The following is a 57671-nucleotide window of genomic DNA, read 5'->3' on the forward strand; positions in this document are numbered from 1 at the left end:
AAAGATTTAGCACTAGTAACAGGTTCAGTTACAATTGATGAAAACCACCATCCAATTAAAGCAACCACTGTTGTTGAATATGTAGATGGAAAGCAAACGTTTAAAACTAAAGTTAATCCTTAAGATTAACTGAGAGAAGGATGAAATGAGTGAAATGGGAGGAAATTCTTCCATTTCCCTTTTTTTGTCCGAACATGTTTGGATTTTATTTGAAGGAGTGAGAAATTATGGAATGGGTCCAACAACTCGTAAATGGTATATCGCTTGGGAGTATTTATGCTTTAATAGCTTTAGGTTACACGATGGTTTATGGAATTATAAAATTAATTAACTTTGCCCATGGCGATGTCTTCATGGTTGGTTCTTTTATTGGATTTTATGCCATTGTTGGTTGGGGCTTAGGATTCCTTCCCGCCTTGCTAATAGCGATGGCAGCATGCGCAATATTTGGAGTTTTAATAGAAAGAATTGCTTATAAACCACTTCGTAACGCAACAAGGATTGCAGCATTGATTACGGCAATTGGGGTTTCTTTCCTAATCGAATATGGCACAATTTATATTCGCGGTGCCCAGCTAGAAACTTACCCAAGTGTATTGCCTAACAAAACTTTTGATGTCTTCGGCGCTCAAATCAGCAGTCAATCCCTCTTAATTCTAGCTATCTCAATTATTCTTATGATCATTTTACAAATTGTTGTTCAACGTACGAAAATCGGGAAGGCGATGCGTGCCGTTTCCTATGATACAGAAGCAGCACAATTGATGGGGATCAACGTAAATACAACTATTTCTGCAACATTTGCGATCGGTTCAGCCCTAGCAGGAGCAGCAGGCGTCATTTTTGGTGCTTATTATACGAAAATTGAACCATTAATGGGGGTAATCCCTGGTATTAAAGCATTCGTAGCCGCTGTGTTAGGTGGAATTGGGATCATTCCAGGGGCGATGGTTGGCGGATTATTGTTAGGGGTAGTAGAGTCGATTGTAACAGCAATGGGTTATTCTCTATGGAGAGATGCAGCAGCATTCGTTATTCTCATATTAATTCTGATTTTTAGACCATCCGGTCTTTTCGGTAAAAATACGAGAGAGAAAGTGTAGGTGAGATCCACAATGAAAAAAGGAAAAGGGTTTTGGCTATTTGTCATTCTATCAGTCTTACTTTATGGAGCTGTTCAATTTTTGATTAATTCCGGCATGCTAAATCCGTTTTATACGAACACGCTCATTTTTATCAGTATTAATGTGATTTTGGCTGTCAGTCTTCATTTAGTAATTGGAATCACCGGTCAATTCTCGATCGGACATGCCGGCTTTTTAGCGGTTGGTGCTTATATATCAGCGATTGTAACGATGAAATTGCACCTGCCTTTCCCGGTTGCGATAATCGTTGGTGGCGTAGTTGCGGCGCTTGCCGGACTTGTTGTCGGTATTCCAAGCTTGCGCTTACGGGGCGATTATTTAGCAATTGCAACATTAGGATTTGCTGAAATCATTCGGATTATTTTTTTAAATATTGATTATGTGGGTGGAGCGGCAGGAATGCAAGTTTCACACTTAACGACTTGGACCTATGCTTTTATTTGTTTATTTTTTACGATCCTAGTTATTATGAACTTTACAAATTCAAGGCATGGTCGAGCTTGTATTGCCGTTCGCGAAAACGAAATTGCAGCCGATGCCATGGGGATTAATACCACGTATTATAAAGTCATTGCGTTTGCGTTAGGTTCATTCTTTGCCGGGATTGCCGGGGGCTTATACTCACATAACTTCTATATTATACAGCCGGGGAATTTCGGCTTCTTCAAATCCTTTGATATTTTAATTTTTGTTGTATTAGGTGGACTTGGAAGCTTGTCGGGTGCCGTCATTTCTGCAATTTTATTGACGGTTGTTTCAACATTCCTACAGGAATATCCGGAAACACGGATGATCGTCTATAGTCTTGTGCTTGTTATCGTGATGTTATATCGTCCTCAAGGTTTAATGGGTACGCGTGAAATCACCGATTTATTTAAGTGGAAGAATGCGAAAGGAGGCAACGAGTATGGCCGATAAACCTTTGCTTCAGGTTCGAAAAGCCGGCATCCAATTCGGTGGGCTAAAGGCGGTTTCTGAGGTAAATATGGAAATCAATCAGGGTGAACTGATTGGTCTGATTGGACCAAATGGTGCGGGAAAAACAACATGCTTTAACTTACTTACGGGTGTATATGTTCCAACTGAAGGCGACATTTTATTTAACGGTGAACGCCTAAATGGACTTCCACCCTATAAAGTTACCCGAAAAGGAATTGCCCGTACGTTCCAGAACATTCGTCTATTCAGCGAACTGTCTGTTTTAGACAATGTTAAGGTTGCCTATCATTCGTTGGCGAAGCATTCCATTCTTAGCTCAGTCTTCCGCTTGCCATCTCACTTTTCCGGTGAAAAAGAGATGGAGGAAAAATCGATTGAGTTTCTAAAAATCTTTCAATTAGATAAGTTAAAAGATGAAAAGGCAAAAAACCTACCATATGGACAGCAAAGAAGATTGGAAATTGCGAGGGCACTTGCAGCCGGTCCGAAGCTATTGTTGTTGGACGAGCCTGCTGCAGGTATGAACCCGCAGGAAACACATGAATTAATGGAATTAATTGCTTTCATCCGCAACCAATTTGACTTGACGATTCTCTTAATTGAACATGATATGAAACTAGTAATGGGGATTTGTGAAAGAATTTATGTGCTGGACCATGGTCAGCTTATTGCTGAAGGTACACCGGAAGTAATCCGTAACCATCCGAAGGTTATTGAAGCTTATTTAGGAGAGGAGGTCGCGGGCGATGCTTAAGGTTGACAAAATTGATGTCTACTATGGAAATATTCAAGCTCTTAAAGAGGTTTCTTTAGAAGTAAGTGAGGGAGAAATTGTAACTTTAATCGGTGCAAACGGCGCTGGTAAAAGTACTCTTCTAAAAACATTGTCAGGTTTATTAAAGCCGAAAAATGGCGAAATCCAATACATGGGCGGCAATATCGCTGGTAAACCAGCTCAAACTATCGTAAAATCGGGTATTTCCCATGTACCCGAAGGCCGCCGCGTATTTGCGAATATGACCGTTGAAGAAAACCTAGAATTAGGTGCCTATTTAAGAAAAGATAAAAAAGAAATCCGTAACGACCTCGATAAAGTATATGAAATTTTCCCAAGACTGTTGGAACGCCGCAAACAGCTGTCAGGGACTTTATCAGGGGGAGAACAGCAGATGCTTGCAATGGGGAGAGCAATCATGGCAAGACCAAAACTGCTCTTACTTGATGAACCATCAATGGGTCTAGCGCCACTCATGGTTAAAACCATTTTTACAACAATTGAAGAAATTAACCGTACTGGTACAACGATCCTATTGGTAGAGCAAAATGCCAATATGGCTTTATCAATCGCAAACCAAGCTTATGTTATTGAAACCGGCCGTGTAGTCGTATCAGGAACAGCGAAAGAACTGCAAGCTAGTGAACAAATTAAGCAAGCCTATCTCGGTGGCTTATAATGAAGGGGAAGCAAGGGGACGGTAAAGGAAGCAAAAGAACCGTCCCCTGCTTCTTTCTTTTTTACTATTATTTTAAAAAATTATTCCTATAACTACCGTAGGATATAGTACAATATGCGTATAGTTACTATAAAATAACCGCCTTTTTAGAAGGAAGGTATCCCTATGAAATCGATTCTAAAAGATTGTTTAACATTAAAAAATGGAAACGGAACGATTATTGCCTTATCAGTCCTTTTTTTACTCTTAACCGTGTTCTTTCGGGAATCATTGTATGGAGTTTTTGGTGAACAAAATTATTTAACGATCCATTTAATTATGGAGTTTTTTATCATAACCATTGCTTTTTCAATTGCGATTCAATCGTGGATGGTTTTTCCTCACATTCTATCAAGCTATCGGTTGTGGATCGGAGCGTTATTTTTTGCGGTTGGCCTCTTGGAAGTGGCGCATGCTATCACATTTAAAGGGATGCCGTTTTTTCTATCTGAAAGCTCTGCTTATAAAGCCACATGGTTTTTTATGGTGTCAAGGCTAACAGAGGTTGTAGGATTGTTATTCATTGTGACCTCAAAGGATAGATTGGTAAGCTCCCGCAAAAGGTTTGTAGCTTATACAATAGCCTTGGTGTATGCAGTATTTTGGTTAATCGCCCTATACTACCCAACCTCTTTATTTCCGGACCTTGTAAAAGAAGGAGTTGGAACAACAACTTTAAAAAACAATCTTCAATATGCCGGAATGGCTGTGGAGTTAATAATTATTTATGTTGTTGCTGTCCGCTTTCGTTCGAAGGAAGTTTTCAATTCTATGTTAGTAATGGCATCGGTGTATTTAATGACCGCTGATTATTTTTTTACAACCTATAAAAGTGTTTACGATGTTAATAACTTTATAGGCCACTGGTTTCAGTTGGCAGGCTTCTATTTTTTGCAAAGGGCAGTCTATCAATCTTCGGTGGAAGAACCATTTCTAAAACAAAAAGAGACGGAAAACCTGTTAATCCAAAATGAAAGGTTTCTCCAAACGATTACTTCTAATATGGGTGAAGGGCTCATTGTAATGAATGGTAATGGAGAATTAACGTATATGAACCATGAGGCGGAACGGCTTCTTGGCTGGTCAGAGGAAGAGCTGTTACAAAAGAATGTTCATGATTATATTCATCGGCATAAAGACGGTGGCTATATTCCCCGTGAAAAATGTTATGGGTTAAGGGCTGGTAAACTGGGAAAAGTATATCGGATTAATGAAGATTACTTCATTCGTAAAGATGGCGTTATTTTTCCTGTTTCATATGCTGCTTCCCCTTTCCAGGAGGAAGGTCAAGAGACGGGATCGATCTTGGTTTTCCGTGATATTACTAAGATGAAAAAAGACCAGGAACTAATTCAATATATGGCTTTCTATGATGAATTAACGAAGCTGCCGAATATCCGTTATTTAAAAGAAAGATGGGATGAAACAGTTAAGACCCTTCCAACAAATAAGGCGGCTATTCTTATACTGGATATTAATCGTTTTAAAAATATTAATGAGGCGTTGGGTCATTCGTTTGGAGACTTGATTCTCCAAGCTGCGGCCAACCGGCTTCATGAGAACATTTCAAAAGAGATGCAGTTATGCAGACTGACAGGGGACGAATTTGTTCTTGTTCTGCCAACAGGAGATGAGCAGGAAGTCATAACCATTTATAATCGAATCCACCAAAGCTTCAAAGAGCCGATTCAAGCTCAGCATTTACTATTAAATGTGACAATGAGATGCGGGGTGGCTCTTTATCCTGAAGATGGGGCAAATCTAGACATTTTGCTGCAACATGCCAATAGTGCCCTTGCGGAGGCGCAAAACAAAAATAAGTCAGTACAATTTTATGAGCTGTCAATGGATGGAAAGGCATTGGATCATCTTGTTTTTGAAAATGATTTATACCATGCGTTATCTAAAAATGAACTTCATGTTGTATACCAACCACAGGTAGATATTTTTAAAGGCCAGGTTATTGGACTTGAAGCCTTATTGCGCTGGCAACATCCTGTCCACGGCTGGATTTCACCGCTTAAGTTTATTTCGATTGCTGAGGAAACAGGGTTAATCATTCCTATTGGCCAATGGATTCTACGTACAGCCTGCCTGCAAATGAAGGAGTGGCAGGACCGAGGCATTCCTCCTTTACGGGTTTCAGTCAATCTATCAATCAGACAGTTTTATCAGCAAAATTTAGTAGATTCGATCAAAGACATTTTAGAGGAAACAGGCTTGCCGGCCGAGTATTTAGAGCTGGAAATAACAGAAAGTATGATGATGAATATCGAACATACGAAGAAAACCTTGGATGACCTAAAGGAGTTGGGCATTCGGATCGCAGTCGATGATTTTGGAACAGGCTATTCTTCTTTATCTTATTTAAAGCATTTGCCTGTGGACCGTTTAAAGATCGATAAGTCTTTTGTTCAAGACATCGTGAATAAAGACAGTGATTTAACGATCATATCAACGATCATTTCGATGGCGCACTTCTTAAACCTTGAAGTCATCGCTGAAGGTGTGGAGACTATTTTTCAAAAAGAAATGCTGCAAAGCCGGCATTGCACACAAGTTCAAGGCTATTTAATTAGTAAGCCGCTCCCGCCAGATAAATTGTATGATGAATTTAATGCGATTGGGCAAAAGGCAAAAGAAGTTGTAGAAGCTTATGTAGAAAAAGGAATGGAATGAGATAAGCTGTAATATTTATAATAATGGTTAAAGTTAACAGAGCGATACTTTTAAAATTAAGGCATCGCTTTTTTTACCAAAATATGTTATAATATTCTGAAAACAGGACAAGCAAAGCGAGGCTAGGCTTGGGCTGGGAATGGGGGTTTTGTAATGGAGGAAAAGGTAGTAAAGGCGATTCAAGACGATTATCCAGACGACTTTGCATGGTGTTATGGTTGTGGAAGACTGAATGAAAGTGGTCATCACTTTAGAACAGGGTGGGAAGGGGAAAATACAGTCACTATTTTTAATCCTGAGCCTGAACATACAGCACTTCCGGGCTTTGTTTATGGAGGCTTAATCGCATCCTTTGTAGACTGCCATGGCACAGGATCAGCATCACTTGCTCTGCATCGAAAGAATGGACATGAACCAGGAGATGAAGCAGATCCGCCGCGTTTTGTAACCGCTTCCCTACACGTGGACTTTTTAAAGCCGACGCCCAATGGCGGACCATTAAAAGCGATTGGAACAGTAGAAGAAATTCATCCGAAAAAGTGGAAGGTCAATGCCGAAGTTTATGCAGAAGACACGCTTTGTGCCCGCGGTGAAGTCATTGCTGTAGTTATGCCGAGTACGTTTGCAAAGAAGGATTAATAAGTAATAAAACCAAGGGGCAGTCCGAAAAGGGACGTGCCCCTTTTGGGCTTTGACACGGGTATTGGGCACGTTCACGGACTTTTAGTGACTAGAGCGATACTTTTTTTCATGATACGGGTTCTAAATAACCTTTTAGTGACCGGAGTCCTGCTTTTCCTTCTAGATCAGCCACTATATCCGTACAGGCAAAGCTTTTGGGCAAAATTAAAGGGCCTCCAATAGTCAGCATCGACTAATTAGATTGCCCTTGTATTTTTATTATAAAAGCTCTTTACGCAATTCTGCTGCTGATTTAGGAGAAAGGTAGCCTGGTGCAACATCGAATACAGTTTTTGCTCCATATAGACCTTCTTGGTTCATACGGTAAGCCGCGCGTGCATAAGCAACGATGACGCTTGAAGTAAATTCAGGATTGCTGTCAAGCTTTATTGAATATTCTACTACATGGTTCGTATTATCGCTAGATTGGCCACTGCGGATGACGAATCCACCATGTGGCATTGTTGAATGATTTGCTTTTAATTCCTCTTCAGAAATAAAGTTTACAGTTGTGTCGTAATCTGCGAAATAGTTAGGCATTGTTTTAATAGCCGTTTCAATCTCCGCAAGATCTGCACCTTCTTCAGCCACTACCCAGCATTCTCTTAAATGCTTTTCTCTAGTAGAAAGCTCAGGGTTTTCAGCATTGCGTACACGCTGTACAGCTTCTTCGATTGGAATAGTATATTGGACGCCGGCTTTAACGCCTTGAACACGGCGGATCGCATCTGAGTGGCCTTGGCTTAAGCCCTTACCCCAGAATGTATAGGTAGCACCATCAGGTACTACGACTTCTCCCATTAAACGGTTTAACGAGAATAAACCTGGATCCCATCCTACTGAAATGATGCTTGTCTTATTATTTGGCTTAGCTGATGCATCAACAGACTCGAAATACTCAGGGATTCTAGCATGAGTATCAAAGCTGTCGATTGTATTGAATAGTTTTGCATATGCAGGGCCTTGCTCGGGAAGGTCAGTTGCAGAACCGCCACATAAAATCAATACATCAATTTCATTTGTGTAGTTTTCAATTTCATCAATAGAAAGTACTTTAATACTTGCATCATTGACATTAACACTTTCAGGCGCTCTTCTTGTAAAAACATATGAAAGAGCAACGTCGCTATTTTTCTTAACAGCAGCTTGTACACCTCGCCCAATGTTTCCGTATCCTACAATCCCAAGTCTAATTTGATTTCCCATATTATTTTCCTCCAAATATAAAATAAAAATAAGCACTCGCAAATGACAAACGTTCTCAATTAGATTCTGTCATGATGATTTAGTATACCATCCATTTTTTCAACTGTCCAAATTTGTTGAATACAATATTTTTGTAAAAGGCTCCAAGATATCCCACGTCTATTTTATATTTGATTAAAAGTTGAAACAATATATTGTTTGGATAAAATCAATATCGGAGTGAGATGAATCTTGTGTTGGATCAGTGGGTTTGTGGGCCACAGTTCCCTGCGGGCCACAGAACCCGACCCTCTGACTCAGAAAAAAGGCTGTTCCCAAATGGGGACAGCCTTTTGTATCAAAATTAACGAACACCCTTCATAAACCCCTGAATTTTTGGAGAGATCACCAATAAGATAATTCCCAATGCGATGGAAGCACCGCCGATTACTCCAAAGTAAGCCATTTCTGTTTCAGGTGTATAGAACTTAACGATCTGTGCATTAACTGCTTGTGCCGCTGCATTAGATAAAAACCACAAGCTCATGGTCTGAGCTGAGAATGCAGCTGGCGCCAGTTTGGTAGTGGCTGATAAACCAACAGGTGACAACAGCAATTCACCGATTACACAGATTAAATAGCTAAGAACTAACCACAATGGGTTTACTAATCCCCCTGTACCGCCGAAATAGGCTGGTAAAAGAATGACTAAGAATGAAAGTCCAGAGAATAGCAACGCCAATGAGAATTTTTGTGGGGTTGTTGGTTGGCGCTTACCTAACTTCACCCATAACCATGCAAATACAGGAGCTAAAATAATAATGAATAATGGGTTTAACGATTGGAACCATGCTGGAGAAATATGCATTCCAGCAAAATCTAATTGTGTACGCTTGTCTGCATAATTAGCAAGAATGGTTGAACCTTGTTCTTGGATCGACCAGAACATAACGGCTGCAATAAATAATGGAATATAAGCAAGTAGTCGAGAACGCTCAACATCCGTCGTTTTTGAACTGCGATACATTACAACGAAATACATAGTTGGTATTAAGATGCCAAGAATACCGACGAGTTTTATAAATACAGAAATTGTTAAAATACCGGCAGGAATTAAAACAACACATAAAATAACAATGAGTGCAATCCCGATCCCAATTCTAGTAAATACTTTTTTCTTTTCTTCAGGTGATAATGGGTTTGCTACTTGAGTACCAGCCAAACCTAAGTTTTTCTTCTTTGTTAACACAAACATTACTAATCCTGCAAACATACCGACTGCAGCAATCCCAAATCCTAAATGGAAGCTTGTCTTCATAACAGAGCCAACGATTAACGGTGAAATAAAGGCACCAGCATTAATCCCCATAACAAAAATACTAAAACCAGAATCACGGCGGTCGTCCGTTTCCGCATACATATCACCAACTACGCTGGAAACATTCGGTTTTAATAAACCTGTACCAAGAATGATAAGTACCATTGAAATAAAGAACATTGCTATGTTCCCAGGAATAGCCAAGGCGATATGACCAAACATGATCAAAATCCCACCGTAGAAAACGGCTTTTTGTGTACCGAATATCCGGTCAGCCAGCCAGCCTCCAATAATACCGGACATATAGACTAACGATCCATAAATCGACATGATTGAAAGCGCTGTAGTTTCATCCAGTCCTAATCCGCCTTTTGACACTTCATAATACATATAGAAAACAAGGATTGCCCGCATTCCGTAATAAGAAAAACGCTCCCAAAATTCAGTAAAGAATAGCGTGAATAACCCTTTAGGATGGCCAAAGAATCCTTTTTGTGGGACGCTATTCACTATTTCTTGTTTACTCCATTTAGCCATAGTGAAACCTCCATAAAAAATTTGATACTATTTTATAATACTTTTAATTACTCAAAATTGTCAAAATAAAATTTTGTAAGCATTGATAAATATAGTTTTATCATATATTTTTAAATTTTATAAAATTATTTTAATATAACCAATTAATTGAATTGCAGGAAAACAATGAAACTTTAACTAATTGTTAAAAAAAATTAACATCTTTTTCCTAACTTTTAATGTATGGTAAAGGTGAGATTTCTATACATTTTCGAACTTCATTTTGGAGAAGAGTGAGATTATGACCGTTCTATTAACTGCAAAAAAAGTATCGAAGGTCTACCAAATGGGTGAGGTTACTGTCCAAGCATTGAGGGATGTTAATTTTGAAATAAATAAAGGTGAATTTATTGTCGTTTTAGGTCCAAGTGGGTCCGGAAAAAGTACAATGATTAATTTAATCGGCGGCATGGATACGGCAAGTTCGGGAGAAATTTACTATCAAGAACAGCCATTACATCAGGCGACCGAGAGAATTTTAACGGAATACCGGCGCAATGCAGTAGGCTTTGTTTTTCAATTTTATAATTTAATGCCAAACTTAACGGCGTTTGAGAATATTCAGTTGTCGACCCAAATTGCGAGGAACCCCCTCGATCCGATGGAGGTTTTGGCTCAAGTGGGGTTGGCTGACCGGGCCGGTCATTTTCCGGCACAATTGTCGGGGGGTGAACAGCAAAGGGTGGCGATTGCTCGCGCCGTCGCCAAAAACCCGGAGATTTTATTATGTGATGAGCCAACAGGGGCTTTAGATTTCTCTACTGGAATTCAGGTGCTGGAGCTGCTGCGTGAGTTCAATAAAACGATGGGTAAAACGGTGATGATCATTACTCATAATGCTGGCATTGCCGATATGGCAGACCGTGTTTTTTTTATAAAAGATGGAAGGCTTGAAAAAATTCAAGTGAACGAACACCCTCTTGACCCGGAGGAGGTGTCTTGGTAATGTTGTGGCGCAAAATGTTCCGAGATATTCTTGAAAATAAAGTCGCCTATATCGCCTGTGCAATCGTCATCGCCATTGGTCTGATGACCTATACATCGATGTCGATTGCAAAAGACGGTTTGTTTAATGCAAAAGATCAATTTTACCAGGAATACAGCTTTGCCGATGGTTTTGCTAAGGTAAAAGCTATTCCGATTACAAGGGCTCAAGCACTGGAAGAAATAGATGGAATTGATGTAGTCAGTGGCCGTCTTGTAAAAGATGTTAGGGTGTTGATGCCGGATACGGAGGAAAATGTCTATCTTAGATTGATTTCTTTGCATGCCCCGGAAGGAAATGAATTGAACGGCATTAAGCTTGAAAAGGGTGCATTTCCTTCGACTAACCGGCAGCAAATTTTAGTTGCTGATAAATTTTATGAGGCACACCAGTTGCAAATTGGCAATAAAATCAATGTAATTATTGAAGGGAAGCAAGTGGAGCTTTCTGTTAGTGGTACGGGGATGAGTCCCGAGTATATTTATGCTCTGAAGGAGCTTCAGAGTGTGGCTTCAGATCCGCTGACCTTCGAAGTGGCCTACGTACCATATGAGGATATGGAGCAGCTTTTTAATCAAAAAGGCTTGGTAAATGATATTTCGTTCACGCTTAAACCGGGCGTGACTTATGAGGATGTTGAACAAGCGGTCAAGTCAGATTTAGAACGTTATGAGCTGGAGAGCCTTTATGCTGCCAAAGACCAGCTTAGTAATGCGATGCTGACAGAAGAACTAAAGCAGCTCGAAAGAATGGCAAGTAGCCTCCCAGTGATTTTTCTAATAATCGCAGCGATTATTTTATATATCATGTTAAAACGGCTTGTTGAGTCACAACGAGGTCAAATTGGTACATTGAAGGCCTTTGGCTATCGCAGATCGGAAATACTGTTTCATTATTTATGGTATGGCATATTTATAGGTATTTTTGGCGGAGTGCTCGGAGGGGTTTTGGGCATTTGGGTTTCAAAATATTATTTACAGATCTATCAGATGTTTTTTAACCTCCCCAATATTGGGGCACATACCTCCATGAAGTATTTTTATCTTGGCATCATAATGGCGGTGCTTTTCAGTGCGGTCGCCTCCTTTCAAGGTGTACGAGGTGTGATCCGTCTTCAACCTGCAGAGGCAATGCACCCTGTTGTGCCGACTTTTGTAAAAAAGACATTTTTAGAAAAAATCCCTGGGTTTTGGCGGGCATTCAATGTCCAGGGACGGATGGCCATTCGAAATTTGTTGAGAAACAAAAACCGGAGTATTTTCACACTTATCGGAATGATTTTTACTTTTAGTATGATGGCGTCCTTTTTTTCTTTATCAAGTATGTCAGAAACGATGATCATGGATCAGTTTACAAGGGTGCAAAAGCAGGATGTGAAGTTGACCTTTGTAAAACCAATGCCGCGCTCAGATGTCATCCGTGAGCTGAACGATGTTGACGGGGTAAAACGAGTCGAGCCATTTCTCGAAATACCAGTTTCATTGAAATTTTTAAATCATAAAAAAGATGTGATTGCATTAGGGATTTCTGTTGATTCGGAGCTTTACAATGTATTTGATAAAGAGGGAAACAGCCTTGAGGTTCCGAAGTCAGGAATGATGGTTTCTGAACAGGTTGCTGATAAGCTTGGTGTTCAGGTTGGCGATGTGCTCCAGGTGGAAAGTATTTTTGCGAAGGACGAAAAGCTGAATATTAAGATTGAAAAAATTATTCCACAATATTTAGGGGCCAATATTTATATGAATCAGGATGCGCTACTGGGGCTGTTAAAGCAAGGCGAGATGATGACATCTGCCCTGATTGCAATCGATGAGCGGGCGATGCCGTCATTAAAAGATGAGTATCGTTCATCGAAATATATAAGCACAATTGAGGTCCGGCAGGAAATGATCGATAAATACGAGGAACTGATGGGTTCGGCCGTCTATGCGATGTGGGTGATGGCGCTTATTTCAATCATCACTGGCTTTGCCATTGTCTATAACTCTAGCATTATTTCATTGGCGGAGCGGAAAAGAGAGCTAGCTTCCCTTCGTGTGATGGGGATGACCCCGAAGGAAGTGATGGAGGTTGTATCGGTCGAGCAATGGTTTATTGGTTTTTTCGGTATGATAGCCGGGATTCCGTTGGCGTTTTTAATGAATCAAATGATGTCGACAAGTATGAGTAATGATCTGTATACAATACCGCCGGGAACGAGCGGCAATGCGATTGTGCTCGCTTTTATCGGAACGATTTTTGCCATAGCAGTTTCGCAAGCTTCGATTTCTAGGAAAGTAAAGCAGCTTGATTTGGTGGCGGTTTTGAAGGAAAGAGAATAGTGGAACACGCGAACCGTCCCCGTGTTCCGGGAGGAGAAGGCACAATGGAATCACATTTAAAGTGGATCATCGGAGCAATTTTGGCATTAGGTATAGGCGGCTATTTTGTCTATAATTCTACAAAACCCCTTGAAGCAGAGCTGCTTGAAGTTAAAGCACAAACGATATCCCAGTCCTTTAAGGAAGAAGGGCTTGTGACAGCAGCGGTCGAGCGGCCTGTGTACAGTGTCATTAACGGAAAAATAATCAATATTCCTGTCAAAGAAGGACAACAGGTGAACAAAGGAGATTTGCTTGTTCAGATTGAATCAAAGGACCTCGAATCGCAGCTCAGTCAGTTGAAGGCTCAGCTCGAAAGCATCAACGGTCAGGAAAAACAGGCAAAAAGGACCCCGTATGTAGCTCAAGAAAAGCAGCAGCAGTTAATGATGGATGAAACGAAGCGGCAAATCGAACTTGAAAAGCAAAATTATAATCGAATCAAAACATTATACGACAGCGGGGCCGTTTCAAAAAAAGAATTAGATGATGCCCAAAATAGAGTGGAACAGCTTGAAAATAACCTGTTGCAGCAGGAACAAGCGTTAAAGCTAATAGAAGAACAATCTAAGCCGTTGGCAGGAACGGATCAGTATTTTAAAGGTTTAAAAGAATCACTAACTGAGCAAATAGATCATCTTAAATATTTAATCTCAAACAATAGAATTGTTGCGCCAATCAGCGGGATCGTGAATGAATTGCCTGTTCGGGAAGGGGCAATGGTAACAGCGCAAACCCCTTTAATGACGTTGACCTCCAATGATGAGCTGCGGGTTGAAGTATTTCTTTTAACTGAGGACGTCATAAGCGTGGAAGAAGGCATGACGGTTACATTGATTCAAAAAAGAAAAAATGGCGATTTGGAATTTCCAGGTGTTGTAACAGCCATCGCACCGGCAGCTGAGGAAAAAATTTCAGCGTTGGGATTAACTGAGCATAAGGTAAAAGTAACGGTAGCCCCTGAGGCAAATAAAGCTCCAGAGCTGCGACCGGGCTATGCGTTGGACGTCAAGTTCACTACATTAGAGCAGGAAAATAAACTAGCCGTACCAAAGGTTGTGTTGTTTCCGTATGATGATGGCGATGCATTATGGCTAGTAAAGGATGGGAAAGTGACGATACAAAAGGTTGAAAAAGGCATGGAGACTGACGAGTTGGTTGTGATTGAAAAAGGTCTAAAAGCTGGTGATCTAGTTGTCAAAAATCCTCAGCTTGAGGGGATAAAAGAGGGAAAGGAAGTTAAATAGATGTAAGCGTCAAACTGGTTCTTTCCAGCGTTAGTTGAATTAGTATTCTACCATGTTATACTAAAATTAAGAAAGAATAACTGGAGGGTCGTACGATGGATGAATTAGTGAAACTACTTGACGATAATTTAATTTGTACAAGTACTGACATCACGGCAAATTTCATTCATTTCTATGTTGAATCTACTCAAAAAGAATGTACATGCCCATCTTGTCAAACGGTATCTTCTCGAATCCACTCTCGCTATAAACGGACCTTCCAAGATTTGCTTATTTAAGATAAAAAGGTAATGATTACGTTAACTAATCGAAAAATGTTTTGTGATAACCCACTATGTGATCGTACAACTTTTGCAGAATCCTTTTCCTTTATAGATAATAAAGCTAAAAAAACTAAACGATTATTAGAAGTGATTATAGAAATTTCGCTGACACAAAGTTCTGTGTCAGCTGCAACTTATCTAACGCAACATATAGCCAATGTTAAAAAGAGTTCGATCTGTAATTATCAAAAAAAAAAAAACGAACCAATAATAAATAAGGAGATGATAGATGCTGTCTGTATCGATGATTTCGCTCTGAAAAAAAGATCAAGTTACGGTACTATCATGGTTGATCTAAATGATGGTAGAGTCATAGATATAATAGACTCAAGGGATAAAGATGACGTTGTCGCTTGGCTCTCTCACATATGCTTCTGCTATTCGAGAAGCTCATCCAGATGCTCACCACATCAGCGATCAGTTTCATTTAGTAAAAAATTTGACGGATGCGATCACGCAATGTAGTTACGTGGCCAAGAACACAGAGAAGCTATCGAAAAAATCTTGGCTAGAGCTGAAAAAGTAAGGGCTTTACATGATAAAGGATATAGTATAAGACAAATAGTTGATGAGACAGGGCATACAAAGAAAACAATAAAAAATTACCTATCCCCCAATTTCAACCCCATCCACGGCCAATATGGTGTACAGCGCTCCGGAAAACTTTCTCCCTTTAGAAATGAAGTTATTTCAATGCGTTCGAATGGAATTCCTTATAAAGATATTCATGCATCGATTTGTAAAAAAGGATATAAAGGTTCAGTAGCTGCCATCAGACAATTCATAGCGAAGGAAAAAAGGCTAGAAAGAGATCTAAAAGACTATGATTCTACCGGTTCTACTGAGATTATAGAAAGAAAGTGGCTTTTAAAGTTACTCTATAAACCGCTGGAGAAAGTTAAACAACTCACTCATGAACAAGTCAAGAATGCCTTCAACAAATATCCGTTATTAAGTAAATTACACGACTTGGTTTGGTATTTTAAGGAGATTCTTCTTTCTGGAAAGAAGGAATCTTTACAAGCATGGATAGAAGAGGCAGAAAGTCTTGAATTAAGTGAATTAAATAGTTTTCTTAACGGCTTGAAAAAAGATATAGATGCAGTTGAAAATGCATTTATTTTCCTTATATAACGGGCTAGCCGAAGGGAGTATAAATATCCGCGAAATAAACAGATATACTGATAAGGGGGGTGAAATGATGAATAAGTGGTTAAAGGGTTGGAGCATATTCATTTTTTCAGTTGGCGGAATAGTGATATTACTAGTGATATTACTAATATTCGGGACTGTCTTTTCAATTTCTTATTTTAGGGCATCGTTAATACCAGATGAAAAAGAAGTAGCAAAGGTAATTTCACAAGCCGAACAATACTTACAAGAGAAATATCCAACTATGGAATATGAAATCTCTGGTTTTGAGTATGACGCTGATGAGCAATATGGTGAATTTGACTATGCTGCAGTGATTTTAAATACAGAAACACAAAATAAGTTCTTGGTTTATGAAAATAGACATACGAAACAAATGGAAGATGATATAGCATTTCAAGAATTAACAAAATCCATAGAACAAGTAAAACCGAAAATTTACAGTTATATAACTGAAACATTCGGAGAACCACAAGGTATGGCATTTACGCCACAAATGAATTACCCCCCTATGCTTAATATTAAATTAAATAACAAAAAAGAAGAGATAAACGAAGATATGTTTGAATCTTTCATTGATTATCTCCAATATGAATTAAATGTCGAACACGCAAGTGTAAATATTATGTATGAAAATGAACGATGGTCTAAAGAATTTTAATAAATAAAGCATGAGAATACATTTTATTTTTCTCATGCTTTGTTTTTATTTAGCCTTCAAGTTAAACATATCCTAAATAAAGAATAGCTTAGAACTAATCTAAGTTATTCGTCAATATCTCATTTATTTGTTTCCAATCATTTTGATTGTTATCTAAAAGAATCTCCTTCCATTTCATAAATAGATTATTCGATAACTTTTTATCGTCAATGTTTAATAATATTTGACCATCTTTAGTATCCATCATATATTGTTTGGGGATATTTACCAAAAAGTTTCCTAATATTGTTGTTTCAGATACATTAGAACTTGAACTATCGAGATAAATTCCTAACTTACCGTTAAATACAAGCCATTTCGCATAATTTTTCGCGTCATTAAACTGGCTGTCACCAAATGCCATATCTATTTGAAGAGGTATTAAGTCATTAATACCTGCAAATTTCGTGAAATCTACAGGGTTAATTTGAAGTATGATATGGTCTTTATCGCCAAAGGAATTAACGAAACTATAACTAATATTCATGTTCATAGGTAATAAAATAACTACAGGTGGCAGTTGATTATTGCCATTGAAATGAACCACCTATGCCATGAAATTGATCCACATAGGACACCAAATTGAGCCACCTCTGTCATGAAGAGATCTAGTACTATGGACCTACTACAAGGAATTGAAAATGGTCTTTACAATGAGAGGTGGTAATGGTAGGCTTCCTTGCCGGGGGCAAGCTTTCACCTGCCGTTTATTGCCTAAAACTATTACCACAGAGGCTCATTGTCAAGACCTCAAAATGGGACCACCCCTTAAGGTTAGGTTCAAATACCTATTTTGACATAGCAAATTTGAGTGGATCAAAAAGAAGGCAATGCTGGTACTAATGCATGGCAATATTCAGCAGTGAATAATTTGTATTAAACATTTCGTTGTACATTTGTAGAATATTACCAAATTCATTTATATAGGATTCAATTTCTTTATTATTATTAGGTGCCTGTCACCGCTCGAAAAAAGTCGAGAATAGTAGAATATGGGATTTTAAAAGGCCCCGTTACAGTGACGTCCCGGATTTTGTCGAAGAATGTGAGGATGGTTGATTAGTAGGTTGTGTTAAAATAAATAGGCAACTGAATACTAAAGGGTGGATGGTTGTTACTCTTCTTTCCTATTGGAAAGGAGGTGATAATCATGGAAACGTTTCTTGAATTTTTCAGAGAAGTTCTGAAGGGGATTGTACGTGAAATTGGTGCATATTTCTTTCGGAAAAACTTTTTAGAACAAGTACACGAGAAAACCACCCTACGCCGTCGCAAGCAAAAGGGTGGTTCTCGTAAAAAGTAAACCTTTATAGACAACCACCACCCTAATGGTAGCAGTTGCGTTGAGAAGCGTTTGGCACGCTTCTCTTTTTTATTATATTCTTATTATACATGAAATAGACTATGAAATAAAGTGGGGGTTACTGGGTTATCAGATTATAGTGACCATATTGAGCCAGAGGGTCGGGAACTGTGTCCCCATTATGCCCTTTGGGAATCCATTAATTTCTCTTGATAATAGAGCGAATGAGGTGTCAAAAGAAGATGCTTTGAAGTTAGCTGGAAAAGCCATGGAAACGGCGTACAGCACATTTTTAATGAATGATAAATATGTAAATGGTAGTGATAGCTCAAATCGGGCATTGGCTGAGATTCGACAAAAAATAGATAAATTAGAATATAAAGATGAAATAGCGGGATATTGGATATTAGAGGGACCTTATGAACTACTTGTGGATAAATCCACAGGTGCTCTATTTTTCAAATATGGAATAAAGGGAATCAAAATAAGTGGTTCATATTCAGAAGGGATTTCCCCAGTAGATGTGAATGATAAAGATATTTTTGCTAGAGGGTATTTTTAGGGTGATAATGAAAGGTATTATTAAGTTAAAGAGGGGGTCGTCTGATAAGCCCCTGAAATAAAACAAATGGAGAAAAACGAGTCGTTTTTCTCCATTTGTTTTTGTATTTTTTCAATTTCTCATGTTCCAAATGGAACACGCAAACCGACCCCCGTGTTCCTTTAAAATCCTCTACTGGAGGGCTTTGGTAAGGGGGAGAAGTAATTTTATTTTGTCTTAGAATTGGAAAATCAGATGGATTGGGTACCACCTGATTTTTAATTTGGCTTTTGCATTGGGATTTTGAAGGGTTGAAGCCTTTGTGGGATTAGTCCTCCATATTTGAAAAAAAGAACCTGTGGATTCTATAGACAAAATTAAATTTTTTGTAATTTGGGTTGTAAAATAGTTAGACATTTTTCCTTTATATAATATCAGCACCAAAAAAGTAGAAAGTTTGAGGCAACTTTCTATTTTGGCCTCATTGCTGAAACTCAATTTAAATTAATTTAGGAGGTATGCACAATGACATATACATGGCCAACAGAATCAACTAGAGTAACACAAGAATTTTCAGGTTCTCACAAAGGTATTGATATCTGAGCAAAAACATCTAAAGTAGACCGAGACCCAATTTATGCAATGGCGAATGGGAATGTTCGTGGTGTATTTAAAGATGGGGAACTTAGCGGTTATGGAAACGTAATTTATATCAATCACAGCCTTAATGGGCAGTATGTCCAAACAAGGTATGCTCATTTATCTAAAATTATTGTAAATCTTAACGATTATGTAACAGCAGGACAAAAAATTGGAGAAATGGGTAATACAGGTACATCAACTGGTACACATCTTCATTTTGAAACGAGAACATGTCCAAGTTCAGGATGTACAAATTCAAACAGTAACTCAACACCTGTAAATCCTCGGAATTATATTTAGTTGTTTAAGGGAAGTCCGATATACTACGACTTCCCTTAAATTTTTAATAAAGTACAGTTACAGAAAAAGTATAATGTTTTTAAAACGGTAATGATGGAAAGTTACCTAGGGGCTCTTCTAATGCGGAGTTATGAATTACAAAATTCCCTTCACGCTTCTGTTTAATTAACGAAAAAGTTCTCTTAAAATGAATAACATCATCTATTTGTTTGTATTCACCCTCAAAAGTGACTAAAATATTATCTTCGTTATACTTAACACTAATGTTTGAAACTGTTCCTTTTTTGTTAGCAAAGTCCAGTGAACCGGTACCCCAAGCTTCAGTCGCTCGCATAAGGTAAAGGCCCTTAGCCTTTCCATAGTGTTCTGCAGGTATATATTCAGGATTTTCAGGATAGTAATAGGCTAGTAGTTTATCTATGTGTTCTACATCATGATAAGCCATTAATTTCTTTTTAATTTCCTCTCTAGCCTTATAATCGATATAACTACCATCACCTATACCACTTAAAGTTAAAGCATTATTTGTCCATTCTTCAATCTGGATAAAAGCATCAACTATTGATTGTTTATCACTATTTAATAACTGTTCATTTAATTCAATTGGATTCTTAATATTATTTAATATAATTAGTACTTCATCTTTTGGAATAATGCTAATGGATAAACTTTTCTCCTCAGAGGTTACATTTCCTTCCTGCCGCTGACCGTTAACATTTAAAATTTCTCTTTTAGAAGATTGATTACAACCAACCCCTCCAACCAGTAAAAAAATCATTAGACAATATAGCATAATCTCTTTCTTCATGGATATATCTGTACCCCCATTCAATTTTAAATAGAGCATTCAAGTCTAATTTTAACATGAAAAAATCGGAATATTACTGTAAGGTTTGTAAAATACCGGAAATTATTTGGTTCTTATTACACGAGGCTATACTTCATATGAAATATATTAAAGGGGTAAAATCCCATCTTTGACACTTGGAGAACAGAAAAGGCTTGGAATCCCTTATAACTAGGGCATTTCAAGCTTTTCTATATGTTATAAAAATGGAGTGCTTTTTTTATCTTTTTGTGTCTCTTAATAATATCATTGATAGAAAGCAGGTAGTGAAATGAGCCTCTATCCTATCGTCCCGGCTTAGGTATACGAGTCTAGCTTTAAATTCGCTTTTCATGATGAAAAAACACTCTTCTATTTTCCAACGTCTGTGATTAATCTTTATAATGTCTGGAGCATGATCTTCTAAATTCGCACATATAGCATAAAAACCATCAAATAACTCCACAAAAAGCCCTGTTTTTCAAGGCTTTTCATAATTTTTATATTTATATTTTTCCATTTTAAGGATATGATAGTGATGATGCATAGAAAGGTTGGGTAAGATGAACAAGATAAAGGAGATTATGACACAATCAAAAAAGGGTGTGCAATATGAAAAAAAGATTATTGGTTTGTATTACGCTCATGTTGATGCTATCATCGGCTTGTGAAAGTGTTGAAACGACATCAACTCCGGGACTTCAAATCCTTCGAATAATAGCGTAGAAAATGCAACTGTTTCTTCAAGTGCAGAAACTTCTCAAACAAATCCTTCTAGTGAGCCTGAACCTGAAACGGATGAGCCTATTATTCCAAAAAATACAGCTGAATATTGTTCTCATGAACGGATAAATTTGGATAGTGAAACTGAAAAGTCTTTCTATGGAACTTGGAAAGTTGAGAAACTTTTAGGATTTGCAAATTCATATAATGATGCTTCTGAATATCCAACAGGGCAAAAAATTATTGGGGATGAATTTATAATCAAAAAAGACTTCTTTTCATCAAAAGGGCTTAAAAACTATAATGATTATCAATATGAAATAAAAGATCCATTATACAGTATTGAATCGATATGCTATAATACAACTTCTTTTTACAGATTATTTAAATTAGATCCTGATGTTTTAAATATAAATTTAAATGATAAAGTGAAATGGATATCAATACGTGGCCCCTCTGCAGAACTTGGTGTACCTCTAAGCTTTTTTATTGTTAATAATGATAGGCTTATCTTGTTATTAGAGGCAACAAATTTTGAGTTGAAAAAAGTCACTGATTAAATGAATTCAGGTTATGTAATAAACTTTGTGCTAATAGAATAGAAAATCTCCAAGAAGGGAAAGATGGCCTGTGTAGTGATTCTGAAAATGCTTGTGAATCTTGTCTTTAAATTAAGAAAGATTAGCCTAAAGGCTAATCTTTCTTGTTGATATCGTAAAAATTGCTTTATATTTCTACTCGATTAAACTATAATGTATATACTGGGTATTTGTGTGTATATACTCGGCCTTTACAAAATAAAGTTGCTTCTTCATTTCTTCTTCTTTGTAAATTCCTGTCATATGAAAATGCTTTGCTGACTAATCTTGAACAAGTATCAATTTCAGTTGGTGTAATTGGTCCAACAAAATTTGGATATATTTGCGGAGTGGCAAGCATAACTTGTACATCATTAGTTTCAAGCACCTTAGAACCTCCATTGAATGTTAATGAAACAAGTGCATCAAATTGAGATTGTGAAAGTTGACAACCTGTAGGAAGTACTAACTTATTTACATCCCCTACAGCTTTTACAGTATCATTAGCAAAGAAAGTATCTGCTTTAGCCTGAGAAATTGGTGAAGTATAACCCAGATTTAAAGATTTTGATAAAGCATCAGCTTCTGCTTGGGATAGAAGAGAATCATTTGGATTACCTGTTGTATTTTTAGTATATGTTTTAGTCTTTGTTATCAAATGTCCCCATCCAACTGTCGGATACCCATATGGATCTCCATAAAATTTCAAGCTAAATCCCTCATATTTTTTGATAAGGTTTGCCCCATCTGTGCCTAAAGAAAAATTTGACATAATAAAACTCCTTTGTTAATTGATTTTTTGTTATTAAGTTTTTGAATTGCATTATTTTGTTAGGATTTCTCACTGGCCAGATTGTTTGTCCTACAATTTATAAAGGGGATTTTCTTACTAAAAAATAAACCCTAAAAATAATTTTTTAAAAATTAATAAAATACAGTAGTATTTTTCGGAAATTATAAATTGCGATAGCAAATCTAAATAGAGAAGGCTTTGTAACAATTTTCATGGGTTTTTTAAGTATGAGTGGAATTAACAAAGTGGCAACTGGTAATTTTAATAAACAAGATCGAGTATCTTTAACATTTTCTTCGCTTTCTTCTGTTGGAGCCTGATAGGGGGATCAGCCGAGATATATGTAAAACTTAGTTATAAACCTTCTTTTATTCTTAAGTTGCGTAATGTAAAAAATAGCGTTATTTTCATGCTAACAAATTTAAACGTAAAAAAGTCGTTTCCTAAATATAGAAGGAAACGACTTTTTAATTTGTCTTATTCAAACTATCACGCTCCTGTTTCTTACTCTAAATCGTGGGTAAGTTCGAGATAAGTTCAAAAACGGCATGATAGATGCCAGTGTTCGAAAAGATAGTTGTCGCATTTTACTTGTTTTAAAAGCCAAGCTGCCGGTACCAAGGATTGGCTTGTAACTGCTAAACTATTATTAACAGTTTCCGCCAGATAAGATTGAACACTTTTTTACCAAATTAATCCTCTACTAAGCTATGATAAAGCTATCATCATTTGTTTAGTTGGAGGGTATGAGAAAGGTGGAAAAATTAATCTTGTTTTTAGAAATTCATCAATTAAGGGAGAAAGGTTTTAGTAGGTCTGCAATTGCTAGAAAACTGGGTATTTCGAGAAATACAGTCAATAAATATTTAAAAATGACATTCGAGGAAGCAAAAGATTGGGCAGCCTCTCTTGGTAGCAGAACAAAGAAATTGGATTCATATCAGGATAAGATATTAAGTTGGCTGAAAAACGATCCGGACATGTCTTCAGCTCAAGTGGAGGCTTGGTTAAAAGAGCATTATCCGGATTTAGTGGTTGGGGGAAGTACGGTTAGAAACTATGTAAGTCATCTTCGAGATGTTTACCATATTCCTAAGGTTTTACATGTTAGATCATATGAAGCAATAGAGGAATTACCGATGGGACAACAAATGCAGGTGGATTGGGGTGAAATAACGGTTAAAAATTTAGAAAAGAAGGATGTCAAATTATATTTTATTACGTTTGTTTTGTCGCATTCTCGCTTTAAGTATGTGGAATTTTTAGATAGGCCTTTTACTACAAGAGATACCATTAGCTGTCATGAAAAGGCTTTTCAATTTTTTGGAGGAATGCCAAAAGAGATTGTATATGACCAAGACCATCTGATTACAGTCAGCGAAAATGCTGGTGATATTATTCTGACGAGTGAATTTCAAGCATACAAGCAAGATAGAGGTTTTCGAATTTATTTATGCCGTAAGGCAGACCCAGAAAGTAAAGGACGAGTTGAAAATGTGGTGAAATATGTGAAAAGGAATTTTGTGAAACACAGGATATTTTCAAATTTAGAGACATGGAATGAGAAGTGTATTGCATGGTTAGAAAGGACGGGGAATTACAATGTACACAATACAACAAAAAAGAGACCGGTAGAAGTGCACGCCCTCGAAAAGCAACACTTAAAGCCAGTCTCTCCCCTACTCTCTTTCGAGAGCAACCTTGGTTCTAGTATAACAAGAACTGTCCATAAGGACAATGTTATAAAATACAAATCTAATCGTTATTCACTCCCATTAGGAACTTATCGCCCAAGGGGAGAAAATAAGGTCTATATAGAAATTCAGGAGGAAAACCTCATTATTCGGAAAGAGCCACAAGGGGAGATATTAGCTAGACACAAAATATCCCATGGAAAAGGGGAATTGATTAAGAATCGCCAACATACAAGGGATCGCTCAAAAGGAATTCAAGCATACAAGGAAACTGTGATTCGTCAATTTGAAAATCAAGAAAAGGCTGAACAATTTATACATGAAGTAGGATGCCGGTATCCAAGATACATACGTGATCAACTTCAAGTCATTCAATACGCCATTACCCATTTTCGATCAGACATAAACGAAGCCCTAGATGTTTGCATTAAAGACCAGTTATGGAGTGGTAACGATCTTCGTGATATTGCCCAACATTTCGCTAGACTAAAAGAAAAAGAAACTCCTAAAGTACCTACGATGCAAAAATCAAAAACAGTCAACCCCGCAATAAAAGCTACGGCAGCAACTAGGGATATGGAACAATATATTGAAATTTTAGGAGGCGCTTCATGATGACTAAAACGGTACAACTTCTTCAAGAGCAATTCCGCCATCTTCGGATGACGGAAGTAGCAAATGAACTGCCTGTATTACTTCGTAATGCGGAAAAAATGTCTTGGACTTATCAAGAGATCCTACAGGAAATCCTTACATATGAGTTAAAAAGACGGGAAGAAAAAAATGTGGAAAAGAGGCTCAAGTGGGCAAGGTTTCCTTATTATAAGACATTAAACGAATTTAATATAGAAGAGCAAGCAGCCCTGAGTACCCGACAATTAAACCAGTTAAGAGAGCTTAACTGGTTGGATCAGCAGTATAATATAATCCTACTAGGGCCGCCTGGGGCTGGAAAGACCTTCCTTGCGATCGGTTTAGGTATTGACGCCATTCAAAAGGGATATAAGGTTGTCTTTTCAACTATGGGCGAACTTGTACAACTATTGAAAACAGAAGAATATATTCAAAAATCGAAAGTGCAGCTTAAAAGATTAAGAGAAGCTGATTTGGTTATTATTGATGATTTAATGTATATGGCAATGGATCAACGCGAAGCCAATCTTTTTTTTCATCTAATAAACCATTTATATGAACAAAGTTCCATTATCATCACCTCTAATAAAGGTCCTGAGCAATGGGTGGAGTTGATGGGAGACCAGGGAATCACTACCGCAATTTTAGATCGATTACTTCATAGAGTAGAAGTTATTCAATTAAATGAGAATGACAGCTGGAGATTAAAACATCGCTCAACAATTTTTAATTAATCATTCCCTTGCCTATGAAAAATAGGTGGGGAATTTGAATCATCATAAAAAGTGTTCAAACTTAATTAGCGAAAAGTGTTCAAAACTACTTGACGGTTACATGGCTTTGGCAATCATGCTTGGCACTCCATAAAACCTTTAAAGTTACTATCCATTCTCCTTACTGTTTAGTGAAAAGGCGTTTACCATAGCTAAATTCAACATACAACTAACGAACATATTTTCTTATTATTGTTGTTGATAAAAGGTTAATATTGTAAAATTTAATTGAAAGGTTGTATTTTAAAAAGGGAATTTTACTTTATATAGTAATTAATTATTTAACCTTTTGGTTATAAAAAAGCGAAATATTTTTTTGAACAAAAAAGGAACATACATTCTTATGAGGGTGATTTTATTTTATGCTAACTCAATTAATTCCAAAAGAAGCACTAGATAATCCAATTATAAAGACATTTGTCTCTGAAAAGGAAAATCAAAATTTACTTCTGCTCTTTTTAAAAAAACCAACCCCAGAAAATCAGAAGGCATTAGATGAAAGGTTTAAAGAACATTTTCGTGCTGTAAGGATATTAAGCTACTTTTCGCAATACATTTATTACCTTTCAATCAATTTTGATAAAAGTGAAAGAAAGAGAGAAGAACGGTGCATGGTTATATTAGATAAATCAATTGATGATGAGGAAAATATGACTTTAGTAGACAACATTGCAGTATCAGAGACTTATGAATACCCGACAAATTCCAAGTGCATCGAAGATTATATTGAAAATGTTGAACTAATAAAGAAATTACGCAGCTTATCCCAACATCAAAAAAATATACTGTCAATGTCCTATATTGATGATTTAAAAGATAAAGAGATTGCTGAAATACTGTGTATTTCCCAACAGGCTGTTTCCAAAACCCGTAATAAAGCCCTAGAAAAACTAAGAAGGAGTTGTTAGGTATTGGATTATGACATCATTACATTAATTGGTAATATAAATTTTCCAATTGCTATTAGTATCTATTTACTTCATCCTGAAATATTCATAGTTCCTTAAAATGTGTGGATTCCTCCACAAGTAAGTGCAATTTCATGTACTGTTAATAAAAAGCCGATTTTTAAGCTACTCAATCTGGAGTTTTTATACTCGACCAAACACGTTCCAAAAGAACTTCTGATAGACGAAACTCGATGATAATTTAAAGTAAAAGGATCTACCTGATTTCACCAGTTTACTGGCAACCTTAATGATTCGAGTCCGTATGGTATCAATTTGCATGGCCTTTTGCCCTTCAGGAAAGCAAAGGGTTCGTAACCAATTGGTTAAATTATAAGCGAGAAGGCTTAACATCATCTTTACCTCGTTGATTAAGAAGGGATGACTGTTCATTCTGTCAAAATAAAAACCTTCTCAAGGACTACACTTACTACAACAAGTTATTCATATGAAAAATTAAGAATAAATAATAGCGTTTTAACACGGTATGCTGACGAAGGCTCAATGAATGGCAATAGATACGGATATCTGACCCCGACAGAAGACAGCGAAGGATACGTTAAAGACACAGGTTCTTGTGATTTTAGATAATTCATTTTTCATCAAACAAAGGGTGTCGTTGTCGCATATGCAGCACCCCTTGTTTTCTAACTTAATACTAATATTACTCTACGTGTAGCCAAGTTACAGCGTCATTGTCATCGGTATTCATATATACCTTCATTTCTCCAATTTCAAAACTATCTGACCATAAATTTTTCCTAATTCCATTTTCATAATCAAATTGTGTATTCATGATACGTTTTACTATCTCACTTGTTTTCGTGGTATCTTTTATTTTACTATTTAACATATAAAATAAGTCGTTTTCTAACTTAGTATAGTCTTTTATCTTACTCCACTCTATATGTATACTAGTAGTGTCTCCATCTGTAATAACGGTCAATTCATTATTTATTGGTACTAAAAAGCCACTATAATAAACATCTTTCGAAGGGGTAAACCAGTTATATTCTAAAGCGATTCTATTTAAAATGGTAAGGGCTTGTTCTACAGTAATAGGTGATTTAGGATCTAGTTTCGGTTCTCTAACACCAACACCCCTAATAATCCCTTTATTAACACAATAAAGCATAGAGTTATAAGCCCAATTACTTATTTCATTTTTATCAGCATATTGATTTAAATTACCAGTTGCATCTGTGTTGATTCCATTCATATTTAAGAACCGCTTGATCATTGTTGCAAACTCTTCCCTAGTTAGGCTAGCTGCCGAACCGTACTCAGATTTACTAATTCCTTTTATAATTCCCAATGAGTACGCTCTTTGAACATCTATAGAATTTGTATCTTTAAATGGATGCTGTTTCAACTCTACACTATTTTTATCAGTTTTAGTTGCTATTCCATAAAAAGCAATAATCAATCCTGCAAAATCTTCCCTAGTCAAACTTTCCAAGTATTTTTCATCCTTCAAAACATCTGGAGCATCCACTTTATTTTCCAAAAAATTTGATATTGCATGAGAGGACCACCCATGATTATAAGCTGAAGCAATATTTATATTTCCCGCCACCAATGTTAAAGTAATTGACAAAACGAATAGGAACTTTAAAAAAATTGATCTCATATATTTCCCACCCCTTGGATATATTAAATAACCCTGAATTTCGAAGGCTCTAATACGAAAATTCTAATTTAAAATACTCCAATCTTTAATAGAATAGGCTTTAAACTGATCCAAAACGCCAAAGAAAGAAACATATTCTGGGAATTTATTATAACACAATTAAAACGAATATTGGGAAGACTTACATTGAGCCAACTTTGGAGTACGCTACTTCATATGGAGGAATCCCCCTGTCATCAAAAGTCCCATAGGCATTAAATCCCACCTTGTCCACAGGCTTGAAAATTGAGATGATTGTATGTTGAAATACTACATAGCCAAATTTAAATTTAATGCTCCACCGCTACATTTTTTATCTCAAAATGGGTATAGTAACAAAAAGAAAAGCGTGGCAGTGCCCAATATTTAAAAAGCCGCCAAAACGCTAAACCATAACATTGATAAAGGTGGAGACGAAATGGAGAGCACAAGTGAATTTGTAGCGAGAATACATGATAAACAACAAAAAGATGAGCAAAATCGCAAACGCGGGAAAGGCCATCCTGAAAAAAGATTGCCTAATAAGTCGCATAGTCAAAGTAAAATGGATTAGCTTTTTGAAAAACTTAGCAATTACGTGAGTATCACAATTTGTCTTACTTTACTGGTATTAAATAACCAATAAATGGGTCTGCATTAAATCTTATGTAAGTAAAACCCGACAATCTTCGCAGGAAAAGAAATAATTGGTTTAAAAAACCCCCATTTATCTAAAGTATTATTGGCCCTTTTTACCATAAAACAAGGTGGGACAATGTAGAAGTGCAACCCAGGCGGTTCTATGGTTTGTACCCCTAATCGGAATAGCATTATAATGAAAGTTTATCAAAAATAACTTTCTATCAGACACGTTGCTTCGTCTTTAAATAAAAATAAGAAAGATTAGCCTTTAGGCTAATTTTTCTTGTTTAAAAGACGAGATTCACAAGCATTTTCAGAATCGTTACACAGGCCATCCTTGCCTTCTTGGGGATTTTCTATTCTATTAGCACAAAGTTTATTATATAACCTGAATTCATTTAATCAGTGACTTTTTTTAGCTCAAAGTTTGTTGCCTCTAATGTCAAGATAAGCCTATCATTATTAACAATAAAAAAACTTAGGGGTACACCAAGTTTTGTAGAAGAATCACTTATGCCTATATCTTTCACTTTATCATTTAAATTTATATTTAAAACATCAGGATTTATTTTAAATAATCTATAAAAAGAGTCTGTATTATAGCATATCCACTCCATCCTATATAATGGATTTTTTAGTTCATATTGATAATCATTATAGTTTTTAAGTCCTTTTGATGAAAAGAAGTCTTTTTTGATTATAAATTCATCCCCAATAATTTTTTGCCCCGTTGGATATTCAGAAGCATCATTATATGAATTTGCAAATCCTAAAAGTTTCTCAACTTTCCAAGTTCCATAAAAAAACGTTTCAGTTTCACTATCCAAATTTGTCCATACCCCAGAACAATATTCAGCTGTATTTTTTGGAATAATAGACTCATCCGTTTCAGGTTCAGGCTCACTAGTAGTATTTGTTTGAGAAGTTTCCACACCTGGGGGAACCGTTGCATTTTCTACGCTATTATTCGAAGGATTGGATGTCCTCGGAGTTGATGTTGTTTTAACATTTTCACAAGCCGATGATAGCATCAACATGATCGTAATACAAACCAATAATCTTTTTTTCATATTGCACACCCTTTTTTATTTTTTTGATTGTGTCACAATCTCTTCAGACATCATATAGCTGTTTACAGCGTATAATTTTTTTGCGGTAGTAGTAGGATTTAATATGCCGAAATACAGCCGCACGCACTTCGTTGCGTGTTTTGAAAAGCTTGCCATTAAGCCATTATTGCTTGGGTTTGCCCAAAAGCTCTCCATTGGAGCGTTATCGTAACAGTTCCCTTTCTGGCCCATGGAACACTGATAGCACTCTTTTTTAAACATCCTTCGGTACTCGTTTGAACACTATAGGCTCCCTCTGTCCGAGTAGACTATTACATCTCTTACTTTTTCGCGCTTATTTCGAGCGTTATTTAAGTATGTAACCAGATAATCTTTGGTCATTCTCTTTCCCATCGGCCAGCCAACAAGTTCCTTGCCGCATAAATCCATCATCACAGCTAAATATAACTAGACTTCATCTGTCAGTATTAGGTGATGTCAATTTTATTACGACATCGGGATAAAACGGATTATTCCGATTAAAAAGTTATTCCGACTTTTGAAATTGGTATGCTTGAAAGCCTAATCAATTCAAACAAAACTATCGGAATAACTTTTTGCCGTTTACCTTAATCCGTAGAGTCTTTTGAGAGTATCATTGTCCAAGGCGACACTTTCAAATCCTTTAGTTTTTCTAATAGGATGATTGGTGTTAGTTACCTCTTCAATTGCAGCCCTTTTCATTTCGGTATCTGCATAGGCATAAATCAATGTTGTCTCAAGATTTGAATGCCCTAGCCACTCGGAAATGAGCGGCAAAGGTACGCCTTTACGATAAAGGTTCAATGCTCTGCTATGACGGTACATGTGCGGTGTCACTCTTTCTGGAACATCTGCACACGTTGATCTAGCTAAAGACGCATACTTTTTAATGAAACGGGCAACGTTATCGTCGGACATAGTGTGCTTTGCCCCGTGGATTTCTGTATAAAATACGGGAACATTATTTTCTTTATCTTGGTGAAACCGTTTCATGTAACTTTTATAATGCTGGACAGTTTCCTTCATGATGGGTATCATTCGTATTTGCTTTCCCTTTCCATGAACAATGATATAAGGAGATCCTGTTTCTGTAACAACATCTTTTGGCATTAGATTTAGGATTTCACAGTCCCGTGCTCCGGTATCATACAAAAGGATCATATAAAACAAATCGCGGTGTCCCTTCCTAGTCTGGGGATCAGGCTGGCTGAGTATTACATTCAATGCCTCCTCACTAAAATGGTCTACCGTCAGTTTTCTTTCAGGTTTACGTTTGGCAACCTGACTTGCTGATAAGTAATAATCATTGTATGTTGGCACTTTCATTCCAACATATTTCAAAAATGCTCGTATCACTGACAAACGATGGTTTAGTGTTGTTAATCCGCAATGACGTTCATCCTCAAGCCATTTTAAAAAGGCATTGATACTGCCAACTGAAATGTTTTTAAAGGAGATGTCCTTTAGCTGCAGATTATTACTACTGCAAAGAAATTCTATATAAAGGTTTAGGGTCTCCCTGTAGGATTTTACTGTGTTAGGGCTCACAGTCTTTTGTGATGGTAGATAGACTGTAAGATATTCCTTTAACAGTTCGAATAATCGCTTGTCCTTAATCTTCATAATTGGGAACCTCCCGATTACAAGTCCAGTCGGTCGAAATCGAAGATTTAAGATGTTCTGGGACAAGATGAATATAATAAGCCGTATACTCTAAAGATGAGTGCCCCATATATGTGCTTAGATAAGGAAGAAGGTTCATAACATCCTTATCTTCATTCATCCAATTAATGATTATCCGGGTGGCAAAATTATGCCGAAAGTCGTATACCCTCGGTTTGTGATCCTGCGAGAATGAAACCCTTGCGGATTTCCAGCATTTATAGAAATACTTCTGAATACAGGCTGACCGGTAAGGCCCGCCATTAGGATTCTGAAAGAAATACTCCCTTCCTGGGAGAACCGTCTGGATAAGGCAATTATATTTGCGGCATAATTCAAGCAATTCCGGCGACATTGTCACAATGCGATCCTTTTTTCTTTTGGAGTCTTCGATGTAAAAATAACCATCCTCAAGGTTGACATCGCTAAGCTTTAGATGTCTTACTTCCTGAGGACGCAGACCGCAGCAATAGAGCACCCGGAACATAACGGGTATAACGTATTCTCTGTATGGCGATAAAGGATGGGGCGACAGGTGATCCGCCCCGTTAAAAAAACTACTCAGTTCCATATCATTATATAGATATGGCATAAAAGCTACCCCTTTTCCAGCGAAACCATCTGGAAGGACATAGGCGTTTTTACCAATGCTGATAAGGTATTTTGAAAAACTTCGGAGTATATTTGTACGGAACCGCAAGGTATTCTCTTTCTCATTTTGTCTTAAGGAACACCAGCTCTCAGCCATTTCCTGTGAAAGTTCAGCTCTGTCAGGATACTTTTCCGTGCAGAAAACGTCAAAGGAATGGAGACTGCGAGCAAAGGTATCTTCTTTGTTTCCCAGAGAGCAGCGCAACTTTATATATGCAAGAATGTCATCAGCGAACAGGCTGTTGAACTGGTATCTCATCTGTACACCTCCGACTCTACCTGTATCCCATCAAATCCAAGGGCACAGATGCTGAGTTTGGAAGGAGATAGCGGCAGATATCTTTTGAGGACATCCTTACTTTGATGGCCCAAAATCTGCGAAATCATTTCTGGTGAAGATGCTGTGTCAAGCAACCAGATGCCCATGCTCCGCCTGAAAGCATGAAAGGATTTTCCGTCATGCCTTTTCTTTTCAATACCAGAGATTTTAATATACTTATTAAGAACATTCGCAACACTGGATTTGTCACTGAGCCTTCTGTAAGGGGCTATTTCAGTGAGAAAGATATATGGGCTGTCTGCTTTAGGGCGGGCATTTAATATATAGTCGGCAACGGCTACAGCAGCATCAGCAACCAAAGGAAGAGATAAACCAAACCCTGTCTTGTGCTGGACAAAGTGGATAGTCATTTCCCTCCAGTTGATATCTGCTAGTTTTATGTTTGCTATATCAACAGCCCTGATGATCTTTATATTCCATCATAAGAAAATCATAAAGAATTTCCTGATTTATAGTTGCAAGGTCAGTAACTGACAGTTGCTGTAGGTGATAGAAAAAATCTCTTGCAATGGAGTAAAGCATAGCTACAGTATTTTTCTTTACCGCTAAACTGGACCGAAACTCTTCCGCAAGATTTTGATAAAAAGGTTCAAGCCGATGCTTGTATCGGCTTACGGCAGGATATGTTGCCTTGAAAGGTTGGTTAGCATAATAATCATCCAACATACCAAGTATACGGAATGTGTATCTGTCTCCTGAGTATTTCAGAGACTGCTTCTCCTTAGAAGGTAGTTGGAGTTCATATCTAATTTGGTTGTTGATATCAGCTTCGCAAGAAGCTTGTTGATGCTCCTTGTAGAAAGTTAGGATTGCTTCGCATGCCTTGGAGTACTCTTTGATAGTTTCTGAACTACGGAAATCGTTGCAAAATTTCATGACAGCTTCGATTCCCTCTACTATAGGTTTTGATTGCATTTTGAATTCTCCTCTCTGATTTTGAAGATTAACTACAAATTCAGAATAGGATATCAACCAGACCTTAGCTATAAGTTATTCCGATTTTTCTGCTAGCGGAATAGCAAAAAGCCAAGATTGAGTAAAAATATCGGAATAATTTTTTAATCGGAATAATCGCTTACCCATGCCTAATTCAATTAAGCTACAAGAAAAAATACCTTTTAATATTTTTTCATAAAAAAACAGGAGCTGCTGGTTTTAATTTTAACATATTTTAACATATTTTAACATATGAAAAAATTTCACACATACATCTAAACTTATTTACTGGATTAGATGTTCTACAAGTAGTTCAAATTATACTACCGCACTAGTAGATGTACCCTTGTTAGGAGAATACAAAGTTAAATTATCCACTAATACAGGTTACAGTTGGCAAGTTGCTTACCCTTGGGTTAAAGTAAAGAATTCTAATCCTGTTCGAACAGTATTCACTGCTCAAGACGTAGAAAATTGGAAGAGAGGCGAATTAATTAAATTTATCACTTTTACTACCGCAGGAACTCTTTCAGGCCTTAAATACTTATCAATCGCTACAAAACTTGCTAATTCGATGTTAAGCATTACTGATTCTGTATTATCATTTCAAAACATCATTTATTATGAAACCAAAAAAGAATCTATAGCACCAAGAGTGGGTTGGGCTGTAGAGGTAAAGTTGGTTGATAAAGGTATGTATTTCCAACAGATTACTACACATTACAATAGCACAAACGGTGTAGAAGAAGTCCGAACAGATACTGGTGCATACATTGCATGGAGATTCGGATAAAAAATAAGCATGAACCCCTAAACGGGTTCATGCTTTATTCTTTTTTATTGTTCGTATGAGGTTTATTAGAAGAAATAGCACAACAGCAAAGACGAATAACCAAAATACATACGATTTAATATCCAATACAGTAAAGATAGCGCTAAAGTTAATTATAAAAAGAATGATGACCAATATTTGTATAACACTATATACAATTAGTAATTTTTTAGTCATTTTATTATTAGTAAGTAAATTAAATAACGAATTAATTGTGAACAAAACAAAAAGTGCTAAATTTAAGTACAAAATTGTTAAATTGGAAGTTATAAAAATATTTTTCATCCCCTTCTACAGTAATTTCCTTGGTACATTTTAACATAACCTTCCATAAATACAACTCGTAATTTGTTCATCGTTTTAATCCAAACTTACAAATTGTAGCATTGACAATTTATCTTAATCACCAATCGTTTTGATTTGAGTGCTGAAGAAATTTCAGGGATGTATAAATCAAGGTGGGCAATTGAGTTGTTTTTTAAATGGATCAAACAGCATCAAAAAGTTCTACGGACAAAGCGAATGGGCAATTCAAATTTGGCTTCGAAAAATTGAAGAAAAAGCTATTCCTTGATAAGAAATTCGTCGTCGTCACACAGGTCTAATTATAAATAATTTTCCAAATGGATGGAGCCACCTTTGATTGGGTAGTTACTTTTTTGGCTCTAAATATAGAAGTAAACGACTTTTTTATTTGTCTTATTCAAACTATTGCGCTCTTGTTCCTTACTTACTCTAAATTCAGTGGTAAGTCCGAGATAAGTACAAAAACGGCATTTGCAAATAGCTAAATACGAAAACACTGATAACGAACGTATTTTCGCATTTTTATTGCTGATTAAAGGATAATACTGTAAAATTTAATCGGAAGGTTGTATTTTAAAAAAGGAATTTTACTTTATATAGTAATTAATTGTTTTACATTTTGGTTATAAAAAAGCAAAATATTTTTTTGAACAAAAAAGAACATATATTCTTATGGAGTGATTTTATTTTATGCTAACTCAATTGATAATGAGGAAAATATAACTTTAATAGACAACATTGCGGTATTAGAGGCCTATGATTATCTGATAAATTCTAAACACATTGAGGATTATATTGAAAATGTTGAGCTAATAAAGAAATTACGCAGCTTATCCCAACATCAAAAAAATATACTGTCAATGTCCTATATTGATGATTTAAAAGATAAAGAGATTGCTAAAATACTTTGTATTTCCCAACAGGCTGTTTCTAAAACCCGTAATAAAGCCCTAAAAAAACTAAGAAGGAGTTGTTAGGTATTGGATTATGACATCATTACATTAATAGGTAATATGGGTTTCCCAATCGCTATTAGTATTTATTTACTTCATAGGTTTGAAAACAAGATAGAGTCATTAGAAAACGCTATTGTACAACTTGCAGAAGTTGTTAAACAAAAGAAGGAGTGAGAAGGTATTGCACGAATCACAGAATGTCGAAAAGATTATTAAATTATTAGAACCCATTATAAATAAGCGATTACTTCAAACTCACCCAAAAAATAGAGAAGATCTTAAGCAAGAGATTATTTTAAGTATTATTACTAGATTAAATAAAGTAGATTTAAATGTTCCTGGTTTTTTTGAGACTATAGAACAAATAAAATCTACCAGTAACAAATAGAACAATTAGCAAGCCAATTTCCAATATGAGATTGGCTGCTTTTCAGTGCCTGCAAGCTGTTTCCTCACAGCGGCCTTCATGTTGTTATAAACAATTATTTTTGATAATCCAATAACCAATCTTTTTATTTATTTTGAAGTTTATCTGGGTACTCTATGACAACCCGAAGTATATTGAGCCAGGTATTAAACGGTTTAGACATCATTTGCAGGATATTTGCCGACAAAGTTTTGAAGTAATTTACTTTTTTCCAAATTTAGGAATATTATAGTAGTAATACATAGAAAGGTTGGGTATGATGAAAAATATAATACTAGTAACAATTCTATTGGGGTTTCTACCTACTGGTTGCCAGCCTAATGAGGAATTTAAGGCTTCTACTCCTCGATCAATTGTAACCGAAGCAGCAGAAACTAATGTTGGAAATAGTTCAAATAGCAATAAAAGTTTAAAATCCAATTCAAATGATGATTCGCCGATTAGTTTTCCAGAAAGTCAATTAGATAAAATTTCAGAACAATTTCTCTTTGGTACATGGAAAATTGATAAATTACTTGGATTTAATTATATATATAATGATGCGTCGGAATACCCAAAAGGTCAGAAAGTAATTGGTGACAACATTATTATAACTAAAGACTTGTTCTCATCGGAAGGTATTGTTAACTATAAGTGGTATCAGTATACCATAAAAAACCCGAAAATTTACATTGATACGGTCTACTCCAATGCTGAATCATTTCTGGTTTATAGTAAGGTCAATCGAGCAGAAGGTAACCTAGGGCTTAATCCCAGCGATATAATAAGATCTATAACAATTACAAATGACAAAAATGATTTATATCCTTTTAGTCTTTTTATCGTGAACAATGAAAGACTTATTTTGCAGCTTGAGGCAACATATTTTGAGTTGAAAAAGATTAATGATAAATAAAAAGGAATTATTCTTTCTTTAAGTATGTGATGTGCATTATGACTCAAGAAAGCCACAATATATATGTATAAATATATTGTGGTTTTAAATAATTAAAGGCGAAGCTACGTGTCTGATAGAAAGTTATTTTTGATAAACTTTCATAGATCTCCTATTCTATTGTATTGTGTGTATACTTTTGACCTTTACAAAACAGATCAGCTTCCCTGTTTCTTCTGGGTGCTAAACCTTGCGCTAATCCATAGGTAAATGCCTTTTTTACTTCTTCGGCCAGAGTATTGAGATCTGAACGGGAAAGTGGTCCAATAAAATCGGGAAAAACTTTAGGATCATTTAACATAGTCACCATATCATTTGTTTTTAAAACGCGAGGTCCTCCGTTAAATGTAATAGAAGCAAGAGCATCGAATTGATTTTGAGATAATTTCGATGCACATGACAATGCATTAATTGGATTTTCGGAATTAATAGCAAGATCATCTAAAAGTTTATCATGGATTCTCGCTACAAATTCACTAGTGCTCTCCATTTCGTCTCCACCTTTGTCAATATTATGGTTCAGTGTTTTAGCAAGCCGGCACTTATGTAAGTTGCAACGCTTTTCTTTTTGATTTTCGGAAAAAACATGTATTGGGACGCAGTGTAGGGTTCTCTGGTTCATTTTGGTGTGTGGGTCACAGGGTCGGGTCCTCTGGCTCTTTTTGACGATGCGGGACACAGTGCCAGACCCTTTGGCTTAAAAAAGTTAATACTAAAAACGTGTTGTTAAAGGTGCAATCTGGGAATAATATATGTTAAAGTGGACTTACATAAGCAATGTTTCCAATAGAAAACGTTGCCAATAAATTACATAGGAAGGTGGCTTTTCATTAATATGAATCATCAACAAAATGATACAAATGCTTTACCACCAAAAACATGTACAATCGAAAGACTGGTAACAGTCCCAGAGGATGTTGAAAAAGTATTAAACGGACAAAAAACAGCTACACGTCGAAATGGCAGATATGCTGATATTGGCGAAGTGATGACTCTAGAAGGGCAAGATTTCGTTGTTGAAAAAGTTTATTCACAGTCACTTGGGGAACTGGCTGATGAGCATGCCCGCCAAGAAGGATACGCTAATTTAGAGGAATACAAACAATCAATTTTATCAATGCATCCTGGGATGCCTTGGCTACCGCAAATGCGTGTATGGGTTCACGAGTTCCGGCGAGCATAAAGCCTTGCCGGGCTTAGGAACCCCATTCTGGTTAACCAATCGGTAAACTAGATTAGGACCGAATATAAAATGAACTATCACATATATACGACGATTCTTTATATTCATGTTTTTAGTGTAATCCTTTCCATCGGTCCCTTTTTTATATTGCTTCCGTTCATTAAAAAGCTTCGTGGTGCAAACGAAGATGTTGAACAATCATATTTAAGTTTATTTAGGTTTACGGTTCAATTATCAAAACATGCCGGGCATGTGCTCGTTGTTACAGGTATATTGCTCGTGTGGCTCACCTCATGGACATGGAAAACGTCATGGATTGTCATGACGGTTTTGGTCATGCTTAGCTCTGGGTTTTTCTTGGCACGCGCCTTTTCGCCAACTGTCCGCAAGTTTAATGACCCAACAAAGGATAAAGAAAAATCAATTCAAACACTGTACCGCTCAACCTGGGGCTACGTGATCCTGCTAATGATCATGCTGTATTTTATGGTGGCCAAGCCGGTTTTGTGGTAGATAAAAAGGGGCTGTTCAACATCACAACAGCCCCTTTTTCTTATTGAGTCTGGGCGTACGACGGATCGGACAGTATTTCGAAAGTTCAGCGTACAAGAGTCCGAACCTAGGCCTTAGGCAAAACTCAAATACAGTTCTATTCATCTCCCGTCTCCGGCACCATCCCCAAAATCACAATCCCAATATATTATAAAACCCGAAACTTAATAAGTGGAATTCTCACTAAATTGGAGTATATTTTAGTTGAGAATGTTGAAAATCATCCAATTATTTAAGGTGGGTCTCCTTTTATGAGTTTTTTGAAAAAATATGCAAAAAAATATTGGTTACCGTTTTCGGTTGCTGTTATTTTTTTAACAATAGAGGCGACAGCAGATTTGCTTTTGCCAACGATTATGGCACAGATTATCGATGTTGGCGTTGCTAACAGGGATATGGATTATGTACTTAAAATGGGCGGAATCATGCTGTTGATTACTGGTTTTGGAGCTATAATGGCGACCAGTAGAAATTTTATCTCTAGCTATGTATCACAAAACTTTGGGGCGGATTTAAGGGCTGATCTTTTTCGTAAGATCCAGTCGCTTTCCTTCCAAAATATTGACAAATTTGACCGGGCTTCCTTGATCACCAGGTTAACGAATGATGTTACACAAATTCAGAATTTTACGAATGGACTTATGCGGATTTTCGTAAGAGCCCCGTTGCTTTGTATCGGTTCGCTCATTATGGCCGTGCGCTTGAATCTGGATTTATCAATCGTGCTCGCGATAGTCGTACCGATCATTGCGATTTTAATTATATTAAATATGCGTCTTGGCTTTCCGCGGTTTATTAAGGTTCAACAAGCGATGGATTGGGTCAACCGTGTCATGCGCGAATATTTGTCAGGGGTCAGGGTTGTTAAAGCGTTTAATCAATTTGATTTTGAGATTAATAAATTCTGGCGGGCAAATTCAGAGTTGCAGTCGGCCGCGACATCGGTTTCAAGATTGATGTCTATTTTTGGCCCGATGATGTTGACTGTTATGAATATTGGGATCGTAGCTGTACTTTGGTTTGGTGGCTATGGTGTTCAAAACGGCAACATTCAAGTTGGGGAAATCATTGCTTTTACTAACTATATGATTCAAATTCTTTTTTCACTCAGAATGATTTCAATGGTTTTTATCATGTTCGTGCGTGCCAAAGCTTCGGCAGGTCGTATTAGTGAAGTGTTCTCAGAAGAAAATCGAATGGTAGACACAGGGGACTTTTTGGATAAAAAAGGAGAAAACCAGCAGTCTCCAAATACAAAAGGGCAGATTGACTTTCACAATGTTTCTTTTACCTATGAAGGGGCTTCGGGAGAACCTGTTTTAAAAAATATCACATTCACATGCCTACCAGGTGAGACTGTTGGGGTTATTGGTTCCACAGGATCCGGAAAAAGCAGTTTAATTAATTTAATTCCCCGTTTTTACGATGTAAGTGAAGGCTCTGTTGAAGTTGATGGTATGGATGTTCGTGAATACAATCTAAAAGAATTACGAGGAAAAATTGCTGTTGTGCCGCAGCAGACGATGCTGTTTACGGGAACCATCGCAGAAAACATTCGATGGGGTAAGGAGAATGCAACTGAAGATGAAATAAAGCGAGCAGCCGCAATAGCCGAAGCAGAATCGTTTATTAAAGCTGCGCCTGAAGGCTATGATACATTGCTTGGTCAAGGTGGCATTAATTTATCCGGGGGCCAGAAGCAGAGGCTGTCAATTGCTCGGGCTTTGGTGAAACAGCCGGAAGTTCTTATTTTGGATGATAGCACAAGTGCTGTGGACTTAACAACAGAGGCCAAAATCAAGAAAAGTCTAAAAGAGTATGCGGTGGAGTTAACATGTATCATTATTACCCAACGAATTTCGTCAATAAAGGATGCCGATAAGATTCTTGTTTTAGATGACGGAAAGCTGGTTGGCTCTGGAACCCATGAACAATTAATGGCTGACTGCCAAGTTTATCAGGAAATTCATTACTCTCAGATGGGCAAGGAGGTGCTGTAGCGTGTCTTCAGAGGCAAAAAATCAATCACAAAAGGAAGGCACCCAGTCACAAGGTCCTAATCTACGCCCAGGTGGAGGGGGCTTTGGAAAGCATCATCAAAAACCGATAGAAAAGCCAAAAAACGTAAGTGCCACATTGAAACGACTTTGGTCCTTTGTTAGGCAAGAAAAAAGGCTACTGACGACCGTGTTTTTATTTATTTTAATAGATGCGGCTCTTTCACTTGTTTCACCATATTTAATTGGCCAATCGATAGATGCAATGGCAACGGAAAACGGTGTCGTTAACTTTGGATTTTTAAAAATTATGGTGGTCGTATTGCTCGTAGCTTATATAGTGAGTGGGGCTCTAACGTTTCTAGAAGGCTGGGTTATGGCTGGGGTTTCCCAACGAATCGTCGGGAGCCTAAGAGAAGCATTGTTTGCGAAGCTGCAAAAGCTACCGGTTGCCTTTTTTGATAGTCATACACACGGGGAATTAATGAGCCGATTAGTCAATGATATTGATAATGTCTCGAATAGTATTTCCCAGTCAATAACACAGCTGATGAGCGGGATTATTATTCTGATTGGGACTTTTATTATGATGCTATATTTAAGCCCAATTCTAACGTTGGCAAGCTTAATCACAATTCCACTCATCTTTTTACTGACACGGACAATTACGAAAAGGACAAAAGTTTTGTTCAAGGATCAGCAAAAACAGTTGGGGATGCTGAACGGACAAATTGAAGAAACGATTTCAGGTCTTTATGTCATTAAAGCTTTTAATCATGAGGAAAAGGTAATTGAGCAATTTGATGAGGTGAATGCTGAGTTAAGAAAGATGGGCATTAAAGCGCAAATTTGGTCCGGCTTCCTAATGCCAATTATGAATGTCATCGGCAATATTGGATTTGTCGTTGTTGCGATTGTCGGCAGTATCCTTGCTGTAAAAAGCATGATTACGGTTGGAGTGATCGCAAGCTTTATTACTTATTCACGCCAATTTGTAAGACCATTGAATGAACTTGCTAATATTTATAATGTTATATTATCTGGAGTTGCCGGGGCAGAGCGTGTGTTTGAAATCTTGGATGAACATGATGAGCCAGAGGATTCAGCTAGTGCGTTCCCTTTGAAAAATCCAAACGGACAGGTTACCTTTGAAAATGTCAGCTTTGGCTATCGGTCGGATGTATCGATTATTAAAAATATAAGTTTTGAAGCTGCAGCCGGAAGCCGAACAGCATTAATCGGTCCAACAGGGGCAGGAAAAACAACGATTGTAAACTTATTGACTCGTTTTTATGATGTAACAAGCGGCAGAATTTTAATTGATGGAAGAGATATTAGGACATATACAAGGGATAGTTTACGCAGCAGCTTCGGGATTGTGTTGCAGGATACGTATTTATTTTCCGGAACGATTAAAGAAAATATTAAATATGGAAAACCGGATGCAAGTGATGAGGAAGTTGTGAATGCAGCCAAAATGGCCAATGCTGATGTGTTCATCAACCGCCTTCCAAATAAGTATGACACAGTTTTAGCAGAAAATGGCGGTAACTTAAGTCAGGGCCAAAAACAACTGCTTGCAATTGCAAGGGTTATTCTAGCTAAACCGACCTTTCTAATTTTAGATGAGGCAACAAGCAGCATTGATACGCGCACGGAACATCAGATTCAGGCGGCACTAGCCAATGTCATGGTAGGCCGCACGAGCTTTATCATTGCTCATAGACTGAACACGATTCAAAGTGCTGATACGATTATGGTTATTGATGCGGGCGAAATTATCGAAAGTGGCAGCCATGATGAGCTACTTGCGAAAAAAGGGGCTTACTATGAATTGTATAAGAGTGGTGCGGTGCAGGATGTTGGTTCGTGAATCGATTTTGGAGAGAAGTACTGTAAATAGTATGATATTAGCATACCAATAGACTAAGAGTTGGAATGCTATTTTGTTGGAAATTGAAACTTTTGGATAATATAAAAAAAGATTGCGAAGGAGTGTTCTTTAACTAGCGGGTACCCTTTGGTTGAATGAGAAAGATGCCTATATGCTTCGCAATAGAGCCCTATTGTGCAGTAGGCATAGCAGGAGGATCGAAACTGGCTTTCCAACATTGCGGTGCGGACAGGGAGTGCGAGGTCTGCCCTTGGCGTGGCCGCATTTTTCGTTTTTGCGGACAAAGAATGTGGGCTCTGCCCTTAACATGGCCGCATTTTTCATTTTTGCGGACAGGGAGGGTGGGTTCTGCCCTTGACATGACCGCATTTTTCATTTTTGCGGACAGGATAGGTGAGCACCGCCCTTAACATGACCGCATTTTTTAAAGAGAGTAGAATAATTGCTCCCCATTTGCGTTCTGTGATTCCCGTTTTCTCTATTCTACCAAGACTCTAGGAATCATACTCTCGCTTTGATTCCTGTTTTCCCGATCTTCCTTAGATTCTGGGAATCATACGCCCTCTTTGATTCCCATTTTCCCAATCATAAACATTCCAATTGAAATCTAATGCACATTAGCCTCCTATTGTTCTATAATCTTAAAAGGAACCTTCACAATTTTTATGTGATGAATTTCAGGAATTTAGTATTCTCTTATCGTCATTGGGGTTTGGAGCGAATTTCGCATAATTGAAAGGCGGAGCTTTCAGAAATGTGGGTTATGGCCATAATTTTAGGTGGATTAATGATTTTCTTTTTAACCCCTTCACCAAAGGAAGCGGAAAAAGACTTTCAGCAAAATTCAAATATGGGCTTATCTGTTGCCATAAAGGCTAGTTTTATCAGCACCACGGTACATAGAAAGGCGATCTTTGCTTTGTTACTGTTTACGGTATCTTTGATAGTAATCTGGTGGTCCCATTTACAAATTGAATTATATAATGTCGCGCATGGTGTAAGGCCGCTAATTGATCCAACTGTACAAGCAACTTCTTACATGGTAGGTACAACAATATATGCATTAGTAATTTATCTATTTTTAATTTTTAAAAGGGCTATAAAAATTTTAAAGATGAGGTAAATTTTTGATAAGTGACAAGTGCCTGGCACTTCGACATTATGATTTGTAATAGAAGCGATGCGGTACAACAGGATGTCAATTCGTGAAGAAATGTTCTAAAAGGGTGCGTTCTAGTGATTGTAATTATAAATCTGTTTATATAGTTTCATAAAATTTTAGATGGTATGATAAAATAAATTATTCATGGAAGAGGTGAATTTCAACATGAATACAGCTAAAGAACGATTGCTTAAAACAACGGGATCATTACAAAAATGGTCTATCTATGGATTTTTAATATCCTTGGCATTATCAGTCTTATTTGTAGATAACAAAGTAATAACTCATTTTGACAGTGGATATACAACGGAGTATGTACCCGTTTATGATTACTTCGTTTCTATAATTCGTTACAGCGTAATCGGCGCTTTTATAGGGTTATTTGTGGGTTGGAGATTGGGTAAAAAAAATTAACAGAGCAAACTAAAAAAGGAGAGGCATTAGTGAAGAAATCAATAAAATGGCTCATTTTGGGTACTTTGGGGATACTTTTAATCTTCATGATTATAGGAATAGTATCATTTTATTCTGCATCATTGAACCATCGCCAATTGCCAATTGAGATGGTTGCCTACAATAGTTTAACAGATGAAGAAAGGACTTTAATTCCAGTAAGCCCTAAGGATTCAATTGTAAAAAAAGTACATGTTAATGATGATATAAAAAAATCGATCGATAAAGGTTTTGGCAGGGACGAAGTTTATTCTGTTACATTTAATAACACTGAGACGGATTCATCTGGAAACCTTGTAGTTTTTATTGATTTGGATAGACAAACAGTTCTTGGGAAAGGGGTTGCCAATTGAAATGGAGATAAGCGACGAGTACCTGGCCTAGCGCTTCGATATTCCTGCCTCCGTTTAGTGAAAATCCTGTTTATAGCATACCCATAAATGATAGTACATGTTCTTTCACTTTTTCTTTATCTTCCTCTGAAATATTATCTAATTTAAACTGTTCAATATTTTCATCGGGAATTAGGACCGTTGATGGTTCCTGAAGTTCCACCTTACGATTTTCACCATCTTCTGCTTGAGTAACATTGGATTTATTAAAGCTTGAATGTATTATTTCTGTTCTTAGATAATTTCCTTCTGTATCATAAAAGTCCTCAATGGCTTTAATATCAGTTTTTATATGATTTTTACCTTCTTCAATACTCGTTATTGAATTTACCTTTTTGTAACCCGTTGTTTCAAAAAAACCTTCATCGTTTTGTTCTGATGTTTCTGTAACAAATACTTCAATATGTTGAACTTTTTTCACATTACTACATGCACTTAAAAGAAAAATGCTTACCATCAATAAACTCATTATTAAAAAGTTACCCTTCAAATCTACTCCCCCCAATTATTTTTACATTTTTATCAATTTCAGCAGCTTTTTTCTCTAATTTACTAATGTACTTACTTACTAACACTAAACTAGTCATAGGGATAATTCCTAAAAGGGGATTATCCATCACAAATAAAGCTACAACTAGTACAAACACCGCAAGTGCTATTTTATTTATTATCGTTTAAATAAAAATCCCTCCTAATCTTTTAACCCAATATAAGAATACGGAAAGAAACAAGAGAGAAAATACAAATACATCTATATCCGAAGCAATTTTTAACACTTTTGTATTCCCCTCCCAAAAAGGTATTTATTCTATCTATATTTTTCTTCAAAGAAAATTACCCCAACTATTCGTACCCGTTAGTTTGGTACATTCTTTCACATTCTGCTTCATACATTGGAACTAAAATGGCGATTCCTCGTTCAAAGAATCGCAACCGAAAATCAAATCCTAAATAAAATGTTTTTCAATAATTATCTTTGCACTTTCATCAAGTTTGGAAAGTAATTCATTGATGGAGAATATTTTAAATCCAAACTTTCATCGTCATTCATAGCTAACTCACTACTTGTTTCTTCTGCTCAAATATTGAAATATGTTTGCTTTTTCTATGGATATCATAACTGAATAGGCAAATACTAATACTAATATTAAGACTTCGCAGTCTTGCAAAAAAAGGCGGTGATTTCATGAAGAAATTTATTGTACTAATGCATTTAATTTCAGGTACTTTTGCAGCTTCCTTCGTTTTATACTTTGTTAGGAAAAACTCATCCGAACATAGAAGAATTATGACAACTATTATAGGAACTCAACTTCTATCGTGGGTAATTCGTTTTATTACCTCTATGATAGAAAAAGCGAAATCTTAAAGATTTCGCTTTTTTACGCCATTTAAGCACCTTTTTTATATTCAAAATCATAACATCCTCCGCCGGTTAAAGAATGCATTTGATCTATATTTCGTCTTTACTCTATTATTCCCAACATTCAAATATCTTAAAAAATCTTTTTCTTTTTTTCGAGCTAAATCCCTAAGATCTAATCGTTCAGGAATACCCCGACTATTTTATCGAATTCCACTCAAATTCACTTTGACTTCGGCGAGAATTGTTATTAGATTTACATCCAGTTATAATCACTAAATATAATAATAGGAGAATAAAAAATGGTGTAATTTTCTTCATCTTCACCTCCTTTAGTTTTTCTATCAATTAAAATTTTACCATAAGTATCAATATTTATTAAACTAAACTGCGGCGCGGTTAATAAAAAAGAGTATCTCCCCTGTTACGATAGAGCACTTTTCGTTGGATATGCTTTACGCAATAAATACGCTGTAAACCAATAAGAGGACTGTACTAATAATTAGAATAACTTCCTTAATTTTAATTCCTGCCCTAATGCCCTGTTTGTTTAATTAGATTTTGCTGTATTTTGTATCCATTTATGGTCATTCTACACCATAATATTTTTTCAGAACTATCCCAAGTACAACCTCTAAGTCCTCTTGATTTACTGAGGTAGAAACGTATCAGTTAACTTAATACTTATTTCCTTATATCTGGACCAATCATTTCTTTGCTTGAACGATCAATATATAATCCAATTGGCCCCAATAGGCTATCTTGTTCTGTAGTGAATACAACTTTTACAACCTTTTGATTTTTTTCTAGTTTAATATGTTGCGGTACATCAGCGGGAGTTACCTCAATGACATGTGCTTTTTGCCAATCACCAATCACAGTGTCCTTTTCATTTTTAGATAAACTTTCCCAAGCCACTTGCCGAAATTCCGTGTACTCTTTTTCATTGTTTTGATCCTTATTGTTAATTCCATTGCTTTCAATCAATTTATCCTCAAAAATATATTGATAATTATCCACTAACAACTTCCCATCTTCCTTAACAAATGTAAGTTGTTCCTCCGTACTGTAATAGGCGGGTTCGCTTGTTTGTGTAAAGTAAGTTATCGTTGCGGTCATACCGTCAATTTCAATCTCAAAGTCGACAACCCATGGACTGGAATAACCAATATTATAATTCCAGTCTTCCCCACCCCTAATAATTTGTTCGTGTTTGAACTTTTCTTTCGCTTTTTCAGACATCATTGCATAGCGTGGTTTTCCATCTCTTGTTTTAAGTGCATACGCCCAAATTGTAGTAAGTTCAGTCATTTTTTTATAATCCTTATCCGAATTTATTACTGTCCCAGAATTACCTGTAATCTCATTCACTCCGGTTTGGAATAACTGAAAATTTTCTGAAGTTAATAATAATAGAGAAATGATTGCAATAACCGCTATTCCAGAAACAGGAATTGTTAGTTTTTTTATAAAGCCTTTAAAACCTTTCCATTTAGCTTGTTTCTCCATTTTCTCTATTTCTTCTTGTAAAACGGATTCAATTTTTAATTGTGTTTCTTGACTTAGCTGATAATCTTTGGGAAAGGAATTTAATCTTTCCGATAGTTTATTATTCATCGACTAATCCCCCAATCTTTTTCGCAAGAGCTTTTAAAGCACGGTTGTATGTGACCTTAACTTTATTTTCGCTCCAATCTAGTATTTCCGCCGTTTCCTTAACACTAAGTTCTTTTATTCCCTTTAAAATTAGAACGTCACGATAATTTTGCTTTAACGTTTGGATTGTTTGATAGATTTCCTTATTGGTTTCATTTAATCGATAGATGTCTTCTGGTGAATTGCTATAGGATTGACCTTGAAAATGTAAGAGCTGTTGTTGCTTATCTTTTTCCTTTTTTTGTTTTCTCATTTCATCAATCGCGATATTTCTTGCGATACTAAAGAGCCAAGTCTTCGGATTCGATAATTCATGAAACGTGTTAATTCGCCTTAAAGCCCTAATAAATACCTCTTGAACCATGTCTTCCACGTCAATTCTTCCTGTATAATATATAAGAAAATTTAGTATATCGTTGCTGTACTGACGGAACCATTCGGCTATTATTTTGTTATCTGCCAAAGTCCTTTCCTCCTGATTTATATATCTGTTAATAAGACGAAAGTTTTTCGCTAAAATTTCAGTTTTAGATAAACAATGTTGTGAATAAAATTTTCCAAGGAAAACGCAAACTGGAAACCCCGTGTTTACACTATGCTGAACAATATAAAATGAACCCTCACTTTTTAATTCTTTAAATATGGTAAAATAATGGTAGTATTGATCATAACCACTCATTTTTACCAAAGGAAGGTTGTACCAAATGATATATTTAAAAAGCTTCAAGCTTTCCCCACATACAGTCAAAAATCCAAATGCATATCCATACAATGTATTCAAAAGTATAGCTGGAGAAGTATTTGTTTTTACTAACATCACGGTTTTGTATGGTAACAACGGTTCTGGGAAGTCAACGCTGCTTAACTTAATTGCAAAGAAGTTGAATATTACGGGGGCTGAGGAATTTACAAATATTCGAGAAAACAACTACCCGCTAGATTACATATTAGCTTGTTCCTTTAGTTTAGAGGAAGATGAGAGTGATGGCGAGTCAGACCAAATACCAGATCATAGTTTATACATCAAAAGCGAAGATATCTTATATGAGATCAAGAAGATTCAGCAAGAGGAAGTTTTAAAGGAAGGGTATCTGTACCAACAATCTAAATTGGGGTATACCAAGGAGCAGATAGAAAAGTTGAAACACTCTTCACAGATGTACAAACAAATCGAAGCTATGAAGTTTGCTAATGAGAAGTATTCAAACGGAGAGACATCCATCCAGATATTTGATGAATATCTCGTCCCAAATGGATTATACCTGCTTGATGAACCGGAAACATCCCTTTCACCTACAAACCAAGTTCAGTTGGCGGAAGAAATCAACAAACTGGCAAGGTTTTTTAACTGTCAGTTTATTATAGCGACTCATTCGCCATTTATGTTAGGAACACTAGATGCAAAGATTTATAATCTTGACGCGCCCCTTCTAAGAACCTATAGATGGACAGAACTTGAAAATGTAAGATTCTTCTACAACTTTTTCAAAGAGCGTAGGAATGAATTTGAATAATCGGAGGAATTTTTATGAAAACTATAGGGCTAATTGGTGGAATGAGTTGGGAATCGTCGGTTGAATATTATCGAATTATTAATGAAGAGATAAAAAACAGATTAGGTGGTTTACATTCTGCAAAATGCCTTTTATATAGCGTTGATTTTGAAGAGATTGAGCGGTTTCAGGCAGGTGGTGAGTGGGAAAAGGCAGGAAAACTATTAGGTGATGTTGCTCACTCTTTAGAAAAAGGTGGGGCGGATTTTATTATTATTTGTACAAATACAATGCATAGAGTAATAGATTTTGTTGAAGAAAAAATAAGAATTCCAATTTTACATATTGCTGATACGACCGCAAAGCAAATAAAAAAATCAAATCTTAATATAGTAGGACTTTTAGGCACTAAATACACAATGGAGCAAGACTTTTACAAATCGCGAATAGAGTCAAAGGGCATAAAGGTTTTAGTACCAAATGGTGCTGAAGGAATAATATTAGGATGTACGGAAATTGGATTGTTAGTCAAACAAGAGGATTCAGAAGTTCCTTTATGAAATAGCTGAGAACACTTGTGACTTCATGAGATGAATCGGCTTCGGACAAGGCGTGTCTTATGACACGTCAATTGTCCGACATATTTAGCTTGCATTTAGGGAAAATAGTCTATTTTTAAAATAATGATCTCGAACAAATCCGTGATATATGTTATACTACATCCAAAGGTCAGGAACATACATTCGTAAGGGAATGCAGTAATAAAAGCAGGTGTGGTAAGTAGGTTATCGTCATAAATGACTCAAGACCAGAAAGTGAGGTGAGTAGAGAATGATGGTGAAAAAAGCATACAAATTTAGGATCTATCCTACCAAAGAACAAGAAATCTTAATTGCTAAAACCATCGGTTGCAGTCGGTTCATCTATAATTACTTTGTCGGAAGACAAAAACAGAAAGATGCGTACTGGTATATCGTGAATGAAATGGTTCAGAATGGTCAACTTCCCCAAAATAATTGGAAGGGTGACTGTTTCAATAAATACAAATCTATAAAAGCCCTCCCCGAATTAAAAGTACATTATCCCTTTTTAAAAGAAGTAGATAGTGTTGCTCTTCAAAAGTCCGTTGAAATTGTTCACGATGCCTATACAAGATACTATAAAAAACAAAATAATGAACCACGTTTTAAATCTAAAAAAAATCCTGTTCAATCGTATACAACAAAATATGTGAATGGTAATATTTCTGTTTTCGACCAGCATCTTAAACTTACCAAACCCGGGCTTGTGCGTTTTGCTAAAAGTAAAGAAGTCGATGGCAATATTATGAATGTCACCATTAAGCGAAATGCGACTGGTAAATACTTTGTATCCATTCTTGTTGAAACGGAGGTACAATCATTAGATAAGACAGGCTCAGCAGTTGGGATTGATGTAGGACTTAAAGATTTTGCAACCCTTTCTGATGGAACAATATACAAAAATCCAAAGTTTTTCCGTACATTAGAAGAAAAATTAGCTAGCGCCCAGCGTATTCTTTCTAGACGAAAAATTGGTTCGTCAAATTGGCAAAAACAACGTGTAAAGGTTGCGAAAATCCATGAAAAAATCACGAATGCAAGAAAAGATATGCTAGATAAAATCTCAACTCATATTGTCAAAAGCCACGACATAATAGGGATTGAGGATTTGTCTGTAAGCAATATGCTCAAAAATGGCAATCTTGCCAAAGCAATTAGTAAGGTATCATGGTCACAATTTAGAACAATGTTGGAGTACAAAGCAAAATGGTATGGAAAGCAAGTGATAACAGTCGCGAAAACCTTTGCTTCGAGTCAACTATGTTCGAATTGTGGTCATCAACATAAAGCTGTAAAGAATCTTGCATTACGTGAATGGATCTGCCCTTGTTGTGGGACACATCACCAAAATCGTGATTTGAACGCTTCTATCAATCTGCGAAACGAAGCGTTGCGACTCATTGGTGTCTAGGAGAATTAATTCCAAGTTAAAGCTTGTCGGAGGTGTCAAACACCGTTTGTACGACCAACCGTCGGGACGATGGAGGTAGCCTAATCAATTAGAAACCGATAGGTTTCCTTACTTAGGAATCTCGTGGCTTTAGCCATGAGAGGGTTCAATCGATACAACAGTGATACATGCGATTGAAGCAGTTAATGCAGCGCTAGAATTAATTTGAGAAAGAAAAAGGAAGTTCTATAGAAAAGGTATTTAAAAGAGGAGAGAATATGGAAAAAAGTATTCAAAAATGGTCTGTTTATGGATTTTTAATATCCTTTGCTTTATCAGTCTTATTCGTTGATTACAAAGTAGTTATTCATTTTGACGGTGGTTATACAACAGAGTATGTGCCCGTTTATGATTACATTATTTCTATCATTCGGTACAGTGTGATGGGTGCTTTCGTAGGAATATTTGTAGGTTGGAGATTGGGCAAAGGGAAAAATTATGTAGAAAAATAAAATATGAATTTGAAGGGGGATTTTGATGTCAGATCAAGCTACTAAAAGAATAATGGTTGGTATTTTGATTTGCTTGATTATTATAGCGTTAAAACCGGTTCCATCATTTCAATCTAACTATCCTGACTTTCCATCATCGTTAGATGTTAATAATGGGGAAGCAGTTGTGCAGCTTAGTGAAAATAGGATCGCCATAGTTAAGTCGGATATAAACTCTGGTATGCATGGAGAAATATTTGTGCTTGAATTTAATGAAGCTAAGAAATCCTTTGACCTAATCGGAAGATATAATTACGCGGATTTCTTCAGCAATCCACAAAAGTATAATCCATAATTATAATTTTGTTATGTTCATTAATGACATCATCCCTTGTGCTAGGACAACTTGCTTGAGTAATTCAATCGGAAGAGTTATTCCAAAAGATCGTATCCTTGTTATTATCGTTATAACAAGGATAACGAAAGTGATACGGTGTGTGCAGTGTTACACTTTAAACTACGCGGTGCATTCCTTAATTAAGGGATGCTTTTCTTTAACCAAGAAAGGGGAAAATTACGTCAAAGACCAAGTGTATACTGTTACTTTTAATAACATATAGCAAAAACCAAGGCTATAGTATGATTTTTCTTCCCACGCAACAATTCCGTACAATTGCTGAATACCAGCCTTCTTTTTTCGGAACAAATCAGCTTCGAAAACCAGTATCCATTATTTGTTAATAAAGCGAACCTTTTTGGATAATAGTTCGACTAATATATGTAATAACCCTCATAATCAAAGGTGGTTTCTATGGAACTTGAGCGTGAACTGATCATTCAATGCCAAAAGGGGCAAAAGAGTAGTTTTGGTAAATTAGTATCTCCATACATACAAGATGCATACTCCATTTCTTTTACTATATTAAAATCAAAAGAATATGCAGAAGATGCTGTGCAAAATGCATTAATTGAGGTTTATAAAAACATTATGGCAAATAAAGAAATTCGTAAATTTAGAAGTTGGTTCTTAACTATCGTCGCTTCACGATCTATTGATTTAGCTAGAAAGAACATAAAAGAATGGAACCGAACGATAGAGGCTAGTGTTATCCAAATCGGCAGCAACGAAACCCCGCTAACCAATTTGCTAGATAAAGAGAGGAACGCCTTCGTAACAGAGGCAGTTTTGGCTCTTCCTTTGAAATATAGAACGGTCATTTCCCTTTTTTACTTTCAAGAATTAACAATCAAAGAGATAGCTAAATTGTTAGAAACAAAAGAGGGTACAATCAAATCGAGATTATATAAAGCTAGAGAATGTCTCAACCATACGCTAACAAGACGAGATAATATCCCGAAGGCTGGTGAATGATGATGGAATCTAAGTTAAGCGAAAATATTAAAGAGGGATTTAAAGAAATTAAAGCACCTGAATCGTTATACGACTTTGCAAATCAGGTGCCAGATCTTGTTGAATCAATGAATTTAGAGTCTCCTTCAAATGTTCATTCTTATAGCTGGGTTAAAAAAACCATTTTTACAACATTAACAGCATTAGCTTGCAGTGCTTTATTTATGTTCGGCGTTAATCAATCTACTTCATTTGCCAATTATGTAGGTAAAATTCCTGTTCTCTCACAATTATCGGAATTCTTGAAAGTCGATATGGACAATGGGGTTGAAAAAGCTATTGATAATGGTTTTCTTCAAGATGTATCAAAATCTGCTGAGGACCAAGGAATTACTTTTACAATTGATCATGTAATTGCAGATTCAAAAAGAGCCTATGTGTTCTTCCATATAAAATTTGATCAAAGCAAAGCAACTATTGATGAAGTGAATCTAATTAATTTTAAGATCACTGATGGCGGGAGCCAGACTTTCTTTGGAATGAATGATAGGAAGGATGTGAAATTGCGACAACGTCAAATCTCTTTAAGAAGTGTTGATGATAATAGATTAACTGGTTGGCTTGAAATAGTTGGTTCAGACCCAGCAACATCCATTCCAAGTAAAATTAATCTTTCCATCCACAGTCTAGTCGTAACTAAACCTGATAAAATTGAAACCATTTTAGGCGAATGGGATGTTAGTTTTCAAAGGGATGCTAACAATATAAATTCAAAACCAATTGAGTATAAAGGAGACAAATTTTCAGTAAAAGCTGGTTCCCAAAGCTTGGATTTAAAGATAGATTATGCAAAAGTGTATCCGATGATGACCGAAATGAGTATAAACCTTGAAACAAAGATAAATGAAGGTATTCATTATGCATATCATTTAGAAAATGAAAACGGAAAGGTTTATAAGCAAATCGGGGATGGAACCTTAACAGACTCAGGGGACGTTCTTCCTCAATTTGAGTCCAGCTATTTTGAACAGCCCCAAAAACTGTTTTTAGTAATCGATAAGGTAGTACTCAGTGGATCACTAGAAAGAACAGAAGAAACTTATGAGGTAAATAAAAAGATTGAATTGGTTAAAAGCAAATGAAAAAAAGCGAAAGGTGTGCTTACTGGTGTAATTACAGATGATAATATAGAAGTCGTCTTTACTTCCTATATTTCGAAAATTACTCTATAACTTTTTTCTAACTTCCGAAATCATCTTTGCCGTAATTGATTATGTTGTGCAAGCCTATTTTGAATGGAGATATTCCGATAATCCCAAACAATCTATACTTACTATAGCTGAAATGCTTCTATGGCTCATTGCCCTCATCGTAATCATTCAATTGGACTTATTTAGTAAGTAATTGAATGAAATTTTTGTTGTTTTTTCTAGGGGGCCCACCAACAAACCGGAAAACATACGCTAAGCAAATTTCGACATGAAAAAAGCCGATTTTCCCTGCTAAGGAAGTATCGGCTTTTTTAAAGCCTTTCGCAAAGTTATAAGCATCCTAATTTATTATTTTTTTTGTCTTTTCCTCTAATGATAATTTCATATGGATATTCACCAATTTTACTTTGAATTTCTTCAGAATTTAAGAATTCATTAATTGTCTCTTCTATAATTTGAAGAAGTGCTGGATGGAAGGAGTATGAAAATCTAGTTACTTTATATTCTTTTTGATTGCGTCCCATAAATGAGCGTTCATTAAAACAACTTTCCCTATATTTCCGTTTGAGGATTCTACAATATCTCATTAATAATATATAGTTTTAGAAAATGTGTACAAAATTTCCATTGTATTGTTATTGCTTTTCCTGGGTCTGGCTAAGACAAGATTCTATAGAGTTTTTCATATGATTAACGAGTGCTGTCAACTCGGAATCCAGTCCTTCCCACTTATCAAAATGCTCTCCTCGATAGGCTTTTCTAGCTAAGTCGAGTAAAGTCGAATATTCTTTGGGCAACCGAGGTAATGCCCATTTTGCAGCCACATCTTTTGGAGAAATTTCACCGATAGACACTGTCTGCCACATTCGAGCCAGGGTTAAAATTACATTACGCTCATCACCTTTGATACCCTCAATCAGCCCTGGCAAAGAGTCCTTAATCGCTCTTCGAATATCTGTCATCGGAACGGGGTCCAATATATATGAAGCATCAGGACCAAATAGAGAAATGCTATTCTTTCTCGCTTGTGCTAAAACAATAGCCAAATCAGGGTCATAGGTTGGTTCCTGGATTTGTCCTTTCTCAAACTCACTCCTGAGCCACTCACCATAGGTAAATTCATTTCTTGGTGGATATAGCCAAGGTACAACATCGTTATGGTTTATAACCGTGACTTCAAGTGGTCTCACAAAATCTGTATTTCCTATCTTTCCAGATATAAGCATTAGTCTGTCTGTTAGTTTTTTTCGAGTTACTTCAGGTAAACTATGATTCACGACCACTAAGACATCTACATCACTGTTAATGCGTAAGCCACCATTTACTGCAGAACCAAATAGATATACCCCGACTATCGAACTTCCAAGCAACTCCTCCACGATTTTTAATGCTTGCATCGCTTGCTTTGGTATTTTTTCGTTACTCAAATCTCTCATCATCTACAAACTCCTCTCCTCTGATTATGTTCGCATAATGTACGTTTATATTGGTTTCATTGGTATTCCATTAAATGGCCTATTCTGAACAAAAAAATATTTTTTACAGAACAATTTACCAAACTTTAATATAAATGATCAATCTTTATTCCAAAACCACATGAGCATTTTTATAATTCGGGTCAAAAGATTGATAAAAAAATATTGAAAAGATGGTATGATAAAATATGCGATGCAAAAAATGTCGTATGATAGCGAAGTTTTAATGAATATATGATACTATAATATACTGTATGAAAAATAAAGGAGGGGGGGACCCCATATGACGCTTTTGATTACACTATTATTACTGGCAAGTGTTAGTTTGTTTATTTATTCTTTTTTTGCAAAAGACTATCAATCTGAGATTACGAAACAGGTTTCTAATGTGAATATTAACCTTATGCGCGAAATTATAGAATTAAAAGATAAAATCAAGGCCTTGGAGAAAGGAAGTAATATCCGTGGATAAACATACTGCACGTGGACTAGCAATCGGTTTCTTTTTTACAGCCGTTATTTTAATAGTTTTTAAGCCAATTTTTGTCCTTGACCAAGAAACTGTGACTTCATACCTAGAAGATAATAATTTAGTCGTCATTTCTAAAGAAGAACTAGTAAAAATGGAACAAAGTGATCATAGCACATTAGAGGAAAACGATGGGTCTGAGCATGAACCTACTCGAATGGTAACGGACAATGGCAAAGAGTTGGAGAAACAAGTTTCTAAGGATAATCAAGAAAAAAAAGAAAGTAAGCCCGAAGATAAACTATTTACTATTACTGAAGGTATGGTAAGTAGTGATGTAGCCTTTCAATTGAAGAAAAATGGCCTTATTAAAAACCAAGGAGAGTTCATTAAAACGCTCGAATCAAAGAATGGTGCTAAATATATACAAATTGGCGAATATAAATTAAACCCATCCATGAGCAATGATGAGATAATAAGCGTTATAACGAGAAATCGAGTTGCATAATAATTTGATCTACCAGCGATTGTTCAACAAGAACAGTCGCTTCTTCAAAAGAACTGTAGCATTTATTACTATATAAGAGCGACAAGTGCATGGCACTTTGATATTAAAGAAAGAGCACAATTCCTGCTACAGAATTGCACCCCATTACGGAATATGGTTGCTTAAAGTAGGGACCATTACCTCACTTGAATTTGAACCAGAATATTACACCATCTTCACTATTTTTAGCACCATAAGGGAATTTATGTAACTCTAGAATTGAACGTGAAATGGCTAATCCTAGACCTGTCCCTTTTGTATTACTACGTGAAATGTCACCTTTTTTGAAAGGAAGCCATATTTCTTTAATTTTCTCCTCAGGTATGTGGCTGCCACTATTATACACTTCAAGTGTATTGTCAGAGATCCCAATACAAATTTTGCCACCTTCAGGCATATGATCAATAGCATTGATGAAAAAGTTATCTATCACTCTTCCAATTAAAGAGCGATCAGCCATTACAACCGCATCTCCCTCCAGACAAGTTGTTATCGATTTTTCATCACAAACCGGTTTGTAACGAAGAATAACCTCATTGCACATCTCTTTGAGCGACACTTTATCAAATTTCACTTCAAGAGAATCCGATTCTAATCTTGATAACCCTAGCATCTGCCTAATAATTTTGTCCATGCGGTCTATATTTGACTGGATATGGGCAACGTAATGCTCCCTTTTTTCTGTATGAATATTTTCATGTAGGTTTTGGGCATACCCGGAGATAATACTCAACGGAGTTTTTAAGTCATGGGCCAGAGCATTGGTTACTTCCTTATGTTGCCTTTCAAGTTCCTCCCGCTTCTTATAAGTTTTATAAGTTTGTCTCGAAAGGATGAGTGCTGCGATAATAAATGTGAGTAAGCTTGAAATCCAGACAAAGGCTAGCGTAGGAAAACTTTGTTCCCACAGATTAACGTCACGACCAACCACCATCCAGAAATGACTATATGAACCCTGATTATCCTTCGCATAAATTGTTGACTGATAAGGCTGTGGCCAGTAATAACGATAGTTTAATAGATTTATTCTTTGTGAAAGAATCTGTGATC

At 36.4% G+C, this 57671-nt stretch carries 62 protein-coding genes and 4 pseudogenes (2 of these 66 running past the window's edge); 45 read left to right on the forward strand and 21 right to left on the reverse strand.

Annotated elements, in window-relative coordinates; translation table 11 throughout:
* From P9E47_RS17285 to P9E47_RS17315, 7 genes are all read left to right on the forward strand, one after another.
* Positions 1-123, forward strand: the 3' end of a protein-coding gene (locus P9E47_RS17285) for an ABC transporter substrate-binding protein (protein WP_004430880.1). 1077 nt of this gene lie to the left of the window's left edge; 123 of the gene's 1200 nt are visible here — the last part of the coding sequence; the start codon falls outside the window, past its left edge; its stop codon occupies positions 121-123.
* Between the two features lie 104 nt (positions 124-227).
* On the forward strand, positions 228-1103 hold the full coding sequence (locus tag P9E47_RS17290; RefSeq protein ID WP_004430882.1) for a branched-chain amino acid ABC transporter permease: 876 nt from the start codon (positions 228-230) through the stop codon (positions 1101-1103).
* A 12-nt stretch (positions 1104-1115) separates the two neighbouring features.
* The gene (locus P9E47_RS17295) at positions 1116-2063 is read left to right on the forward strand and encodes a branched-chain amino acid ABC transporter permease (protein WP_004430884.1); all 948 of its coding nucleotides are present in this window, start codon (positions 1116-1118) and stop codon (positions 2061-2063) included.
* Positions 2053-2838 carry an ABC transporter ATP-binding protein gene (locus P9E47_RS17300; protein WP_004430886.1) on the forward strand — a complete coding sequence of 262 codons (786 nt, stop codon included), beginning with the start codon at positions 2053-2055 and terminating at the stop codon, positions 2836-2838. Before P9E47_RS17295 ends, P9E47_RS17300 begins: the two co-directional genes overlap by 11 nt.
* Positions 2831-3538: an ABC transporter ATP-binding protein gene (locus P9E47_RS17305; protein WP_326164135.1), complete on the forward strand. Its 708-nt coding sequence runs from the start codon at positions 2831-2833 to the stop codon at positions 3536-3538. The genes P9E47_RS17300 and P9E47_RS17305 overlap by 8 nt, the downstream gene beginning before the upstream one ends.
* A 165-nt stretch (positions 3539-3703) precedes the next feature.
* Positions 3704-6256 (forward strand): bifunctional diguanylate cyclase/phosphodiesterase, encoded by a 2553-nt coding sequence (locus P9E47_RS17310; RefSeq protein WP_326164137.1) that lies wholly within the window; start codon positions 3704-3706, stop codon positions 6254-6256.
* A 153-nt stretch (positions 6257-6409) separates the two neighbouring features.
* Positions 6410-6895 carry a PaaI family thioesterase gene (locus P9E47_RS17315; RefSeq protein ID WP_004430891.1) on the forward strand — a complete coding sequence of 162 codons (486 nt, stop codon included), beginning with the start codon at positions 6410-6412 and terminating at the stop codon, positions 6893-6895.
* A 261-nt stretch (positions 6896-7156) separates the two neighbouring features.
* Here the strand turns inward: P9E47_RS17315 and P9E47_RS17320 are convergent, their stop codons facing one another.
* Together P9E47_RS17320 and P9E47_RS17325 are read right to left on the reverse strand one after the other, a co-directional pair.
* Positions 7157-8143, reverse strand: coding sequence for a diaminopimelate dehydrogenase (locus P9E47_RS17320; RefSeq protein WP_004430892.1), 987 nt, complete (start codon positions 8141-8143; stop codon positions 7157-7159).
* Positions 8144-8486: 343 nt separating this feature from the next.
* Positions 8487-9977: a peptide MFS transporter gene (locus P9E47_RS17325; RefSeq protein ID WP_004430895.1), complete on the reverse strand. Its 1491-nt coding sequence runs from the start codon at positions 9975-9977 to the stop codon at positions 8487-8489.
* A gap of 280 nt (positions 9978-10257) precedes the next feature.
* On the opposite strand from P9E47_RS17325, the gene P9E47_RS17330 reads away from it, so the two are divergent.
* The 7 genes and pseudogenes from P9E47_RS17330 to P9E47_RS17355 all read left to right on the forward strand — a co-directional run bounded on the left by P9E47_RS17330 (position 10258) and on the right by P9E47_RS17355 (position 16744).
* Positions 10258-10962 (forward strand): ABC transporter ATP-binding protein, encoded by a 705-nt coding sequence (locus tag P9E47_RS17330; protein WP_004430898.1) that lies wholly within the window; start codon positions 10258-10260, stop codon positions 10960-10962.
* A complete protein-coding gene (locus P9E47_RS17335; protein ID WP_326164138.1) occupies positions 10962-13322 on the forward strand; it encodes an ABC transporter permease in 2361 nt (786 codons plus the stop codon). Before P9E47_RS17330 ends, P9E47_RS17335 begins: the two co-directional genes overlap by 1 nt.
* Before the next feature lie 44 nt (positions 13323-13366).
* Entirely contained in the window at positions 13367-14608 is a 1242-nt protein-coding gene (locus tag P9E47_RS17340) for an efflux RND transporter periplasmic adaptor subunit (RefSeq protein WP_326164139.1), read from the forward strand.
* Positions 14609-14703: 95 nt separating this feature from the next.
* Positions 14704-14886: a hypothetical protein gene (locus tag P9E47_RS17345; RefSeq protein ID WP_157382022.1), complete on the forward strand. Its 183-nt coding sequence runs from the start codon at positions 14704-14706 to the stop codon at positions 14884-14886.
* Between the two features lie 267 nt (positions 14887-15153).
* Positions 15154-15457, forward strand: a pseudogene (locus P9E47_RS22980) (transposase).
* Positions 15436-16065 (forward strand): helix-turn-helix domain-containing protein, encoded by a 630-nt coding sequence (locus tag P9E47_RS17350; RefSeq protein ID WP_004430907.1) that lies wholly within the window; start codon positions 15436-15438, stop codon positions 16063-16065. The pseudogene P9E47_RS22980 and the gene P9E47_RS17350 overlap by 22 nt, the downstream one beginning before the upstream one ends.
* Before the next feature lie 67 nt (positions 16066-16132).
* Positions 16133-16744: a hypothetical protein gene (locus tag P9E47_RS17355; RefSeq protein ID WP_326164140.1), complete on the forward strand. Its 612-nt coding sequence runs from the start codon at positions 16133-16135 to the stop codon at positions 16742-16744.
* A gap of 94 nt (positions 16745-16838) precedes the next feature.
* Here P9E47_RS17355 and P9E47_RS17360 read toward each other — a convergent pair whose 3' ends face one another.
* The gene (locus P9E47_RS17360) at positions 16839-17276 is read right to left on the reverse strand and encodes a hypothetical protein (RefSeq protein WP_157382026.1); all 438 of its coding nucleotides are present in this window, start codon (positions 17274-17276) and stop codon (positions 16839-16841) included.
* 657 nt (positions 17277-17933) lie between these two features.
* Here P9E47_RS17360 and P9E47_RS17365 point away from each other — a divergent pair.
* The 3 genes from P9E47_RS17365 (at position 17934) to P9E47_RS17375 (ending at position 19569) form a co-directional block, all read left to right on the forward strand.
* Positions 17934-18086, forward strand: a complete 153-nt coding sequence (locus tag P9E47_RS17365; RefSeq protein ID WP_004430913.1) for a hypothetical protein — start codon at positions 17934-17936, stop codon at positions 18084-18086.
* A gap of 229 nt (positions 18087-18315) precedes the next feature.
* Positions 18316-18648, forward strand: a complete 333-nt coding sequence (locus P9E47_RS17370; RefSeq protein ID WP_157382027.1) for a hypothetical protein — start codon at positions 18316-18318, stop codon at positions 18646-18648.
* 612 nt (positions 18649-19260) lie between these two features.
* The gene (locus tag P9E47_RS17375; protein WP_268869811.1) at positions 19261-19569 is read left to right on the forward strand and encodes a M23 family metallopeptidase; all 309 of its coding nucleotides are present in this window, start codon (positions 19261-19263) and stop codon (positions 19567-19569) included.
* 79 nt (positions 19570-19648) lie between these two features.
* Here the strand turns inward: P9E47_RS17375 and P9E47_RS17380 are convergent, their stop codons facing one another.
* Together P9E47_RS17380 and P9E47_RS23040 are read right to left on the reverse strand one after the other, a co-directional pair.
* The gene (locus P9E47_RS17380) at positions 19649-20377 is read right to left on the reverse strand and encodes a hypothetical protein (RefSeq protein ID WP_004430918.1); all 729 of its coding nucleotides are present in this window, start codon (positions 20375-20377) and stop codon (positions 19649-19651) included.
* 274 nt (positions 20378-20651) lie between these two features.
* A pseudogene (locus tag P9E47_RS23040) lies at positions 20652-20858 on the reverse strand (IS1634 family transposase); the annotation flags it as partial.
* A 391-nt stretch (positions 20859-21249) separates the two neighbouring features.
* On the opposite strand from P9E47_RS23040, the gene P9E47_RS17385 reads away from it, so the two are divergent.
* On the forward strand, positions 21250-21678 hold the full coding sequence (locus P9E47_RS17385; RefSeq protein ID WP_004430920.1) for a hypothetical protein: 429 nt from the start codon (positions 21250-21252) through the stop codon (positions 21676-21678).
* 187 nt (positions 21679-21865) lie between these two features.
* On the opposite strand, the gene P9E47_RS17390 is transcribed toward P9E47_RS17385, so the two are convergent.
* Positions 21866-22468 carry a lysozyme gene (locus P9E47_RS17390; protein WP_004430922.1) on the reverse strand — a complete coding sequence of 201 codons (603 nt, stop codon included), beginning with the start codon at positions 22466-22468 and terminating at the stop codon, positions 21866-21868.
* 788 nt (positions 22469-23256) lie between these two features.
* On the opposite strand from P9E47_RS17390, the gene istA reads away from it, so the two are divergent.
* From istA to P9E47_RS17405, 3 genes are all read left to right on the forward strand, one after another.
* Positions 23257-24798 carry an IS21 family transposase gene (gene istA / locus P9E47_RS17395; protein WP_326164169.1) on the forward strand — a complete coding sequence of 514 codons (1542 nt, stop codon included), beginning with the start codon at positions 23257-23259 and terminating at the stop codon, positions 24796-24798.
* A complete protein-coding gene (istB, locus tag P9E47_RS17400; protein ID WP_326164170.1) occupies positions 24798-25550 on the forward strand; it encodes an IS21-like element helper ATPase IstB in 753 nt (250 codons plus the stop codon). Before istA ends, istB begins: the two co-directional genes overlap by 1 nt.
* Before the next feature lie 401 nt (positions 25551-25951).
* Positions 25952-26497 (forward strand): sigma-70 family RNA polymerase sigma factor, encoded by a 546-nt coding sequence (locus P9E47_RS17405; protein ID WP_003331412.1) that lies wholly within the window; start codon positions 25952-25954, stop codon positions 26495-26497.
* 183 nt (positions 26498-26680) lie between these two features.
* On the opposite strand, the pseudogene P9E47_RS17410 reads toward P9E47_RS17405, so the two are convergent.
* Positions 26681-26947 (reverse strand): annotated as a pseudogene (locus P9E47_RS17410) (transposase); the annotation flags it as partial.
* 253 nt (positions 26948-27200) lie between these two features.
* Positions 27201-28166 carry an S-layer homology domain-containing protein gene (locus P9E47_RS17415; RefSeq protein ID WP_003331411.1) on the reverse strand — a complete coding sequence of 322 codons (966 nt, stop codon included), beginning with the start codon at positions 28164-28166 and terminating at the stop codon, positions 27201-27203.
* A gap of 457 nt (positions 28167-28623) precedes the next feature.
* On the opposite strand from P9E47_RS17415, the gene P9E47_RS17420 reads away from it, so the two are divergent.
* Positions 28624-28758, forward strand: coding sequence for a DUF4023 domain-containing protein (locus tag P9E47_RS17420; protein WP_003331410.1), 135 nt, complete (start codon positions 28624-28626; stop codon positions 28756-28758).
* A gap of 466 nt (positions 28759-29224) precedes the next feature.
* Here the strand turns inward: P9E47_RS17420 and P9E47_RS17425 are convergent, their stop codons facing one another.
* The 6 genes from P9E47_RS17425 to P9E47_RS17445 all read right to left on the reverse strand — a co-directional run bounded on the left by P9E47_RS17425 (position 29225) and on the right by P9E47_RS17445 (position 33485).
* Positions 29225-29896, reverse strand: coding sequence for a hypothetical protein (locus tag P9E47_RS17425; protein WP_003331409.1), 672 nt, complete (start codon positions 29894-29896; stop codon positions 29225-29227).
* A gap of 282 nt (positions 29897-30178) precedes the next feature.
* Positions 30179-30331, reverse strand: a complete 153-nt coding sequence (locus P9E47_RS22985; protein ID WP_407697192.1) for a hypothetical protein — start codon at positions 30329-30331, stop codon at positions 30179-30181.
* A gap of 168 nt (positions 30332-30499) precedes the next feature.
* On the reverse strand, positions 30500-31540 hold the full coding sequence (locus P9E47_RS17430) for a tyrosine-type recombinase/integrase (protein WP_326164141.1): 1041 nt from the start codon (positions 31538-31540) through the stop codon (positions 30500-30502).
* On the reverse strand, positions 31530-32489 hold the full coding sequence (locus tag P9E47_RS17435) for a tyrosine-type recombinase/integrase (RefSeq protein ID WP_326164143.1): 960 nt from the start codon (positions 32487-32489) through the stop codon (positions 31530-31532). Before P9E47_RS17435 ends, P9E47_RS17430 begins: the two co-directional genes overlap by 11 nt.
* Positions 32486-32920, reverse strand: a complete 435-nt coding sequence (locus P9E47_RS17440) for a tyrosine-type recombinase/integrase (RefSeq protein WP_326164144.1) — start codon at positions 32918-32920, stop codon at positions 32486-32488. The genes P9E47_RS17435 and P9E47_RS17440 overlap by 4 nt, the downstream gene beginning before the upstream one ends.
* Before the next feature lie 40 nt (positions 32921-32960).
* Positions 32961-33485, reverse strand: a complete 525-nt coding sequence (locus P9E47_RS17445; RefSeq protein WP_326164145.1) for a hypothetical protein — start codon at positions 33483-33485, stop codon at positions 32961-32963.
* Between the two features lie 367 nt (positions 33486-33852).
* Between P9E47_RS17445 and P9E47_RS17450 the strand changes: the two genes are divergently transcribed.
* From P9E47_RS17450 to P9E47_RS17470, 6 genes and pseudogenes are all read left to right on the forward strand, one after another.
* Positions 33853-34299, forward strand: coding sequence for a hypothetical protein (locus P9E47_RS17450; protein WP_326164146.1), 447 nt, complete (start codon positions 33853-33855; stop codon positions 34297-34299).
* A gap of 435 nt (positions 34300-34734) precedes the next feature.
* A pseudogene (locus tag P9E47_RS17455) lies at positions 34735-34912 on the forward strand (transposase); the annotation flags it as partial.
* Between the two features lie 409 nt (positions 34913-35321).
* Positions 35322-35621: a sigma-70 family RNA polymerase sigma factor gene (locus tag P9E47_RS22990; RefSeq protein WP_407697193.1), complete on the forward strand. Its 300-nt coding sequence runs from the start codon at positions 35322-35324 to the stop codon at positions 35619-35621.
* 36 nt (positions 35622-35657) lie between these two features.
* Positions 35658-35774 (forward strand): YvrJ family protein, encoded by a 117-nt coding sequence (locus P9E47_RS17460; protein ID WP_081585806.1) that lies wholly within the window; start codon positions 35658-35660, stop codon positions 35772-35774.
* A gap of 7 nt (positions 35775-35781) precedes the next feature.
* Positions 35782-35988, forward strand: a complete 207-nt coding sequence (locus P9E47_RS17465; RefSeq protein ID WP_003333431.1) for a hypothetical protein — start codon at positions 35782-35784, stop codon at positions 35986-35988.
* A gap of 298 nt (positions 35989-36286) precedes the next feature.
* On the forward strand, positions 36287-36922 hold the full coding sequence (locus tag P9E47_RS17470) for a hypothetical protein (protein WP_326164147.1): 636 nt from the start codon (positions 36287-36289) through the stop codon (positions 36920-36922).
* 151 nt (positions 36923-37073) lie between these two features.
* On the opposite strand, the gene P9E47_RS17475 is transcribed toward P9E47_RS17470, so the two are convergent.
* Positions 37074-37451, reverse strand: coding sequence for a glycoside hydrolase family protein (locus P9E47_RS17475; protein WP_003333435.1), 378 nt, complete (start codon positions 37449-37451; stop codon positions 37074-37076).
* A gap of 345 nt (positions 37452-37796) precedes the next feature.
* On the opposite strand from P9E47_RS17475, the gene P9E47_RS17480 reads away from it, so the two are divergent.
* The 7 genes from P9E47_RS17480 (at position 37797) to P9E47_RS17510 (ending at position 44555) form a co-directional block, all read left to right on the forward strand.
* Positions 37797-38144, forward strand: coding sequence for an ASCH domain-containing protein (locus tag P9E47_RS17480; protein ID WP_003333436.1), 348 nt, complete (start codon positions 37797-37799; stop codon positions 38142-38144).
* Between the two features lie 69 nt (positions 38145-38213).
* Positions 38214-38657 (forward strand): hypothetical protein, encoded by a 444-nt coding sequence (locus tag P9E47_RS17485; RefSeq protein ID WP_326164148.1) that lies wholly within the window; start codon positions 38214-38216, stop codon positions 38655-38657.
* Between the two features lie 290 nt (positions 38658-38947).
* A complete protein-coding gene (locus P9E47_RS17490) occupies positions 38948-40696 on the forward strand; it encodes an ABC transporter ATP-binding protein (protein ID WP_326164150.1) in 1749 nt (582 codons plus the stop codon).
* Position 40697: 1 nt separating this feature from the next.
* Positions 40698-42566, forward strand: coding sequence for an ABC transporter ATP-binding protein (locus tag P9E47_RS17495; protein WP_326164151.1), 1869 nt, complete (start codon positions 40698-40700; stop codon positions 42564-42566).
* Positions 42567-43341: 775 nt separating this feature from the next.
* Positions 43342-43710 (forward strand): hypothetical protein, encoded by a 369-nt coding sequence (locus tag P9E47_RS17500; RefSeq protein WP_326164153.1) that lies wholly within the window; start codon positions 43342-43344, stop codon positions 43708-43710.
* Positions 43711-43914: 204 nt separating this feature from the next.
* Positions 43915-44163, forward strand: coding sequence for a hypothetical protein (locus P9E47_RS17505; RefSeq protein ID WP_326164154.1), 249 nt, complete (start codon positions 43915-43917; stop codon positions 44161-44163).
* 29 nt (positions 44164-44192) lie between these two features.
* Positions 44193-44555 (forward strand): hypothetical protein, encoded by a 363-nt coding sequence (locus P9E47_RS17510; RefSeq protein ID WP_326164156.1) that lies wholly within the window; start codon positions 44193-44195, stop codon positions 44553-44555.
* A gap of 70 nt (positions 44556-44625) precedes the next feature.
* Here P9E47_RS17510 and P9E47_RS17515 read toward each other — a convergent pair whose 3' ends face one another.
* The 3 genes from P9E47_RS17515 to P9E47_RS17525 form a co-directional block, all read right to left on the reverse strand.
* On the reverse strand, positions 44626-45084 hold the full coding sequence (locus P9E47_RS17515) for a hypothetical protein (protein ID WP_003332725.1): 459 nt from the start codon (positions 45082-45084) through the stop codon (positions 44626-44628).
* Positions 45085-46641: 1557 nt separating this feature from the next.
* Entirely contained in the window at positions 46642-47574 is a 933-nt protein-coding gene (locus P9E47_RS17520) for a hypothetical protein (protein WP_003332722.1), read from the reverse strand.
* Positions 47567-48076, reverse strand: a complete 510-nt coding sequence (locus P9E47_RS17525) for an RNA polymerase sigma factor (RefSeq protein ID WP_039957650.1) — start codon at positions 48074-48076, stop codon at positions 47567-47569. Before P9E47_RS17525 ends, P9E47_RS17520 begins: the two co-directional genes overlap by 8 nt.
* A 241-nt stretch (positions 48077-48317) precedes the next feature.
* Here P9E47_RS17525 and P9E47_RS17530 point away from each other — a divergent pair, with 241 nt between their 5' ends.
* From P9E47_RS17530 to P9E47_RS22995, 8 genes are all read left to right on the forward strand, one after another.
* Complete coding sequence (locus tag P9E47_RS17530; protein WP_003332720.1) at positions 48318-49127, forward strand: AAA family ATPase; 810 nt, start codon at positions 48318-48320, stop codon at positions 49125-49127.
* Positions 49128-49141: 14 nt separating this feature from the next.
* A complete protein-coding gene (locus P9E47_RS17535) occupies positions 49142-49666 on the forward strand; it encodes an aspartate/glutamate racemase family protein (RefSeq protein ID WP_326164158.1) in 525 nt (174 codons plus the stop codon).
* A gap of 271 nt (positions 49667-49937) precedes the next feature.
* Positions 49938-51098 (forward strand): IS200/IS605 family element RNA-guided endonuclease TnpB, encoded by a 1161-nt coding sequence (gene tnpB, locus P9E47_RS17540; protein ID WP_326164159.1) that lies wholly within the window; start codon positions 49938-49940, stop codon positions 51096-51098.
* Positions 51099-51355: 257 nt separating this feature from the next.
* Complete coding sequence (locus tag P9E47_RS17545; RefSeq protein ID WP_003332718.1) at positions 51356-51589, forward strand: hypothetical protein; 234 nt, start codon at positions 51356-51358, stop codon at positions 51587-51589.
* Positions 51590-51614: 25 nt separating this feature from the next.
* Entirely contained in the window at positions 51615-51923 is a 309-nt protein-coding gene (locus P9E47_RS17550; protein ID WP_003332717.1) for a hypothetical protein, read from the forward strand.
* Between the two features lie 456 nt (positions 51924-52379).
* Positions 52380-52940, forward strand: coding sequence for an RNA polymerase sigma factor (locus P9E47_RS17555; RefSeq protein WP_003332716.1), 561 nt, complete (start codon positions 52380-52382; stop codon positions 52938-52940).
* Positions 52937-54061 (forward strand): DUF4179 domain-containing protein, encoded by a 1125-nt coding sequence (locus tag P9E47_RS17560; protein WP_326164160.1) that lies wholly within the window; start codon positions 52937-52939, stop codon positions 54059-54061. Before P9E47_RS17555 ends, P9E47_RS17560 begins: the two co-directional genes overlap by 4 nt.
* A 136-nt stretch (positions 54062-54197) precedes the next feature.
* The gene (locus tag P9E47_RS22995) at positions 54198-54323 is read left to right on the forward strand and encodes a DUF4181 domain-containing protein (protein ID WP_407697194.1); all 126 of its coding nucleotides are present in this window, start codon (positions 54198-54200) and stop codon (positions 54321-54323) included.
* Between the two features lie 136 nt (positions 54324-54459).
* Here the strand turns inward: P9E47_RS22995 and P9E47_RS17565 are convergent, their stop codons facing one another.
* Positions 54460-54654 carry a hypothetical protein gene (locus P9E47_RS17565; RefSeq protein ID WP_326164162.1) on the reverse strand — a complete coding sequence of 65 codons (195 nt, stop codon included), beginning with the start codon at positions 54652-54654 and terminating at the stop codon, positions 54460-54462.
* A gap of 111 nt (positions 54655-54765) precedes the next feature.
* Positions 54766-55566: an aminoglycoside nucleotidyltransferase ANT(9) gene (ant(9), locus tag P9E47_RS17570; RefSeq protein ID WP_081585739.1), complete on the reverse strand. Its 801-nt coding sequence runs from the start codon at positions 55564-55566 to the stop codon at positions 54766-54768.
* A gap of 322 nt (positions 55567-55888) precedes the next feature.
* Here ant(9) and P9E47_RS17575 point away from each other — a divergent pair, with 322 nt between their 5' ends.
* On the forward strand, positions 55889-56077 hold the full coding sequence (locus P9E47_RS17575) for a hypothetical protein (RefSeq protein WP_003332710.1): 189 nt from the start codon (positions 55889-55891) through the stop codon (positions 56075-56077).
* Positions 56070-56582, forward strand: coding sequence for an endolytic transglycosylase MltG (locus tag P9E47_RS17580; RefSeq protein ID WP_003332709.1), 513 nt, complete (start codon positions 56070-56072; stop codon positions 56580-56582). The genes P9E47_RS17575 and P9E47_RS17580 overlap by 8 nt, the downstream gene beginning before the upstream one ends.
* Before the next feature lie 181 nt (positions 56583-56763).
* On the opposite strand, the gene P9E47_RS17585 is transcribed toward P9E47_RS17580, so the two are convergent.
* Positions 56764-57671: the 3' portion of a sensor histidine kinase gene (locus tag P9E47_RS17585; protein ID WP_326164163.1), read on the reverse strand. 796 nt of this gene lie beyond the right edge of the window; the window shows 908 of its 1704 coding nt (coding positions 797-1704); its start codon lies off the right edge, out of view; it ends in the stop codon at positions 56764-56766.

The sequence above is a fragment of the Schinkia azotoformans genome, from assembly GCF_035811335.1.
Classification (GTDB): domain Bacteria; phylum Bacillota; class Bacilli; order Bacillales; family Bacillaceae_J; genus Schinkia; species Schinkia azotoformans.

Bases quoted from the DNA above. Each gene is read 5' to 3' on its own strand.
- P9E47_RS17290 (WP_004430882.1), top strand. From the start codon at position 228: ATGGAATGGGTCCAACAACTCGTAAATGGTATATCGCTTGGGAGTATT.
- P9E47_RS17295 (WP_004430884.1), top strand. From the start codon at position 1,116: ATGAAAAAAGGAAAAGGGTTTTGGCTATTTGTCATTCTATCAGTCTTA.
- P9E47_RS17300 (WP_004430886.1), top strand. From the start codon at position 2,053: ATGGCCGATAAACCTTTGCTTCAGGTTCGAAAAGCCGGCATCCAATTC.
- P9E47_RS17305 (WP_326164135.1), top strand. From the start codon at position 2,831: ATGCTTAAGGTTGACAAAATTGATGTCTACTATGGAAATATTCAAGCT.
- P9E47_RS17310 (WP_326164137.1), top strand. From the start codon at position 3,704: ATGAAATCGATTCTAAAAGATTGTTTAACATTAAAAAATGGAAACGGA.
- P9E47_RS17315 (WP_004430891.1), top strand. From the start codon at position 6,410: ATGGAGGAAAAGGTAGTAAAGGCGATTCAAGACGATTATCCAGACGAC.
- P9E47_RS17320 (WP_004430892.1), bottom strand. From the start codon at position 8,143: ATGGGAAATCAAATTAGACTTGGGATTGTAGGATACGGAAACATTGGG.
- P9E47_RS17325 (WP_004430895.1), bottom strand. From the start codon at position 9,977: ATGGCTAAATGGAGTAAACAAGAAATAGTGAATAGCGTCCCACAAAAA.
- P9E47_RS17330 (WP_004430898.1), top strand. From the start codon at position 10,258: ATGACCGTTCTATTAACTGCAAAAAAAGTATCGAAGGTCTACCAAATG.
- P9E47_RS17335 (WP_326164138.1), top strand. From the start codon at position 10,962: ATGTTGTGGCGCAAAATGTTCCGAGATATTCTTGAAAATAAAGTCGCC.
- P9E47_RS17340 (WP_326164139.1), top strand. From the start codon at position 13,367: ATGGAATCACATTTAAAGTGGATCATCGGAGCAATTTTGGCATTAGGT.
- P9E47_RS17345 (WP_157382022.1), top strand. From the start codon at position 14,704: ATGGATGAATTAGTGAAACTACTTGACGATAATTTAATTTGTACAAGT.
- P9E47_RS17355 (WP_326164140.1), top strand. From the start codon at position 16,133: ATGAATAAGTGGTTAAAGGGTTGGAGCATATTCATTTTTTCAGTTGGC.
- P9E47_RS17360 (WP_157382026.1), bottom strand. From the start codon at position 17,276: ATGAACATGAATATTAGTTATAGTTTCGTTAATTCCTTTGGCGATAAA.
- P9E47_RS17365 (WP_004430913.1), top strand. From the start codon at position 17,934: ATGGAAACGTTTCTTGAATTTTTCAGAGAAGTTCTGAAGGGGATTGTA.
- P9E47_RS17380 (WP_004430918.1), bottom strand. From the start codon at position 20,377: ATGAAGAAAGAGATTATGCTATATTGTCTAATGATTTTTTTACTGGTT.
- P9E47_RS17390 (WP_004430922.1), bottom strand. From the start codon at position 22,468: ATGTCAAATTTTTCTTTAGGCACAGATGGGGCAAACCTTATCAAAAAA.
- istB (WP_326164170.1), top strand. From the start codon at position 24,798: ATGACTAAAACGGTACAACTTCTTCAAGAGCAATTCCGCCATCTTCGG.
- P9E47_RS17405 (WP_003331412.1), top strand. From the start codon at position 25,952: ATGCTAACTCAATTAATTCCAAAAGAAGCACTAGATAATCCAATTATA.
- P9E47_RS17415 (WP_003331411.1), bottom strand. From the start codon at position 28,166: ATGAGATCAATTTTTTTAAAGTTCCTATTCGTTTTGTCAATTACTTTA.
- P9E47_RS17420 (WP_003331410.1), top strand. From the start codon at position 28,624: ATGGAGAGCACAAGTGAATTTGTAGCGAGAATACATGATAAACAACAA.
- P9E47_RS17425 (WP_003331409.1), bottom strand. From the start codon at position 29,896: ATGAAAAAAAGATTATTGGTTTGTATTACGATCATGTTGATGCTATCA.
- P9E47_RS17430 (WP_326164141.1), bottom strand. From the start codon at position 31,540: ATGAAGATTAAGGACAAGCGATTATTCGAACTGTTAAAGGAATATCTT.
- P9E47_RS17435 (WP_326164143.1), bottom strand. From the start codon at position 32,489: ATGAGATACCAGTTCAACAGCCTGTTCGCTGATGACATTCTTGCATAT.
- P9E47_RS17440 (WP_326164144.1), bottom strand. From the start codon at position 32,920: ATGACTATCCACTTTGTCCAGCACAAGACAGGGTTTGGTTTATCTCTT.
- P9E47_RS17445 (WP_326164145.1), bottom strand. From the start codon at position 33,485: ATGCAATCAAAACCTATAGTAGAGGGAATCGAAGCTGTCATGAAATTT.
- P9E47_RS17460 (WP_081585806.1), top strand. From the start codon at position 35,658: ATGGGTTTCCCAATCGCTATTAGTATTTATTTACTTCATAGGTTTGAA.
- P9E47_RS17470 (WP_326164147.1), top strand. From the start codon at position 36,287: ATGAAAAATATAATACTAGTAACAATTCTATTGGGGTTTCTACCTACT.
- P9E47_RS17475 (WP_003333435.1), bottom strand. From the start codon at position 37,451: ATGGAGAGCACTAGTGAATTTGTAGCGAGAATCCATGATAAACTTTTA.
- P9E47_RS17480 (WP_003333436.1), top strand. From the start codon at position 37,797: ATGAATCATCAACAAAATGATACAAATGCTTTACCACCAAAAACATGT.
- P9E47_RS17485 (WP_326164148.1), top strand. From the start codon at position 38,214: ATGAACTATCACATATATACGACGATTCTTTATATTCATGTTTTTAGT.
- P9E47_RS17490 (WP_326164150.1), top strand. From the start codon at position 38,948: ATGAGTTTTTTGAAAAAATATGCAAAAAAATATTGGTTACCGTTTTCG.
- P9E47_RS17500 (WP_326164153.1), top strand. From the start codon at position 43,342: ATGTGGGTTATGGCCATAATTTTAGGTGGATTAATGATTTTCTTTTTA.
- P9E47_RS17505 (WP_326164154.1), top strand. From the start codon at position 43,915: ATGAATACAGCTAAAGAACGATTGCTTAAAACAACGGGATCATTACAA.
- P9E47_RS17520 (WP_003332722.1), bottom strand. From the start codon at position 47,574: ATGAATAATAAACTATCGGAAAGATTAAATTCCTTTCCCAAAGATTAT.
- P9E47_RS17530 (WP_003332720.1), top strand. From the start codon at position 48,318: ATGATATATTTAAAAAGCTTCAAGCTTTCCCCACATACAGTCAAAAAT.
- P9E47_RS17535 (WP_326164158.1), top strand. From the start codon at position 49,142: ATGAAAACTATAGGGCTAATTGGTGGAATGAGTTGGGAATCGTCGGTT.
- tnpB (WP_326164159.1), top strand. From the start codon at position 49,938: ATGATGGTGAAAAAAGCATACAAATTTAGGATCTATCCTACCAAAGAA.
- P9E47_RS17545 (WP_003332718.1), top strand. From the start codon at position 51,356: ATGGAAAAAAGTATTCAAAAATGGTCTGTTTATGGATTTTTAATATCC.
- P9E47_RS17550 (WP_003332717.1), top strand. From the start codon at position 51,615: ATGTCAGATCAAGCTACTAAAAGAATAATGGTTGGTATTTTGATTTGC.
- P9E47_RS17555 (WP_003332716.1), top strand. From the start codon at position 52,380: ATGGAACTTGAGCGTGAACTGATCATTCAATGCCAAAAGGGGCAAAAG.
- P9E47_RS17560 (WP_326164160.1), top strand. From the start codon at position 52,937: ATGATGATGGAATCTAAGTTAAGCGAAAATATTAAAGAGGGATTTAAA.
- P9E47_RS17565 (WP_326164162.1), bottom strand. From the start codon at position 54,654: ATGGGACGCAATCAAAAAGAATATAAAGTAACTAGATTTTCATACTCC.
- P9E47_RS17575 (WP_003332710.1), top strand. From the start codon at position 55,889: ATGACGCTTTTGATTACACTATTATTACTGGCAAGTGTTAGTTTGTTT.